This window comes from Amycolatopsis tucumanensis, from assembly GCF_021654135.1.
Lineage (GTDB): Bacteria > Actinomycetota > Actinomycetes > Mycobacteriales > Pseudonocardiaceae > Amycolatopsis_E > Amycolatopsis_E tucumanensis.
In genome coordinates this window covers 1-56,541 of the sequence record NZ_JAKGSD010000038.1, presented here as the reverse complement: position 1 = coordinate 56,541, position 56,541 = coordinate 1, and the positions used below count along the sequence as shown (strand labels likewise).

At 72.6% G+C, this 56,541-nt stretch carries 52 protein-coding genes and 1 pseudogene (1 of these 53 only partly in view); 38 read left to right on the top strand and 15 right to left on the bottom strand.

What is annotated here, in order from left to right:
• Positions 1–465, bottom strand: the 5' end (the start) of a protein-coding gene (locus L2C96_RS30215) for an aldehyde dehydrogenase (protein ID WP_237338615.1). It extends 984 nt beyond the left edge of the window; only the first 465 of its 1,449 coding nucleotides appear in the window; its start codon is at positions 463–465; its stop codon lies off the left edge, out of view.
• A 183-nt stretch (positions 466–648) separates the two neighbouring features.
• Here L2C96_RS30215 and L2C96_RS30210 point away from each other — a divergent pair, with 183 nt between their 5' ends.
• The 16 genes from L2C96_RS30210 to L2C96_RS30135 all read left to right on the top strand — a co-directional run bounded on the left by L2C96_RS30210 (position 649) and on the right by L2C96_RS30135 (position 14,992).
• On the top strand, positions 649–1,158 hold the full coding sequence (locus tag L2C96_RS30210; RefSeq protein WP_237338614.1) for a cupin domain-containing protein: 510 nt from the start codon (positions 649–651) through the stop codon (positions 1,156–1,158).
• Between the two features lie 4 nt (positions 1,159–1,162).
• Positions 1,163–2,098 carry a PDR/VanB family oxidoreductase gene (locus L2C96_RS30205; RefSeq protein ID WP_237338613.1) on the top strand — a complete coding sequence of 312 codons (936 nt, stop codon included), beginning with the start codon at positions 1,163–1,165 and terminating at the stop codon, positions 2,096–2,098.
• A 4-nt stretch (positions 2,099–2,102) separates the two neighbouring features.
• The gene (locus L2C96_RS30200) at positions 2,103–2,288 is read left to right on the top strand and encodes a recombinase-like helix-turn-helix domain-containing protein (protein WP_020418958.1); all 186 of its coding nucleotides are present in this window, start codon (positions 2,103–2,105) and stop codon (positions 2,286–2,288) included.
• 2 nt (positions 2,289–2,290) lie between these two features.
• Complete coding sequence (locus tag L2C96_RS30195) at positions 2,291–3,334, top strand: Rieske 2Fe-2S domain-containing protein (RefSeq protein WP_237338612.1); 1,044 nt, start codon at positions 2,291–2,293, stop codon at positions 3,332–3,334.
• 16 nt (positions 3,335–3,350) lie between these two features.
• Positions 3,351–4,274: a VOC family protein gene (locus tag L2C96_RS30190; protein WP_237338611.1), complete on the top strand. Its 924-nt coding sequence runs from the start codon at positions 3,351–3,353 to the stop codon at positions 4,272–4,274.
• Positions 4,271–5,047 (top strand): aspartate dehydrogenase domain-containing protein, encoded by a 777-nt coding sequence (locus tag L2C96_RS30185; protein WP_237338610.1) that lies wholly within the window; start codon positions 4,271–4,273, stop codon positions 5,045–5,047. The genes L2C96_RS30190 and L2C96_RS30185 overlap by 4 nt, the downstream gene beginning before the upstream one ends.
• On the top strand, positions 5,044–5,757 hold the full coding sequence (locus L2C96_RS30180) for an alpha/beta fold hydrolase (RefSeq protein ID WP_237338609.1): 714 nt from the start codon (positions 5,044–5,046) through the stop codon (positions 5,755–5,757). The genes L2C96_RS30185 and L2C96_RS30180 overlap by 4 nt, the downstream gene beginning before the upstream one ends.
• A complete protein-coding gene (locus L2C96_RS30175; protein WP_237338608.1) occupies positions 5,748–6,482 on the top strand; it encodes an SDR family oxidoreductase in 735 nt (244 codons plus the stop codon). Before L2C96_RS30180 ends, L2C96_RS30175 begins: the two co-directional genes overlap by 10 nt.
• Before the next feature lie 8 nt (positions 6,483–6,490).
• Positions 6,491–7,270: an SDR family oxidoreductase gene (locus L2C96_RS30170; protein WP_237338607.1), complete on the top strand. Its 780-nt coding sequence runs from the start codon at positions 6,491–6,493 to the stop codon at positions 7,268–7,270.
• 10 nt (positions 7,271–7,280) lie between these two features.
• Positions 7,281–8,900 carry a thiamine pyrophosphate-binding protein gene (locus tag L2C96_RS30165; RefSeq protein WP_237338606.1) on the top strand — a complete coding sequence of 540 codons (1,620 nt, stop codon included), beginning with the start codon at positions 7,281–7,283 and terminating at the stop codon, positions 8,898–8,900.
• Positions 8,901–9,333: 433 nt separating this feature from the next.
• Positions 9,334–9,921, top strand: coding sequence for a dienelactone hydrolase family protein (locus tag L2C96_RS30160; RefSeq protein ID WP_272883441.1), 588 nt, complete (start codon positions 9,334–9,336; stop codon positions 9,919–9,921).
• Positions 9,918–11,297 (top strand): MFS transporter, encoded by a 1,380-nt coding sequence (locus tag L2C96_RS30155; protein WP_237338604.1) that lies wholly within the window; start codon positions 9,918–9,920, stop codon positions 11,295–11,297. Before L2C96_RS30160 ends, L2C96_RS30155 begins: the two co-directional genes overlap by 4 nt.
• 67 nt (positions 11,298–11,364) lie before the next feature.
• Entirely contained in the window at positions 11,365–12,294 is a 930-nt protein-coding gene (ligD, locus tag L2C96_RS30150) for a non-homologous end-joining DNA ligase (protein ID WP_020418948.1), read from the top strand.
• A gap of 135 nt (positions 12,295–12,429) precedes the next feature.
• The gene (locus L2C96_RS30145) at positions 12,430–13,458 is read left to right on the top strand and encodes a hypothetical protein (RefSeq protein ID WP_237338603.1); all 1,029 of its coding nucleotides are present in this window, start codon (positions 12,430–12,432) and stop codon (positions 13,456–13,458) included.
• A gap of 50 nt (positions 13,459–13,508) precedes the next feature.
• Positions 13,509–13,694, top strand: coding sequence for a CsbD family protein (locus tag L2C96_RS30140; RefSeq protein WP_020418946.1), 186 nt, complete (start codon positions 13,509–13,511; stop codon positions 13,692–13,694).
• Positions 13,695–13,756: 62 nt separating this feature from the next.
• Complete coding sequence (locus L2C96_RS30135) at positions 13,757–14,992, top strand: benzoate/H(+) symporter BenE family transporter (RefSeq protein WP_237338602.1); 1,236 nt, start codon at positions 13,757–13,759, stop codon at positions 14,990–14,992.
• On the opposite strand, the gene L2C96_RS30130 is transcribed toward L2C96_RS30135, so the two are convergent.
• From L2C96_RS30130 to benA, 5 genes are read right to left on the bottom strand one after another with little or no spacing between them, the layout of a single operon-like run.
• Positions 14,987–17,575 carry a LuxR family transcriptional regulator gene (locus tag L2C96_RS30130; RefSeq protein ID WP_237338601.1) on the bottom strand — a complete coding sequence of 863 codons (2,589 nt, stop codon included), beginning with the start codon at positions 17,573–17,575 and terminating at the stop codon, positions 14,987–14,989. The genes L2C96_RS30135 and L2C96_RS30130 overlap by 6 nt on opposite strands.
• Positions 17,576–17,584: 9 nt before the next feature.
• Positions 17,585–18,895 carry an MFS transporter gene (locus L2C96_RS30125; protein ID WP_237338600.1) on the bottom strand — a complete coding sequence of 437 codons (1,311 nt, stop codon included), beginning with the start codon at positions 18,893–18,895 and terminating at the stop codon, positions 17,585–17,587.
• Between the two features lie 58 nt (positions 18,896–18,953).
• Complete coding sequence (gene benC / locus L2C96_RS30115) at positions 18,954–21,731, bottom strand: benzoate 1,2-dioxygenase electron transfer component BenC (protein WP_272883440.1); 2,778 nt, start codon at positions 21,729–21,731, stop codon at positions 18,954–18,956.
• 10 nt (positions 21,732–21,741) lie between these two features.
• The gene (gene benB / locus L2C96_RS30110) at positions 21,742–22,248 is read right to left on the bottom strand and encodes a benzoate 1,2-dioxygenase small subunit (RefSeq protein ID WP_020418941.1); all 507 of its coding nucleotides are present in this window, start codon (positions 22,246–22,248) and stop codon (positions 21,742–21,744) included.
• Positions 22,245–23,594 (bottom strand): benzoate 1,2-dioxygenase large subunit, encoded by a 1,350-nt coding sequence (gene benA, locus L2C96_RS30105; protein WP_237338599.1) that lies wholly within the window; start codon positions 23,592–23,594, stop codon positions 22,245–22,247. Before benA ends, benB begins: the two co-directional genes overlap by 4 nt.
• 222 nt (positions 23,595–23,816) lie before the next feature.
• Here benA and L2C96_RS30100 point away from each other — a divergent pair, with 222 nt between their 5' ends.
• The 4 genes from L2C96_RS30100 to catC are packed head-to-tail and all read left to right on the top strand — an operon-like array spanning position 23,817 to position 27,003.
• A complete protein-coding gene (locus L2C96_RS30100; RefSeq protein ID WP_237338598.1) occupies positions 23,817–24,719 on the top strand; it encodes a LysR substrate-binding domain-containing protein in 903 nt (300 codons plus the stop codon).
• Entirely contained in the window at positions 24,716–25,819 is a 1,104-nt protein-coding gene (locus tag L2C96_RS30095; protein WP_237338597.1) for an enolase C-terminal domain-like protein, read from the top strand. Before L2C96_RS30100 ends, L2C96_RS30095 begins: the two co-directional genes overlap by 4 nt.
• Before the next feature lie 35 nt (positions 25,820–25,854).
• Positions 25,855–26,700: a catechol 1,2-dioxygenase gene (gene catA, locus L2C96_RS30090; protein WP_237338596.1), complete on the top strand. Its 846-nt coding sequence runs from the start codon at positions 25,855–25,857 to the stop codon at positions 26,698–26,700.
• A gap of 21 nt (positions 26,701–26,721) precedes the next feature.
• Positions 26,722–27,003, top strand: coding sequence for a muconolactone Delta-isomerase (gene catC / locus L2C96_RS30085; RefSeq protein WP_020418936.1), 282 nt, complete (start codon positions 26,722–26,724; stop codon positions 27,001–27,003).
• Between the two features lie 24 nt (positions 27,004–27,027).
• On the opposite strand, the gene L2C96_RS30080 is transcribed toward catC, so the two are convergent.
• From L2C96_RS30080 to L2C96_RS30070, 3 genes are all read right to left on the bottom strand, one after another.
• Complete coding sequence (locus L2C96_RS30080) at positions 27,028–28,395, bottom strand: M14 family zinc carboxypeptidase (protein ID WP_237338595.1); 1,368 nt, start codon at positions 28,393–28,395, stop codon at positions 27,028–27,030.
• 93 nt (positions 28,396–28,488) lie between these two features.
• Positions 28,489–29,253, bottom strand: a complete 765-nt coding sequence (locus tag L2C96_RS30075; protein WP_237338594.1) for an SDR family oxidoreductase — start codon at positions 29,251–29,253, stop codon at positions 28,489–28,491.
• A 606-nt stretch (positions 29,254–29,859) separates the two neighbouring features.
• Positions 29,860–30,855 (bottom strand): PaaX family transcriptional regulator, encoded by a 996-nt coding sequence (locus L2C96_RS30070; RefSeq protein WP_020418932.1) that lies wholly within the window; start codon positions 30,853–30,855, stop codon positions 29,860–29,862.
• A 117-nt stretch (positions 30,856–30,972) separates the two neighbouring features.
• Here L2C96_RS30070 and L2C96_RS30065 point away from each other — a divergent pair, with 117 nt between their 5' ends.
• The 8 genes from L2C96_RS30065 to L2C96_RS30030 all read left to right on the top strand — a co-directional run bounded on the left by L2C96_RS30065 (position 30,973) and on the right by L2C96_RS30030 (position 39,877).
• A complete protein-coding gene (locus L2C96_RS30065; protein WP_237338593.1) occupies positions 30,973–31,875 on the top strand; it encodes a transporter substrate-binding domain-containing protein in 903 nt (300 codons plus the stop codon).
• 13 nt (positions 31,876–31,888) lie between these two features.
• The gene (locus tag L2C96_RS30060) at positions 31,889–32,749 is read left to right on the top strand and encodes an amino acid ABC transporter permease (RefSeq protein ID WP_237338592.1); all 861 of its coding nucleotides are present in this window, start codon (positions 31,889–31,891) and stop codon (positions 32,747–32,749) included.
• Positions 32,746–33,531 (top strand): amino acid ABC transporter ATP-binding protein, encoded by a 786-nt coding sequence (locus L2C96_RS30055; protein WP_237338591.1) that lies wholly within the window; start codon positions 32,746–32,748, stop codon positions 33,529–33,531. The genes L2C96_RS30060 and L2C96_RS30055 overlap by 4 nt, the downstream gene beginning before the upstream one ends.
• Entirely contained in the window at positions 33,528–34,667 is a 1,140-nt protein-coding gene (locus L2C96_RS30050) for a CapA family protein (protein WP_237338590.1), read from the top strand. Before L2C96_RS30055 ends, L2C96_RS30050 begins: the two co-directional genes overlap by 4 nt.
• Positions 34,664–35,902, top strand: a complete 1,239-nt coding sequence (locus L2C96_RS30045; protein ID WP_237338589.1) for a CaiB/BaiF CoA transferase family protein — start codon at positions 34,664–34,666, stop codon at positions 35,900–35,902. Before L2C96_RS30050 ends, L2C96_RS30045 begins: the two co-directional genes overlap by 4 nt.
• Complete coding sequence (locus L2C96_RS30040; RefSeq protein ID WP_237338588.1) at positions 35,902–36,915, top strand: 2-hydroxyacyl-CoA dehydratase family protein; 1,014 nt, start codon at positions 35,902–35,904, stop codon at positions 36,913–36,915. The genes L2C96_RS30045 and L2C96_RS30040 overlap by 1 nt, the downstream gene beginning before the upstream one ends.
• Positions 36,912–38,141: a 2-hydroxyacyl-CoA dehydratase family protein gene (locus tag L2C96_RS30035; RefSeq protein WP_020418925.1), complete on the top strand. Its 1,230-nt coding sequence runs from the start codon at positions 36,912–36,914 to the stop codon at positions 38,139–38,141. The genes L2C96_RS30040 and L2C96_RS30035 overlap by 4 nt, the downstream gene beginning before the upstream one ends.
• A 290-nt stretch (positions 38,142–38,431) precedes the next feature.
• Entirely contained in the window at positions 38,432–39,877 is a 1,446-nt protein-coding gene (locus L2C96_RS30030) for an MDR family MFS transporter (RefSeq protein WP_237338587.1), read from the top strand.
• Here L2C96_RS30030 and L2C96_RS30025 read toward each other — a convergent pair.
• Complete coding sequence (locus tag L2C96_RS30025; protein WP_237338586.1) at positions 39,849–41,171, bottom strand: alpha/beta hydrolase family protein; 1,323 nt, start codon at positions 41,169–41,171, stop codon at positions 39,849–39,851. The genes L2C96_RS30030 and L2C96_RS30025 overlap by 29 nt on opposite strands.
• Positions 41,168–42,091 carry a poly(ethylene terephthalate) hydrolase family protein gene (locus L2C96_RS30020; RefSeq protein ID WP_237338585.1) on the bottom strand — a complete coding sequence of 308 codons (924 nt, stop codon included), beginning with the start codon at positions 42,089–42,091 and terminating at the stop codon, positions 41,168–41,170. The genes L2C96_RS30025 and L2C96_RS30020 overlap by 4 nt, the downstream gene beginning before the upstream one ends.
• A gap of 98 nt (positions 42,092–42,189) precedes the next feature.
• Between L2C96_RS30020 and L2C96_RS30015 the strand changes: the two genes are divergently transcribed.
• The 5 genes from L2C96_RS30015 to L2C96_RS29995 all read left to right on the top strand — a co-directional run bounded on the left by L2C96_RS30015 (position 42,190) and on the right by L2C96_RS29995 (position 48,118).
• Positions 42,190–43,134 (top strand): PaaX family transcriptional regulator, encoded by a 945-nt coding sequence (locus tag L2C96_RS30015; RefSeq protein ID WP_237338584.1) that lies wholly within the window; start codon positions 42,190–42,192, stop codon positions 43,132–43,134.
• 82 nt (positions 43,135–43,216) lie between these two features.
• The gene (locus L2C96_RS30010; protein WP_237338583.1) at positions 43,217–44,527 is read left to right on the top strand and encodes an MFS transporter; all 1,311 of its coding nucleotides are present in this window, start codon (positions 43,217–43,219) and stop codon (positions 44,525–44,527) included.
• Complete coding sequence (locus tag L2C96_RS45225) at positions 44,524–45,687, top strand: cytochrome P450 (protein WP_237338582.1); 1,164 nt, start codon at positions 44,524–44,526, stop codon at positions 45,685–45,687. Before L2C96_RS30010 ends, L2C96_RS45225 begins: the two co-directional genes overlap by 4 nt.
• A complete protein-coding gene (locus tag L2C96_RS30000; RefSeq protein ID WP_237338581.1) occupies positions 45,684–46,883 on the top strand; it encodes a cytochrome P450 in 1,200 nt (399 codons plus the stop codon). Before L2C96_RS45225 ends, L2C96_RS30000 begins: the two co-directional genes overlap by 4 nt.
• A 71-nt stretch (positions 46,884–46,954) precedes the next feature.
• Positions 46,955–48,118 (top strand): NAD(P)/FAD-dependent oxidoreductase, encoded by a 1,164-nt coding sequence (locus L2C96_RS29995; RefSeq protein ID WP_237338580.1) that lies wholly within the window; start codon positions 46,955–46,957, stop codon positions 48,116–48,118.
• Between the two features lie 18 nt (positions 48,119–48,136).
• Here L2C96_RS29995 and L2C96_RS29990 read toward each other — a convergent pair whose 3' ends face one another.
• Together L2C96_RS29990 and L2C96_RS29985 are read right to left on the bottom strand one after the other, a co-directional pair.
• Positions 48,137–48,883: an N-acyl homoserine lactonase family protein gene (locus L2C96_RS29990; protein WP_237338579.1), complete on the bottom strand. Its 747-nt coding sequence runs from the start codon at positions 48,881–48,883 to the stop codon at positions 48,137–48,139.
• Positions 48,880–50,217 (bottom strand): MFS transporter, encoded by a 1,338-nt coding sequence (locus L2C96_RS29985; RefSeq protein WP_237338578.1) that lies wholly within the window; start codon positions 50,215–50,217, stop codon positions 48,880–48,882. Before L2C96_RS29985 ends, L2C96_RS29990 begins: the two co-directional genes overlap by 4 nt.
• A 111-nt stretch (positions 50,218–50,328) precedes the next feature.
• Between L2C96_RS29985 and L2C96_RS29980 the strand changes: the two genes are divergently transcribed.
• The 3 genes from L2C96_RS29980 to L2C96_RS29970 are packed head-to-tail and all read left to right on the top strand — an operon-like array spanning position 50,329 to position 52,134.
• Positions 50,329–50,802, top strand: a complete 474-nt coding sequence (locus L2C96_RS29980) for a hypothetical protein (RefSeq protein ID WP_237338577.1) — start codon at positions 50,329–50,331, stop codon at positions 50,800–50,802.
• Positions 50,772–51,257, top strand: a complete 486-nt coding sequence (locus L2C96_RS29975; RefSeq protein WP_237338576.1) for a hypothetical protein — start codon at positions 50,772–50,774, stop codon at positions 51,255–51,257. The genes L2C96_RS29980 and L2C96_RS29975 overlap by 31 nt, the downstream gene beginning before the upstream one ends.
• Positions 51,250–52,134 carry a hypothetical protein gene (locus L2C96_RS29970; RefSeq protein ID WP_237338575.1) on the top strand — a complete coding sequence of 295 codons (885 nt, stop codon included), beginning with the start codon at positions 51,250–51,252 and terminating at the stop codon, positions 52,132–52,134. Before L2C96_RS29975 ends, L2C96_RS29970 begins: the two co-directional genes overlap by 8 nt.
• 4 nt (positions 52,135–52,138) lie before the next feature.
• Here L2C96_RS29970 and L2C96_RS29965 read toward each other — a convergent pair whose 3' ends face one another.
• Together L2C96_RS29965 and L2C96_RS29960 are read right to left on the bottom strand one after the other, a co-directional pair.
• On the bottom strand, positions 52,139–53,704 hold the full coding sequence (locus L2C96_RS29965; protein ID WP_237338574.1) for an AMP-binding protein: 1,566 nt from the start codon (positions 53,702–53,704) through the stop codon (positions 52,139–52,141).
• Positions 53,704–54,645, bottom strand: a complete 942-nt coding sequence (locus tag L2C96_RS29960; protein WP_237338573.1) for an NAD(P)H-dependent flavin oxidoreductase — start codon at positions 54,643–54,645, stop codon at positions 53,704–53,706. The genes L2C96_RS29965 and L2C96_RS29960 overlap by 1 nt, the downstream gene beginning before the upstream one ends.
• Before the next feature lie 541 nt (positions 54,646–55,186).
• Between L2C96_RS29960 and L2C96_RS29955 the strand changes: the two genes are divergently transcribed.
• A complete protein-coding gene (locus L2C96_RS29955; protein WP_237338572.1) occupies positions 55,187–56,125 on the top strand; it encodes an ABC transporter permease in 939 nt (312 codons plus the stop codon).
• A 40-nt stretch (positions 56,126–56,165) separates the two neighbouring features.
• Positions 56,166–56,541, top strand: a pseudogene (locus tag L2C96_RS29950) (sugar ABC transporter substrate-binding protein); the annotation flags it as partial.

Here is a 56,541-nt window from a genome sequence, read left to right as displayed (position 1 = left end):
CGCGTCGCTGGCGATCGGCGAGTTCCACGGGGTGATCGCGCCGACCACCCCGACCGGCTCGTACACCGACATCGTCAGCCACGGCCCGCGTTGCGGGGTCAGCGCGGTCTCCATCGTCTCCAGCGCCGCCGCGTAGAACCGGAACGTCGCCGCCGCGCTCGCCACCAGCGCGCGCGTCTCGCGCAGCGCCTTGCCGGTGTTGCGGGTCTGCAGCAGGGCCAGCGACTCCCCGTCCCGCTCGATCAGGTCGCCGACCCGGGCCAGGACCCGGGCCCGTTCGTGTGGGAGCAACGCCGCCCACTCGGCCACCCAGGCCGCGCTGGCCGCCTCGTCGACGTCCCTGGCGGACGCGCCGTGCACGACCGCGATCGGCTCACCGGTCGCCGGGTCCACGCACTCCAGCGGCGCCCCACCGCCGCGCCGCCACCGCCCGGCCACCAGGATCTCGTCCGCGGGCACTGTCATCGAGCCACCTCCACAGGCCGTCCAGAATCGGCAGAATAACTTAGCTCTAAGTTAATTGGAAGCCGTTGACACTATCGAAACCAACCTTCAGAAAACTTAGAGCTAAGGGTTGTCGTCGCCCGGGTCGCGGTGCTACAAACTCTTCCCAAGTTCCCTTAGAGCTAAGACATCCAAGGAGATCCCGTGACGACGACGCAAGCCGGCCTCGAGGAACTGATCGACTCCTGCATCGCCACCCGCGAATCCCGCTACGAGGACTGGGACACGCTCGGCTTCCAGACCAAGGCGGGCGAGCAGTTCCGCCGCGCGCAGGTCCGCTACATCGGCTCCGGCGCCACCGGCAACCACGACACCGACAACCGCATCCTGCCCTCGGAGCACTTCACGTTCTCCAACATGCGGCTGCCCGCCGGCGCGATCGGCCCCGAGCACACCCACCACGACGTGGAAGAGGTCTTCTTCGTCCTGGAAGGCACCCTCGAAGTCACCGTGCACGACGTGGAAGACGGCACCAAGACCGCCAGCCGCGTGCTGGGCTACCGCGACCTGATCCGCGTCCCGGCCGGAGTGCCGCGCAGCCTGCGCAACATCGGCGACACCGACGCCCTGTTCGCGGTGATCATCGGCGCGCAGAAGCCGCAGCTGCCGACCTACCCGCCGACCTCGCCGATGCACGGCGTGACCCGCGACTGAAGCCATGACCCGGACGGTACGAGTTCACCAGAGCACCTGGCTGACCGACGGGGTCGTGCGCGTCGAGCTGCGCGACCCCGCCGGGGCGGCCCTGCCGGCGTGGGAGCCGGGCGCGCACCTGTCGCTGCACCTGCCCAACGGGCTGGTCCGGGAGTACTCGCTGTGCGGCGACCCGGCGGACGGGCACAACTGGACCGTGGCCGTCCTGCGCGAGCCGTCCTCCCGCGGCGGCAGCGCCTGGGTGCACGAGCGCCTCACCCCGGGCACGCTGATCGAGGTCGACGGGCCACGCAACAACTTCACCCTCGAAGACGCGCCCCGGCACCTGCTGATCGCGGGCGGCATCGGCATCACTCCCCTGCTGGCGATGGCGAACCACCTGGAGCAGCGGGGTTCCGACTGGTCCATGCTCTACTGTGGACGCTCCCGGTCGAGCATGGCCTTCCTGGCCGACCTGCCCGCGGACCGGGTGCGCGTGCACGCCGACGACGAGCGCGGCGGACCGCCTGACCTGGCGGCCGAGCTGGCTGAACTCCGGCCGGGCACGCTCGTCTACTGCTGCGGCCCGGAACCGCTCATCGCCGCCGTCGAGGCCGCGCTGCCGGACGCCTCGATGCTGCGGGTGGAGCGGTTCCGCGCACCGGAACCCGAAACCACCGGGCCGGACCACGGCTTCGACGTGGTGTGCGGCGGGTCGGGGCGCCGGGTTCCGGTTCCCGCCGGGGTGTCCATCTTGGACGCTCTCGCCGGGGCCGGGGTGTCCGTGCCCAACTCCTGCCGGGAAGGGGTGTGCGGCACCTGCGAGACCAAGGTGCTCGCCGGCGAACCCGAGCACCGCGACTTCCTGCTGAGCGACGACGAGAAGGCGGCCGGCGGCACGATGCTGATCTGCGTGTCGCGCAGCCGGTCGGCCGAGCTCGTCCTGGACGTGGAGGACTGAGGACATGCCTTCCAGCTACGAGAACGCGTTCGGCGACGAACTCGAGGCGATCTACGGCCGCGGCGTGCACGACCTGCCCGGCGTGGTGGCCGCGCTCAACTCCTCCGGGGTGCGCCCCGCGGGCGGCGAGGACTGGACCGAGTCGTCGTTCACTGCCGAACTGGCCCGCCTGAGCGGAACGGAGAGCTAGACGTGAACCCCTTGCACACCCCCGAGGGCCTGCTGGCGTTCGGGCTGCGGGACCGCTGGTACCCGCTGTGCCCGTCCGGGCACGTACGTCCCGGTGAGCTGGTCCGGATCGAGCGCGCGGGCGAGCAGCTGCTGCTGTGGCGCGACGCCGCCGGAGTCGTGCACGTTCAGGAGGACCGCTGCCCGCACCGCGCCGCCCGGCTGTCGCAGGGCGTGCACATGGGCGACCGGGTGGCCTGCAACTACCACGGCGTGCAGGTCGACACCGAGGGCACGGTGGTGTCCGTGCCGGGCAGCCCGGGCTGCGCCCTGGAGGGCCGCCGCGTGCTGCGGACGTTCCCGGCGGAGGAGCACGCCGGAGCGGTCTTCGCCTGGTTCGGGCTCGACGAGTCGGCGCCACCGGCCCCGCTGGAGGTGCCGGAGCCGATCGCGGGCGGAGAGTGGTCGGAGTTCCTCTGCTACGTCGAGTGGGACGCGCCCTACCTGTACTCGCTGGACAACCTGCTCGACCCGATGCACGGCGCGTTCCTGCACCGCAACAGCCACACGATGTTCGCGGGCAAGCGCGAGGCGGTCTTCCAGATCCGCGCGACCGACAACGGTTTCGTGTTCGAGAAGACTGACCAGCGCGGCGTGAACTTCGACTGGGTCGAGCTGACCCACGGCGGCGCGGACTGGGTCACCCTCGACATCCCGTACCCGGACACTGCGGGCCCGGGCGGGCCGTTCACGATCGTCGCCGGGCTGTGCGCGATCTCGGCGAACCGGCACGCCGGGTTCTTCTGGCGCTGCCGCAAGGTGTCCGGCTGGGAACGGGACAGCTGGCGCTTCCTCTACCGCAACCGGCTGGAGGCCCGGCACTACGCGGTGCTGGAGCAGGACCGCGAGATGGCCGAGGCGATGCCCGCCGACGCCTGGGACCGGGAGAACCTCTACCAGCACGACATCGCGCTCGTCCGGATGCGCCGCCTGCTGAAGGCGGAGGCCGCGAAACAGGCGGCCCGCCTGACCGAGCCCGCGACCGCAGCGCCGGTCCCGGTCGCCTGAACCCTTGGAGGACACCATGTCCGAACCCGTCGTCCGGTTGCGGGCGCTGCGGTCGGTGACCCTGCGCTCCACCGCGTGCGCCGACGCGGGCGAGTTCTACCGCGAGGTGTGGGGCCTGCGGCAGGTCGAGCAGGACACCGGCGCGGTGTGGCTGCGCGGCACCAGCAGCGAGCACCACGTGCTGCAGTTGCAGCAGGCGGAGCGCAACGCACTCGGCAAGGTGGCCTTCGCGGTCGCCACGCCACGCGAGATCGACGAGGCCGCGAGCCGCCTGGTTGCGCAGGGCATCCCGCTGGTCACCGAGCCCGGCAAGCTGGACCAGGTCGGCGGCGGCTACGGGCTGCGCTTCGCCGATCCGGAGGGACGGCTGATCGAGTTGTCCGCGGACGTGTTCGCCGTGACCCCGGACGATCCGGACGGCCACCCGGCGGTGCCGCGGAAGCTGGCGCACGTCGTGCTCAACACCGCCGACATCGACGCGGCCTGCGAGTTCTACACCCGTGTGCTCGGCATGCGGATCTCCGACTGGTCGGAGCACCAGATGGCGTTCCTGCGCTGCAACGCCGACCACCACGTGATCGCGTTCAACCAGGCGCCGTTCGCGTCGGTCAACCACGTCGCCTACGAGATGGCCTCGATCGACCACTTCATGCGTGGCATCGGGCGGCTGCGGCACAACGGGATCACCCCGCTGTGGGGTCCGGGGCGGCACGGGCCGGGCAGCAACACGTTCGGCTACTTCGCCGACCCGGCCGGGCTGGTGTGCGAGTACACCTCCGAGGTCGAGCAGGTCGTGGAGGACGCGTGGCTGTGCCGGGTGTGGCGGCGCACGCCCGAGCTGTCCGACCTGTGGGGCACCGCGGGCCCGCCGTCGAAGGACGTCCGCACCCACATGGCGGGCGTGCCCGACCCCGGTTACACGGCTTGGTGGCGGGGATGAGGGCCGGGGTGATCGGCGCGGGCTCGATCGGCGGCGTGGTCGCCCGCGCCCTGCGCGACGGAACCGTGCCGGGTGCGACGCTGTCCGGCGTCGTGGACCCCGCGGGTGCGACGGACCTGCCACTGGTGTCGCTGGACGAGCTGCTGTCCACTTCGGACCTGATCGTCGAGGCGGCCGGGCAGCGGGCACTGGCGGAGGTCGGGCCGCAGGTGCTGGCCGCCGGGCGGGACCTGCTGGTCGTGTCGGTCGGCGCGCTGGCCGACGACGCCCTGCTGGACAAGCTGCTGTCCGCGGGCCCCGGTGAGCTGCACCTGTCGACCGGCGCGATCGGCGGCCTGGATCTGCTGCGGGCGGCGGCCCGGATGGCGCCGCTGTCCCGGGTCACCATCGAGACCACGAAACTCGCCGCGAACCTGGTGCAGCCGTGGATGTCCGACGAGGAGGCCGCGCGGCTGCGGACCACGGCCGAGCCGGTCGAGCTGATGCGCGGCCCGGCACGCGAGGTGACGGCGGCGTTCCCGAAGTCGGCGAACGTGGCGGCCTCGGTGGCGCTGGCCGTGGGCGACTGGGACGTGGTCGAGGCGGCGGTGATCGCCGACCCGGCCGCCGAGCTGACCTCGCACGTCATCACCGCCGACGGGCCGGCCGGGTCGTACCGGTTCGAGATCCGCAACCGGCCCTCGCCGCGGACGCCGACGAGCAGCGAGGTCGTGCCGCACGCGGTGCTCGCCGCGATCGCCGCGCTGGCGGAGCCGCGGGTGGTGTTCCGGTGACCCCCGTGTTGCTGCTGCACGGCATCGGCGGGTCCGGCGGGTCCTTCGAGTCGCAGGTAAACGTTCTGGCGGAGCGGCACCGGGTGGTGGCCTGGGACGCGCCCGGGTACGGGGACTCGCCGGACCCGGAACGCGCCGACATCGCCTGGTACGCCGAGCAGGCCGCGCGGATCTTCGACGAACCCGCCCACGTGGTGGGGGTGTCGTGGGGCGGGGTGATCGCGACCCGGCTCGCGCTGGAGCACCCCGTGCTGTCGCTGACCCTGGCCGACTCCACCCGCGGCTCCGGCACCAGCGCGGAGGCCGCGGCCCGGATGCGGGCGCGGGTGGACGAGCTGGCCGAGGTGGGTGCCGCGGAGTTCGCGCGACGGCGGGCACCGCGCCTGAGCTCCGATCCGGTGACCCGCGCCAAGGTCGAGGCGACGATGGCCCGGGTGCGCCTGGCCGGATACCGCGCGGCCGCGGAGTCGATGGCCACCACCGACCACGGTCCCCTGCTGGGCCGGATCAGTGTGCCGACGCTGGTGGTCGTGGGCGCCGACGACCAGGTCACCGGCGTCGAGGAGAGCCGGCTGCTGGCGCGGGAGATCCCCGGGGCGCGGCTGCGGGTGATCGGCGGCGGGCACGCGGCCAACCAGGAGTGCCCCGGCGAGTTCAACGAGGTCCTGCTGAAGTTCCTGTCCGAAGTGGAGGCCGCGCGATGCGCCTGATCGTGGTGACCGGCGCCGGGCGCGGGCTCGGCTGGGCGATCGCCGACGCCCTCGGCGCGTCCGGGGCGCAGGTCGTGGTCGCCGAACGCGACCCGGAGCGCGCCGCCCGCGGGGTGGCGCAGCTCGAAGAGCGCGGGCGGACCGTGCACCGGATCGACACCGACGTCGCCGATCCCGATTCGGTGGCGGGGCTGGCGGAACAGGTCGCGAAGATCGGGCCCCTGCACGGTCTGGTCAACAACGCGGCGATGGCCGACGGCGTGGGCGGCAAGCACTTCGCCGACCTGGAGGTGGAGGCGTGGGACCGGCTGATGACGGTCAACGCGCGCGGCCCGTGGCTGGTCGCCCGCGCCCTGTACCCGCAGCTCGCGGCCACCGGCGGGCGGATCGTGAACATCGCCTCCGACGTCGCGCTGTTCGGGCCGCCGCGCCTGGTGCACTACGTGTCCTCGAAGGGCGCGGTGATCGCGATGACCCGCGCGATGGCCCGCGACGCCGGGCCGGACGGGGTGACGGTGAACGCGGTCGCGCCCGGCCTGACCGAGGTCGAGGCGACCGAGCGGGTGCCGCGCGAACGGCACCAGCTCTACGCGAACGGGCGGGCGCTGACCCGGGCGCAGCAACCGGGTGACGTGGTGGGCGCGGTGGAGTTCCTGCTCTCCGACGCCGCCTCGTTCATCACCGGGCAAACGTTGGTCGTCGACGGCGGATTCGTCTGCCACTAGGAGTTTTCATGGACCTGGGACTTTCCGGGCGGGCGGTCGTGGTGACCGGCGCCAGTTCCGGTGTCGGGCTGGCGACCGCCGCGATGCTGCTCGCCGAGGGCGCGCACGTCGCCGCGTGCGCGCGGGACGGCGTGCGGCTGGAGAAGGCACTCGCCGACCTGCCCCGCGCGGCCGGCGCCCGGCTGCACACCGCGGCGTGCGACGTCCTCGACGCCGGCGACGTGCGCCGGTTCGTCACCGGCGCCGGCGAGGAGTTCGGCGGGCTGGACGGCGTGGTCAACAACGCCGGGCGCTCGCTGATGGCGCGGCTGGCCGAGACCAGCGACGAGCAGTGGCGCGACGAGCTGCACCTGAAGATCTTCTCGGTGCTGCACGTCGTCCGCGCCGCGCAGCCGTGGCTGCGGCCGGGCGCGGCGGTGGTCAACGTCAACGCGATCCTGTCCCGCCAGCCCGAGCCGAAGCTCGCCGCGACGTCGGCGGCGCGGGCGGCGCTGCTGAACCTGTCCAAGACGCTGGCCGCCGAGCTGGCGCCGGAGGTGCGGGTCAACTCGGTGTGCCTCGGCCTGGTGGACACCGGTCAGTGGCGGCGCCGGTACGAGCAGTCCGGCACCGAGCTGTCCTGGGCGGAGTGGACTTCGGAGCTCGCCGCGGACCGGGGCATCCCGCTCGGCCGGCTCGGCACCGCCGAGGAGGTCGCCTTCCCGATCGTGGCACTGCTGTCACCGCACGCGTCCTACATCACCGGTTCCGCCCTCGACGTCGGTGGCGGCGTCGCCCGATACGTCTGAGGAGACACTCGTGACACACGGCAACGGCGGGGACCTGCTCGCCCAGATCCTGATCGACAACGGCGTCGACACGGCGTTCGGCATCGTGAGCGTGCACAACCTGCCGCTGGTGGAGGCGATCGCGGCGCGGCTGCGGTTCGTGCCGGTCCGGCACGAGGCGGCGGCGGTCAACGCGGCCGACGGGTACGCCCGAGCCCGCGGCGGGCTCGGGGTCGCGATCACCAGCACCGGCACCGGCGCGGGCAACGCGGCCGGGTCGCTCGTGGAGGCGCTGACCGCGGGCAGCCGGGTGCTGCACGTGACCGGGCAGATCGACTCGCCCTACCTCGGGCAGGGGCGCGGGGTCATCCACGAGACACGCGACCAGCTGGGCATGCTCACCGCGGTGTCCAAACACGCCGCGACCATTTTTTCGGTGGCCGCGGCGGAGGACGTGCTGCGACGGGCGGTGCGCGAGGCGCTGTCCCTCCCGAGTGGACCGTCCAGTGTGGAGTGGCCGATCGACCTGCAGTACGCGCGGCACGACGTGGTGGCTCGCGCTCCGGAGGTTCCGGCGCCGGTGCCGCCGCCGGACGAGGACGCGCTGGCCCGGGCCGCCGAGTTGATCGCCTCGGCGCGGCGCCCGGTGATCTGGGCCGGCGGCGGCGCGGTGGACGCGCGGGACGAGGTGCGGGAGCTGGCCGAGCGGCTGCAGGCGCCGGTGTTCACGAGCAACTCCGGGCGGGGCACGCTGCCCGAGGACCACCCGCTGGTGGTCGGCAACTTCGCCACTGCCGCGGAGGACCTGCTGGCCGGGGCGGATCTACTGATCTCGGTCGGGACGCACTTCCGGTCCAACGAGACCAAGCACTACCACCTGGCGCTGCCCGCGCGGCACATCCAGATCGACGTCGACCCCGCCGCCCTGGGCCGGGTGCACCCGGCGACGGTCGGGATCGCCGGGGAGGCCGCGGTGGTGCTCCGGCGGCTGCGGGGCGGGTCCGGCGATCCGGAGTGGCGGGCGCGGGCGGTGGCGACGCGGTCCGCCGTGCGGTCGCGGCTGCGCGAGGCGATCGGCCCGTATGGAGAGATCTGCGACGCGATGCGCGCGGGGTTGCCGCGGGAGTCGGTGATCGCCCGGGACGTGACGATCCCGTCCAGCCAGTGGGGCAACCGGCTGCTGGACATCTTCGACCCGCGGACCAACCTGTTCCCGGTCGGCGGCGGGATCGGGCAGGGCCTGGCGACGGGCATCGGGGCGGCGCTGTCCGGCCGCGACGCACCGACGCTGGTGATGGCCGGGGACGGCGGGCTGGCCGTGCACCTGGGCGAGCTGGGCACGCTGGCGCAGGAGAAGCCGTGGCTGGTGCTGGTGATCTTCAACGACGGCGGGTACGGGGTGCTGCGCAACATGCAGGACCACCACGGCGGTGCGCGGGCCGGGGTGGACCTGTACACGCCGGACTTCTCGCGGCTGGCGCAGTCGCTGGACCTGCCGTACCAGCTGGTGAGCAAGCCGTCGCTGTTCGCGGAGGCGCTGGAGAAGGCGGTCGCGCAGCACGGCCCGTCCGTGATCGAGGTCGACGTGACCGCGCTGGACCCGGCGCCGCGCCCGTTCGTCCCGCCGGTGCCCGTCCCCCGGGAGGACTGATGACCGTCCCGATGGGGCCGCCGAGGCGACCAATCGAGCGGAATGCCCCCGCGGCCACGCACTCCACTCCCGCCGACGGCGGCCCGCGGCACGGCCCCGCGCCGGCCGGCCGCGCCCCCGACCGCACTCGCATCCCCGGGACGGCGGCCCCACCGCCCCCGCGCCGGGTCATCGCCAAGGGCGCTGCCCCCACCCGCGCACGGCACACGGCACCACCCACAACCCCCGACCCAGCCCCACGCCGAGCCACCACCAAGCGCCCTGTCCCCACCCCCACCCGCGCACGGCACACCCCACCACCCACGACCCGCGACCGAGCCCCACGCGAGGCCACCACCGAACCCCACCCCGACGGGGCGCGGCCCGCAGCCCCCGGCCCGGTCCCCTGTCACCCGGCCGCAACCCCACTCCCGGTCCCAGCCCTGGAGCGCCCATGACCGTCCCGGCGACCAGCCACCACCACGGACACGCCCCTGCCAACCGGCGCCGCCGCGTTCTCAAGACCGCGGCTCCCCTGCTCGTGCGCTACCCCGCCGCCGACGTGCGCGCCGCCGTCGTCGTCCTGCACGACGAGCGGGGGCTCACCGCCGAAGCCGAGGACGCCTGCCGAGTGCTCGCCGAGTGCGGCTACCTCGCCGTCGCGCCGCTGCTCTACTACGACACCGGCGGGCGGGTCTTCCCGCGCGGCAACTTCGCCGCCCTCGAGCCCGACGACCTCGCCGCCGACGTGGCCGGCGCGCTGGACCACCTGAGCCGCCGGGCGGGGGTTCCGGCGAGCGCCTTCATCGGGCTCGGCCAGGGCGCCCACCTCGCCGCCTGGGCCGCCGCCGCGCACGGGCTGCGCGCCGCCGGCGTCGGCCCGCGCGAGGGGCCCTGGCCGGACCTCCCCGAGCTGCCGGTGCTCGCCGCGAACCTGGGCGGGTCCTGGCTGTCCCTGTGTGACGAAGCCGACGCCTGGGACGAAGCAGTGCGATTCCTCGATTCAGCCCGCACACTATTGCCCGACGAGGAGACCGAATGAGCATCGACGCCACACCCGCAATGACGCAGGGTGACATCGCCGCGCGGCTGGAACGGCTGCCGATGTCGCGCTGGCAGATCAGCGTCCGCCTGCTGATCGGCATCGTGACCTTCTTCGAGGCGTTCGACCAGCTGCTGATCGCCTACACACTGCCGGTGCTCTCCCGCGAGTGGGGCCTGTCGGCGGCCACCAGCACCGCGGCGCTGACCATCGGCTCGATCGGGATGCTGGTCGGCGCGCTGGTCTCCGGCTGGGCCGCCGACCGGATCGGCCGGGTCCGGGTCATCGCGATCTGCGTCGCGGTCAGCGCACTGTGCAGCGCAGGCATGGCGGCCTGCGACTCGCTCACCCCGTTCCTCGTCCTGCGGTTCGTGCAGGGCCTCGCGATCGGCGGTGAGGTGCCGACCGCGGCCGCCTACATCAGCGAGATCACCCGCGCCCACAAGCGCGGCCGGTTCGTGCTGCTCTACGAGGTGGTGTTCCCCGCTGGCCTGGCGGTGAGCGCGCTGGTCGCGGCATGGCTGATCCCGCTGTGGGGCTGGCGCTCGCTGTACCTGCTGGCCGCCGTCCCCGGCCTGATGGCGTTCGTGATCCTGCGCAAGGTGCCGGAGTCGCCGCGCTGGCTCGCCTCCCGCGGCAAGTACGAGAAGGCCGCCGCGGCGATGGCGACGATGGAGACGAAGGTCCAGCGCGCCACCGGCGAGCCGCTGCCCGCGCCCGCCGCCGCGGTTCCGGTCACCGCCCCGCAGCAGCGCGGCAACGCCCTGCGCGACCTGTTCGCCGGCCGCTACCGCCGCCGCACGCTGACCGTGTGGACGATCTGGTTCGTCGGCTACCTCGCCAACTACGGCATCACGTCGTGGCTGCCGACCATCTACCGCGGCGTGTTCCACCTGCCGCTGGGCCAGGCGCTCTGGTACAGCACCGCGACCTCGGCGGCCGGCCTGGTCGGCTGCGTGCTGGCGGCGCTGGTGATCGACCGGATCGGGCGCCGGGTGGTGCTGGCCGCCGGGCTCGGCGCGACCACCGCGATGCTGGTGGTGCTGGGCGCGCTCGGCGCCGGGTCGCCGGTGCAGCTGCTGGTGTGGTCGTCGCTGGCGGCCGTGTTCAACTTCGCCGTGAACATCAGCCTGTACCTGTACACGCCCGAGCTGTACCCGACGCGCAGCCGCGCGCTGGGCTGCAGCCTCGGCGGCGTGATGAACCGGCTGGGCCTGATCCTCGGGCCGATCCTGGTCGGCGCGGTCTACGCCGGCGGCACCGCGCTGGGCTCGGTGTTCCTGCTGATCAGCGGGATCACACTGGTCGGCGCGATCGTGGCCGCGGTGTTCGCCGAGGAGACCCGCGGTCGCACGCTGGAGGAGATCGCGCCCTGACTGGCGATGGGGTGCCGGGTTCGCCCGGCACCCCGCCGCGGCGCGGTTTTCACGCTAGGTTCGGCCCATGGCCAAGGGCGAGGCGGTGGAGCTGGAGGCCGGGAACCACACGGTGCGGATCTCGAACCCGCAGCGGGTCTACTTCCCGGCGCGGGGCGAGACGAAGCTTGACCTGGCGCGGTACTACCTGTCCGTCGGCGACGGGATCGTGCGCGCGCTGCGGGAGCGGCCGTGCATGCTGCACCGGTTCCCGTCCGGGGTGAGCGGCGACAAGGTGCACCAGAAACGCGTGCCGGCCGGGGCGCCGCCGTGGCTGGAGACGGTGCGCGTGCACTTCCCGCGCTACAACCGGCACGCCGACGAGTTGTGCGTGACCGAGGTGGCGCACGTGATCTGGGCGGTGCAGATGAGCACCGTGGAGTTCCACCCGTGGAACTCGCGGCGCGCGGACACCGAGAAGCCCGACGAGTGGCGCATCGACCTCGACCCCGGCCCGGAGGCCGACTTCGCGCGGGTGCGGCGGGTGGCGCACGTCGCGCACGAGGTGCTCGACGAGCTGGGCGCGACCGGGTGGCCCAAGACGTCCGGCGGCAGCGGCCTGCACATCTACGTGAGGATCGAGCCGCGGTGGGGGTTCAGCGAGGTGCGACGGGCGGCGCTGGCGTTCGCGCGTGAGGTGGAGCGCCGCGCACCCGACGACGTGACGACGACGTGGTGGCGCAAGGACCGCGACCCGGCGCTGGTGTTCGTCGACTACAACCAGAACGCGCGCGACCACACGATCGCGAGCGCGTACTCGGTGCGGGGCGTGCCCGAGGCGACGGTGTCGACGCCGATCGCGTGGGACGAGGTGGACGACGTCGAACCGGGCGACTGCACGATCGCGACGGTCCCCGCCCGGTTCGCGAAGCTCGGCGACCTGCACGCCGGCATCGACGACACCGCCTACTCGCTGGAGACGCTGCTGGAGTGGGCGGACCGCGACGGGCTGGAGTGAACACGGTCGGCACGCGGGTTTTCGCGGCGGTTCGGCGCGGAAGCCCGCGACAGCCTCGGACTGACCGCAACCGGACAGGCGGTACGCCTCACCTCGAGCACCCGGTACAAATCTGGGGAGCGAGAGGGGCGCAGGATGAACAACCGGGCACTGGCCGCGCGTGCCGAGGCCGCCGGGCTGGGGCGGCTGGTCCGCGTGCACCGGCCGTTCCGGGAACCGGTCGCGGGCGCGATGCTCGCCGGCATCGGCGTCGTCCCGGCCGGGATCGCCGCCTTCTACCTCGTCCTCAACGACTCGCCGGCCTGGCGGTGGGTCGTCCTCGGCTACGGGGCGCTGCTGTGGGCGACGGCGGCCTGGTCGTGGTGGGGCCCGGTGCCCGGCGGCCGGTGCTGGTTCGCCTCCGCCGAGCGCGGCCTCCTGATCTGGCCGCAGGGCGAGGAGCCGGTGGCCGTGCGGTGGGAGCGGCTCGCCGCCGACGGGACGGAACTCGTCTGGGACACCGGCTCACAGCGGGTCGGGACCGTGTGGGCCCGCACCGAACTGCTGCGCACCGCCCGGACCGGGCGCCCGTACCCGCCCGCGCGGACGCCCCGGCTCGCCATCGCCGCTCTGTCCGTGGCGCTGTCGGCCGTGGTCGTGTGGTTCACCGCGGTGCCGCTGGCGCTGGAACTCGCCTTCGGTGAGCAGCCGAGGGAGATCACCGACCTGGCCCGCCTGTGCACGGGCGGCGCGCCGTTCGGCCAGGCGCCCGCCTACACCGGCCCCGGCCCGCACGCCGTGGCCGTGTACGAGGGCTCCGGCTTCCCCGAGTACCTGCAGGGTTTCGCGGAGACGGACCAGAACTGGCCGCCCGCCGACGAGGTGCAGCTGGTCGGGTGCAGCCGCCTGATCGGCCAGGCCCAGCCGGCCGCGATCCGCACGTGCGAGTACGAGGACGGCTCCTCCCTGGTCACCTACCAGGGCCGCTGGGCGGTCACGGTGTTCGAGGCGCGCACCGGCCGCCGGGTCGCGGAGTTCACCGTCGACGGCGCCCCCTCCCGGAGTGACTGCCAGCCCACCATCCTCGTGCCCTCCGGCAGCCGGGGCAACGACGACACCGACTACTCGGCCCCCGAGGACGCCGCCTTCGCCGCGCACCTGACTCCGCTGGTGCACGCCGAATAAGGATCGCCCGGCCGGGTAATCCAAGCGCTCACCGACCGGAAGGACCGGAGATGAGCACCGACGACAAGGCCCAGAACAAGGCCGAAGAGCTCAAGGGCAAGGCGAAGGAAGGCCTGGGCAAGGCCACCGGCAACGAGCAGTGGGAAGCCGAGGGCAAGGGCGACCAGGGCAAGGCCGACGTCAAGCAGGCGGGCGAGAAGGTCAAGGACGCGGCGAAGGACGTGTTCGACCGCTGACCTCGGTGGCACCCGCCACAACCGGCTGTACGCATGGCGGCCGATGAGTTCAGCATGCGTACATGAGACTCGACGAGGAGATCCGCGCGCCACGGTTCGAGCGTCCGCCGAAACCGGTCGCCGGGCCGCGGCGCGTGCGCCGGGACCTCACCGGCACCACCCTGACCAACGGCGTGATCGGCCTGGTGTTCTCCGCGACCGGGCCGATCGCGGTCATCCTCGCCGTCGGGGTGCAGGGCGGCCTGACCCCGGCGCAGCTCGCGTCGTGGATCTTCGGCGTGTTCTTCCTCAACGGCATCCTCACGGTGCTCGCGTCGTGGCTGTACCGGCGGCCGCTGGCGTTCTTCTGGACCATCCCCGGCACGGTCGTCGTCGGCGGGTCGCTGACCCACCTGACCTGGCCCGAGGTGCTGGGCGCGTTCGTGGTCACCGCGCTGCTGATCCTGGTGATCGGCCTGACCGGCTGGGTCCGCGCGGTGATGGCCGCGCTGCCGATGCCGATCGTCATGGCGATGGTCGCCGGGGTGTTCCTGAAGTTCGGGCTCGACCTGGTGACCGCGCTCGGCGTGGACCCGGTCGTCGCGGTCCCGATGGTCGTGGTGTTCGTGCTGCTCAGTGCCCTGCCCGCGGCCGGGCGGCGGCTGCCGCCGATCCTCGGGGCGTTGCTGGCGGGCGCGGTCGCCGTGGCGGTGTCGGGCCGCTTCACCCTCGCCGGTTCCGGCTGGCTCGCCGAGCCGTTGCTGCAGGCGCCCCGGTTCACCTGGCCCGCGCTGCTGGAACTGGTCGTGCCGCTGGCCGTGACGGTCCTGGTGGTGCAGAACGGCCAGGGCGTCGCCGTCCTGAAACAGGCCGGGCACGAGCCGCCCACCAACGTCGTGACCGTCCTGTGTGGACTTTGGTCGCTGCCGGCCGCGGCGGTGGGCGCGGTGTCGACGTGCCTGACCGGGCCGACGAACGCGCTGCTGGTCGCCTCGGGCGAGCGGGACCGCCAGTACACGGCGGCCGTCGTGTGCGGGGCGGGAGCGGTGGTGACCGGCCTGTTCGCGCCGGCCTTCGTGCGCCTGATGCTGGCGACGCCGCCCGCGTTCATCGCGGTCCTGGGCGGGCTGGCGATGCTGCGGGCGTTGCAGAGCGCGTTCGTCACGGCCTTCCGCACCCGCTTCACGCTCGGCGCGCTGGTGGCGTTCCTGGTGACCGTGTCCGGCGTGCAGCCGTTGAACATCAGCTCCGCGTTCTGGGGCCTGGTCGCCGGGCTGGCGGTGTCGTTCCTGCTGGAGCGCGGCGACTTCCGCTCATGACCGCCGCCGGGCGGCCAGCTCCGCGCGCGAGCGGATGCCGAGCTTGGCGTAGATCCGGGTCAGGTGGTACTGCACCGTCTTGGTGGACAGGAACAACTCCGCCGCGACCTCCCGGTTGGACAGTCCGCTCGCGACCAGCTGGGACACCGCCTCCTCCTGCGGGGTCAGCTCGTCGAACCCGCGGCCGCGCGGCACGTGCACGCCACCGGCCTTCAGCTCGCGGTCGCAGCGGGCCACGTACGTCGAGGCGCCCAGCGCGGTGAACGCCTCCCGCGCGGTGCTGATCACCGCGTCGGCCTCGCGGCGCTTGCCGGCCCGGCGCAGGATCTGCCCGTAGGCGAAGTTCACCCGCGCCAGGTCGTAGCGCAACGGCAGGTCCTCCAGCAGTTCCAGCGCCTCGTCGAACGCCGCCCGCGCCCCGTCGACGTCGCCCTGCGTGCCGAGCAGCCGTCCCCGCGCCGCAGCGAGCCGGGCGCGGGCCGAGACGCGCCCGCGTTCCGCGGCGAGGCGTTCGTGCGGCGCCAGGAACGCGTCCGCGTCCGCGGTCTTGCCCTCCAGCACCAGCGCGTGCGCGTACATGTCCGCCCACGGCCACAACCCCGGCTCGTCGATGCTGCCGCCCGCCCACGGCATCGTCAGCGGCCGCAACGCCCGCAGCACCCCGGCCGCGTCCGCACGCGCCTCCGCGACGTGCGCCCGCGCCAGGCAGGACGGCACCCGCATGATCTCGTAGTCCTGCGGCCCGGCGTCGGCGCGGCGCAACGCCTCCTCGGCGCGTTCCCAGTCGCCCCGCAGCGCGTGCACCGCCACCGCCGTCCACGCCAGCAACGGCCCGGCCAGCACGATCCCGGAGCGGTCCAGCAACGGCTCCGCCTCCGCAACCGTGCGCAGCGCGTCGTCCCACTCCCCCGTCAGGAACTGCGCCCGCGCCAGCCAGCCGCGCGCCCACAGGGAAATCCGGGTCGAACCGCCGAGGAACGTCGTGGGCACCGAGATCTCCAGGTCCACCCGCGCCTCGTCGATGGCGTCGACCATGAGGTTCAGCCAGCCGCGGCCCATCTGGATGCGCTGCGCCTGCGCGCCGTGCTGCACGCGTTCGGCCAGCTCCGCGTACCCGGCGAGCGCCTCGTCCGGCCGCCCGCTGCCGGCCAGGCCCAGCCCGCGGATCGCCGCCGCCTCCACCGCCGCCGGGGCGTCGGCGGGCACCAGCGAGATCGCCCGGTCCGCCCACCGCACCAGGTCCTCGGCGCGGCACCGCGACAGCGAATGCAGCACGTAGCGCTGGCAGATCAGCGCCGCGACGTCCGGCTCCCGGCCGGTGTTGACCAGCCCCCAGGCCCGGCCCAGCCGGGTCTCCGCCTCGGCGGCGCGGCCACGCACGATCGCCAGGTAGCCCAGGACGGCGTTGCGCAGCGGCGTTTCCCGCAGGCTCTCCACCTCCGGCACCAGCGCCGCGGCGGCGAAGGCGTCCCCGGCGCCGATCAGCGCGTCCACCGCGCGGGTGAGGCGGCTTTCCCGCTTCAGCCGGTCGTCGGTGAGGCGGCTGGCGTCGGACAGCAGCGAGGCCGCCACGCCCCACGCGCCCTCGGCGGCCCGTTCCGCGGCCAGCTCGTCGAGCCGGTCGGCGACGGCCGCGTCCGGCACCGGGGACGCGGCGACCAGCAGGTGCATGCGGCGGACCGGGTCCTCGATGAGGTCCGCGGCCCGGCGGTGGGCGTCCGCGGCGGCGGCCGGGCCCATCGCGGCGAGCACCGCGGCCCGCACCATCGGGTCCGGCGGCCCGGCCTCGGTGAGGCCGTGCGGGGCGAACTCGGCCAGCCCCGCGGCGCAGGCCTCGTCGAGCAGGGGCAGCACGTCGCCGTCGACCCCGGCCAGCGACGCCGCGTCCCGCACCGCGGTGCCCGGTCCGAGGACCGCGACGGCCTCGACGAGCCGGCGCGCCTCGGGCGAGCAGGACGCCAGACCCTCGCGCACGCGCGCGGCGACGGCGGCGGGCGCGGGCAAGTCCGGGTCGAACCGCGCCCACGTCGACCGCGGCACCTCGGCGAGCAACTGCACGACGTGGCGCGGGATGCCGCCGGTGTGCCGCCAGAGCCGCTCGGCCATCGACGGGTGCAGCAGAATTCCGTGCGCGGCGGCCAGTTCGCCGGTCTCCGGCGCGGTGAGCGGTTCCAGGCGCACCGTCGTGGTGGCGGCCCGGTGCAGCAGTTCGAGCGCCGCCGCGGGCACCCGGTGGTCGCCGCTCACGCAGGTGGCGACGACGAGCGGCCGGGCGTCGCGGTCGTGCCGGACCGTGGAAACCAGCGTGCGCAACGACTCCAGGTCCGCCCACTGCGCATCGTCCACAATCACCACACCGTCGGCACCGCCGAGCTGGGCGAGCACGCCACCGGCGCGGCCGGTCTCCCACGGCGCCCCGGCCGCGCGCCGCACGCCGTCGCAGCGGGCGGCGAACTCGTCGGCCAGCGCCGTCCTCCCCACCCCGGCCGGGCCGGTGACCAGCACGAACGCCGGCGCCGCCACGCTCTCCAGTGCGGCGAGCGCGGCGGCGCGGGCGATCAGCTGCGGGCGACGGTGGACCACATGGTCACTCTAGGCGGGCTCCGGCGCGACGGCGGCCACCGGAACCTCGGCGTGCTGCGCCCGCGGCACGAGCGCGGTGACCAGCGCCGCGGCGAGCGCCACCCCGGCGAAGATGTAGAACGCCGTGGTCCCGCCGAGCCCGGCGCCGACCAGCAGGCCGCCGATCACCGGGCCCACGATCCCGCCGAGCCGTCCGAAGCCGGCGCACCACGCCACGCCCGCGGCCCGCGCCCGCGTCGGGTAGTAGTTGGACACCAGCCCGTAGATCAGCACCTGGGTGCCGATGGTGCCGACCCCGGCCACGGCGACCGCGAGCAGCAGCGCGCCCAGCGGCAGGTCCAGCGGCAGCAGCGCGAGCGTGAGTGCGGCGAGCACGAACGTGGTGACCACGACCCGCTTCGCGCCGGCCCGGTCCGCCCACAGCGACGCCAGCAGGCCGCCGATGATCGCGCCGAGGTTGAGGACCAGCAGGAAGGTCAGCGAGTAGCTCTTGCCGTACCCGTTGTCCGCCATGATCTTCGGCAGCCACGTGTTCAGCCCGTAGGTCAGCAGCAGCCCGGCGAAGCTCATCAGCCCGAGCAGCGCGGTCGGCCAGGCCAGCGCGCGGGTCGCCAGCGCCGGGAATCCCACGCGGTCGGTCACCGGCGGCTCGGCGACCAACGGCACACCGGTCCGCTCCGACACCGCCCGCGCCTCGTCCACCCGGCCGCGGGCGGCGAGCCACTTCGCCGACTCCGGCAGCTTGACGACCGCCAGCGGCAGGACCAGCACGATCGGCAGCGCGCCGACCCAGAACAGCCCGCGCCAGCCGACGGCGTCGGCCAGCACGATCGCCAGCAGCGACGCGAGCACGCCACCGGCGGGGACTCCGCTGTAGACGATCGCGTTGAGACGGTTGCGCCGCCCCGCGGGCGCGAATTCGGCCACCAGCGCGCCGACGGTCGCCACCAGTGCGCCGACGCCGATGCCGGTGAAGAACCGGCCGAAGCCGAAGGCGGTGGCGTTCTGAGTCAGGGCGGTCAGCCCCATGCCGATCGAGAACCAGGCCAGGTTGACCAGCATGATCTTGCGGCGGCCGATCCAGTCGCCGAGGCTGCCCGCGGCCAGCGCCCCGACGAGCACGCCGATCAGGGCGTAGCTGCCCAGCGCCCCGGCCTGGCCCGCGCTGATGTGGCCGAGTTGGGAGGGATCGGCGAGCAGGGTGGGCAGAACGGTGCCGTAGACGACCAGGTCGTACCCGTCGAAGACGAGGGCGATCGTCGACAGGGCGACCACCCAGGACACGGTGCGCCGGCGCTTCGTTGCGACGGTGTCGGACATGATGGCTCCCGGTGTGGGGTGGGGAGGGCAACGGCGGCCCCGGGCGGGGCGGCCGGGTTCAGCCGAGGTCGCCCCCGGCCACCGGCAGGACGGTGCCGGTGATGTAGGAGGCCTCGTCGGAGGCCAGGAACGTGATCGCGGCGGCCTGCTCGTCGAGCGTGCCGTAGCGCTTCATCAGCGAGGAGTTCACGGTCTGGTCGATGTGCGCCTGGAACCAGGCGCGCTCCTGCTCGGTTTCCAGCGCCGATCCGCCGCGGCTGATGCGGCGGGGCGGCGCCTCGGTGCCGCCGGGCGCGGTCGCGACCACCCGGATCCCGGCGTCGGCGTACTCCAGCGCGAGCGAGGCCGTGATGGCGTTGATGCCGCCCTTGGCCGCCGAGTACGGGATGCGGTGGATGCCGCGGGTGGCGGCCGAGGAGACGTTGACGATCACGCCCTGACCCCGCGCGGCCATCGACGGCAACGCGGCCCGGCACGAGTACAGGGTGGTCATCAGCGACCGGCGGATCTCGGCGTCGATCTGGTCCGGGGTGAACTCGGTGAACGGCTTGAACCAGATCGCACCGCCGACGTTGTTGACCAGCACGTCGATGCGCCCGTACCGGGCCAGCGCCGCCTCGGCCACCGCCTGCGCGCCCGCCCAGGTCTCCAGGTCGGACAGCACCGGCAGCGCCTCGCCCGTCAGCTCGTCCGCCACGTCCTTCACCAGGTCGGCGCGGTCGGCGAGGACGACCGTGCCGCCCTCCGCGCTGATCCGCCGCGCCACCCGCTCCCCGATGCCCTGCGCGGCGCCGGTGACCACGACGACCTTGCCGTCGAACCGGCCGGGGCTGACGAACCGCGGCCGCCGCGCGGCCTTCTTGTCGTCCATCGCCCGGCGCATGGTGGTCTTCGAGCGTTCGGCGTGCTCGGCGACCAGGCGGCGCGCGGCAGTCCGGTCCCCCGCCTCGAACGCGGCCACGATGTCCAGGTGGTCCTGCGTGCAACGGGGGTGGCACCAGGTGGCGTCGCGCAGGGTTTCGGTCATGTGCCCCTTGACGCCGAGCGCGTGGTAGGCCTGCAGGAGGTGCTCGTTGCCGGTCAGGGTGAACAGGTAGTCGTGGAAGGCCGCGTTGGTTTCGGTGTAGGCGGCGGCGTCGAGGAACCGGTCACCGTCCACATAGGGCACAGTGGCCTCGGCGAGCAGGCGGTACCCGGCCAGCTGCTGCGAGGACAGGCGACCGATCGTGAGCTCCACCGCGCCCAGCTCCAGGGCCTGGCGCGCCTCGAACACGGCGTCCGACTCGTGCACCGACGGGTGCTCCTCGCCGATCTCGTACCGCGCGGGTTCGGTGAGCGGGGCGATTTCGGCCTGCGGCAGCATCTCCTGCCCGGCGATGGCGCGGGAGGCCGTTGGCCGCACTGGCTCACCGGGGTCGAGCGTGCCGCCGGTGCCGCCGGGCCAGATGACCTGCCCGGCGATGGCCCGCCGGGCCTGGCCTTCGTCGGGGATCGCGCCGCCGCGCAGCGGCGCGAGCTCGGCGCGCGGGAAGATCGCCTGCCCGGCGATTGCCCGCCGGGCCTGGCCTTCGTCGGGGATCGCGCCGCCGCGCAGCGGCGCGAGCTCCGCGGGCGGGAAGATCGCCTGCCCGGCGACGGTCCGGCTCGCCCCCGCGCGCTCCGGCGAAGGGGACGCGGATACCGGAACGGCGGGGGCTTCCGGCGCCGGGGGCGCCGGGGTCTGGACGGCGGCGGGGCGAGGCGGGGCGGTGGCCGCAGTCACGGCAGCGGCCGGTGCGGCGCCCGCCACGTCGGCACCACCCACCGGGGCGGCCGTCGTCTCCCCCGCGGGGGCGGAGAGCGCGAACTTCTCGTAGTAGAAGCCCGTCGGCTGCACACCGGCGTCGGTGAAGTGCTTGCGCACCGCCTCGACCATCGGCGGCGGGCCGCACAGGTACACGGCGACGTCGCCGCCGTGCAGGTGCTCGTCGCGGATCAAGCTGGTCACATAACCCTTGTTCGGGGCGCTGGAGTCCGGATCGGCGACGCAGTAGTCCCACGTGAGCCCCTCCACCTCGGCGGCCACCGAGGCGAGCGTGTCCAGCTCGACCAGGTCGTCGTCGGTGCTGACGCCGTACACCAGGTGCGCCGGGCGCGACGATCCGCAGGCCCGCATCGCCCGCAGGATCGACAGGATCGGCGCCAGCCCGGTGCCGCCGGCCAGCAGCAGCACCGGACGGCCGGTCTCGCGCAGGAAGAAGCTGCCGTTCGGGCCGGTGAAGCGCAGCTCGTCGCCGGGTGCGGCCCGCTCGGTCAGGTAGTCCGACATGAGGCCGCCCGGCGTGAGCTTCACCAGGAACGTCAGCTCCTTGTCGTCCGGCGCGTTGCTGAACGAGTACGAGCGCGTCTGGCCCGTGCCGGGGACCTCGATGTTGACGTACTGGCCGGGCAGGAACGCGAGCTTGTCGCGGTCCGGCGTCTCCAGCGTGAGCGCGACCGTGGTGGGCGACAACCGGTCCAGCGCGGTCAGCGTCGCCGGGTAGGTCGCCGCCTGGGTTTTCGCGACCGCTGACGTGCTGGCGATCTGCAGCACCAGGTCGGAGCGCGGCCTCATACTGCACGGCAGCACGTAACCCCGGGACGCTTCGTCCGGGGACAACGCGTCGTCGATGTAGGTGCCGCCGTCGTAGTCGCCGGATTCGCAGAACGCCTTGCACGTCCCGCACGCCCCGTCGCGGCAGTCCAGCGGGATGTTGATGCGCTGCCGGTAGGACGCGTCGGCGACGGTTTGGTCCGGCTCGCACTTGATGAAGCGGGTGACACCGTCCTCGAAGGACAGTGCGACCTGGAAAGCCATGACGCCTCCCTCAGATGTGGTAGACGTCGACGACGTGGTGGATGTAGTCGTTCTTGAGGATCACCGTCTTGCGGCGGATCAGCGGTGACTCGCCGGAGAAGTCGATCGTGTAGAACGACGTGCCGTAGTACGGGTCGACGGTCTTGTAGCGGAAGTACATGGTGTGCCAGTTGAACCGCACGTCCACGATGTCGCCGCGGCGCTCGATCAGCTCCACGTTCGTGATGTTGTGGCTGGTGCGTGGCTCCGGGATCGACGTGGCGCTGGAGCGCTCGGTGCGAATCCGGAACACCCGGTCCTCCAGCCCGCCCTTGTTCGGGTAGTAGATGAGCGAGATCTGGCTCTGCGGGTCCTCGGTCAGCAGGTCGTCGTCGCCCCAGGAGGGCATCCAGAACACCACGTCGTCGGCGTAGCAGTCGAGCCACTTCTCGAACTCGCGGTCGTCGAGGTAGCGCGCCTCGCGGTAGAGGAACTGCTCGATGTCGGTCTGCGTGATGGTCTTGGTCGCGCTGGTCATTCCGCCGCTCCGATCGCCTTGCGGAGGGTGTCCCGCCAGTAGCCGTGCTGCACCGGGTACAGGCCCTCGTCCTCGTTCTTCTGTCCCGCCGAGATGACGCCCTTCATGTCCAGCGCCAGCGCGACCTCGTCCGGGCCGGTGAGCCAGTGCTCGGCGCCGCGGCTCATGTCGTTCCACGGCGCCGCGGTGGCGCGGAAGGTGAGCTGGCAGGAGCGGAACTCCTCCAGGTCGTCCGGGGTGGCCATGCCGGAGGCGTTGAAGAAGTCCTCGTACTGCCGGATCCGCCAGGCGCGGGCCTGCGCGCTCTCCCCCTTCGGCGCGATGCAGTAGATCGTCACCTCGGTCTTGTCCGGCGCGATCGGCCGGAAGTGCCGGATCTGGGTGGAGAACTGGTCCATCAGGTACACGTTGGGGTACAGGCACAGGTTGCGCGACCCCTTGACCATGAACTCGCCCTTGGCGTCGCCGAACTGTTCCTTCAGCTCGTCCATCCGGTTCCACAGTGGACGGTCCTGCGGGTTGGCCGCCCACGTCCACAGGCACAGGTGCCCGTGCGGGAACGACCAGTAGCCGCCGCCGGACTTGCCCCAGCTGCCCGCGTCGAGGGTCTTGGTGTCGTTCTTGGACTCGCCGGTGTTGCGCCGGGCGGTGGTGGCCGCGTAGTTCCAGTGCGTCGCGGTGACGTGGTAGCCGTCCGCGCCGTTTTCGGCCTGCACCTTCCAGTTGCCGTCGTAGGTGTAGGTGGACGAGCCGCGCAGCACCTCCAGGCCCTCCGGGGACTGGTCCACCAGCATGTCGATGATCTTCGTGGTGTCGCCGAGGTGCTCCTCCAGCGGCAGCACGTCGGCGTTGAGGCTGCCGAACAGGAACCCGCGGTAGCTGTCGAACCGGGCGACGCGGGTCATGTCGTGCGAGCCGCCGGTGTTGAACGAGGGCGGGTAGCCGGCGCCGTCGGGGTCCTTGACCTTGAGCAGCTTGCCGTCGTTGCGGAAGGTCCAGCCGTGGAACGGGCAGGTCAGCGTCATCCGGTTGTCGGTCTTGCGGCGGCAGACCATCGCGCCCCGGTGCGCGCACGCGTTGATCAGGCAGTGCAGCTCGCCGCCGGAGTCACGCGTGATCACCACCGGCTGGCGTCCGATGTAGGTGGTGAAGTAGTCGCCCGGGTTCGGGATCTGGCTCTCGTGCGCCAGGTAGATCCAGTTGCCCTCGAAGATGTGCTTCATCTCGAGTTCGAAGATCTCCTCGTCGGTGAAGATCCGGCGGTTCGCCCGGTAGATCCCGGCGTCGCGGTCCTCCACGACGGCGTCGGCGAGTACCTCCGACACGTGGTCCAGGGTCTCGGTCATGGAAACCTCCAACGGCCTCAGCGGCACTGCTCGGCTTCGGTGTTCCCCCGACCATGACAAGCGGTGGCCCCAGTCACACCGGGCGATTACCTAGTCCTGACCCAGGGTGCTATTAATCGATGACATCGATCAATCAAGACTGAATCGCTCCTTGTCTTGACTCAATATCCGTACCTACGGTGAATGAATCCACGACGACGAGGAGCGGGAAGGAGGCCGGCGATGGAGCTGCGTCACCTGCGGTACTTCACCGCCGTGGCCGAAACCTGCCACTTCGGGAAGGCCGCCGAGCGCCTGCACATGGCGCAGCCGGCCCTGTCGCACGCGATCCGGCAGCTGGAGGCCGAACTGGGCGCGCCCCTGTTCACGCGCACGACCCGGCAGGTCCGGCTCACCCCGGCGGGTGAGTTCCTGCTGAGTGAGGCGCAGCGGGTGCTGGACACGGTCGAGGACAGCGTCCGCGGGGTGCGCCGCATCGCCGACGGCCGCCTCGGCCTGGTGCGGGTCGGGTTCACCGGCACCTCGGCCTTCTCGCACCTGCCGCGCATCGCCCGCGCGGTCAAGCGGGACCTGCCCGGCGTCGCCGTCGAGGTGCACGCCGACCTGCTCACGCCGGCCCAGTGCGACGGGCTGCGCAACGGCGACCTGGACCTGGCCGTGCTGCGCCCGCCCGCGCAGGGCGAGGACATCGACCTGCACACGCTGGAGGTCGAGCCGCTGATCCTCGCCGTGCCCGCCGACCACCGGCTCGCGGTCGAGCCCGTCGTGTCGGTGGCCGACCTGCGCACCGAGGGGTTCATCAGCTACGCCGCCAAGGATTCCGTGGTCAACGACGCCGTCATGCGCAGCTGCCAGGCCGCCGGCTTCAGCCCGCACCGCGAGCACGAAGCGGCCGGCACGGCGGTGCTGCTCGCGCTGGTGGCCGGCGGGCTCGGCATCGCGGTGCTGCCCGCGTCGGCCCGCGCGCTGCCGCTGGCCGGGGTCGTGTTCCGCGACCTCGCCGACGCCGGCACCGTCGAGCTCGCGCTCGCCTGGCGCCGCGACAACGACTCCCCGCTCGTCCGGTCAGTCCTCGAGGTGCTCGAGGCCGCACTCGCCCCCCAACGACACGAGGTCAGCCGATGAAGATCACGCGGGTGGAGGCGATCCCGTTCGCCATCCCGTACCGCAAACCGCTCAAGTTCGCCTCCGGCGAGGTGCACGTGGCCGAGCACGTGCTGGTGCGGGTGCACACCGACGACGGGGTCGTCGGCGTGGCGGAGGCGCCGCCGCGGCCGTTCACCTACGGCGAGACGCAGGCCGGGATCATCGCGGTGATCGAGAAGATCTTCGCGCCGCAGGTGGTCGGCCTGACCCTGCTCGAACGCGAGACGATGGCGTCCCGGCTGAGCCGCACCGTGGGCAACCCGGCCGCAAAGGCCGCCATTGACATGGCCGTGTGGGACGCGCTGGGCCGCACGCTGGACGTGCAGGTCACCGAGCTGCTCGGCGGCTACACCGACCGGATGCGGGTGTCGCACATGCTCGGGTTCGACGAGCCGGCCGCGATGGTCGCCGAGGCGCAGCGCATGCGCGACGAGCACGGCATCACCACGTTCAAGGTCAAGGTCGGGCGGCGCCCGGTCGCGCTGGACACCGCCGTGGTGCGGGCCCTGCGCGAGGGCATGGGCGACGACGTGGAGCTGTACGTCGACGGCAACCGGGGCTGGACCGCCTCGGAGTCGGCGATGGCGATGAAGGAGATGACCGACCTCGGCCTGCTGTTCGCCGAGGAGCTGTGTCCGGCCGACGACGTGCTGGGCAGGCGCTGGCTGGTGTCGCAGCTGGACGTGCCGTTCATCGCCGACGAGTCGGCCGTCACCCCGGCCGACGTGACCCGCGAGATCCTGGCCGGCTCGGCCACCGCGATCAGCATCAAGACCGCGCGGACCGGTTTCACCCACTCGCAGCGCGTGCACCACCTCGCCGAGGGGCTCGGGCTGGAAGTCGTGATGGGCAACCAGATCGACGGCCAGATCGGTTCCGCGTGCACTGTCGCGTTCGGAGCGTCCTACGCGCTCACCTCGCGGCGGGCCGGGGAGCTGTCCAACTTCCTCGACATGAGCGACGACCTGCTCACCGAACCGCTGGAGATCCACGACGGCGAGCTGCACATCCGTCCCGGCGCCGGACTCGGCATCGAGATCGACCCGGCCAAGCTCGACCGCTACCGCCAGGACCGCTGAACTCCCCCGGATATCAAGGAATCAAGGAGGATCCCATGACCGCCACCCACCACGCTCCCGCGGCCGCCGAGTCCGGCGCCAGTGCCACCGCGCGGTTCAAGAGCGACAAGTTCGCCGCCGTCGCCGACACCCCGAAGGAGCGGGTGTCGCTGCTGGCCCGCGAGGTGCTCTCGGCCGTGCACGAGACCATCCGCAAGCACAAGGTCACCTACGACGAGTACAACGCGCTGAAGGCGTGGCTGATCCAGGTCGGCGAGGACGGCGAGTGGCCGCTGTTCCTGGACGTGTGGGTCGAGCACGTGGTCGAGGAGGTCGCCACCTCGCACCGCAAGGGCAACAAGGGCACCATCGAGGGCCCGTATTACGTGCCCGGCGCGCCGGAGCAGGGCTCGCGCGGGTCGGTGCCGATGCGTGAGGGCGAGGGCGGCACGCCGCTGGTGTGGACGGGCCGCGTGACCTCCGTTGACGGCAGCCCGCTGAAGGACGCGAAGGTCGAACTGTGGCACGCCGACGCCGACGGCCTGTACTCGCAGTTCGCGCCCGGCATCCCGGAGTGGAACCTGCGCGGCACCTTCTCGGTCGAGGAGGACGGCTCGTTCGAGATCCACACCGTGCGGCCCGCGCCGTACCAGATCCCGACCGACGGCGCGTGCGGCAAGCTGATCGCGGCGGCGGGCTGGCACGCGTGGCGCCCGGCGCACCTGCACGTCAAGGTGTCCGCCCCGGGCCACGAGCTGCTGACCGCGCAGCTGTACTTCCCCGGCGACGAGCACAACGACGACGACATCGCCTCGGCGGTCAAGCCGGAACTGGTCCTGGACCCGAAGCCGTCCGACGGCGGCGAGACGGTGACCTACGACTTCGTGCTCGACCCGGCTTGATTCTTACTGGAGGACTCACCCATGTTGTTCCACGTCCGGATGGATGTGCGGCTGCCGTCCGATATGGACCCGTCGGTGCGGGCCGACATCGTGGCCCGGGAGAAGGCGTACAGCCAGAAGCTGCAACGGGAAGGGAAGTGGCCGCACCTGTGGCGCATCGTGGGTGAGTACTCGAACATCTCGATCTTCGACGTGGAGTCGAACGATGAACTGCACGAGTTGCTGTCGGGGTTGCCGTTGTTCCCGTACATGGACATTCGTGTGATGGCGCTGGCGACGCATCCGTCGAAGGTCCAGGACTGACCGTCACGCCCGGTGGGGCGCTCGTCAGCGCCCCACCACGTGTTCCGCCGCCGCGAGCAACGCTCCGTACTGCGTCGCCACCAGCTGCCGGATCGGGATCGTCCGGTACTCGCCGAGCAGCGCGTCTCCGGCGACCCACTCCGCGTGCCTCGCCGCGACCCGCTCCCTGGCCGCCCGCACCGCCGGCCGCGTGTTGCCCACCGCCAGCTCGCCGTCCAGAGCCCGCAACAAAATTCCGCCGTAGCGCAACCGGAAACTGTGCGTCGCCTCGGCGAGGGACGACACCTCGGCCACCGTGGCCGGCCGGTCGGCCTCCGGGGAGGTGCTGCGCGAACGCGCGCTGCGCGCTGCCGACGCCATCATCGTCGCGAAGGACCGGCTCGCCCGCCAGAACGGCGAGTCCGGCACCATCAGCGCCCCGGACACCGCCTCGATCGTGTCCGCCATCAGCGATGACAGGTCCGCCAGCGCCCGGGCGTGCGCGGCCAGCGCCGACGCGTACCCGGTGCCCGCCGGGCCGTCGTCGTCCGCCGTGTCGGACGTCCAGTACGGCAGCTCCGTGACCAGCGTGAGCGCGCCGTACCGGCCGGCGTAGGACGCCGTGTTGTCGCCCGCCGAACTCGTCCACGGCTCGCCGAGCCCGGTCACGTAGTCGTAGGCCCGGCTGATCGACGTGCCCTGGAAGATCGCGTCGTCGAGCCGCGTGATGTAGGGCGCCTCCGGCTCACCGCGGTCCAACGGCAGCCCGACGTGCGCGGGCAGCGCCTGCAGCGCCCGGTGCAGCGGCGGTTCGGCGCGGTTGAGGTAGTAGTAGACGCCGCCCAGCTCGCTGTTGTGCAGCGAGCACACCAGATCCGGCCGGTCCGAATCGATGAGCCGCATCAGCGCCTGCGTCTCCGGCAACGCCGCGTCGAAGTAGGCGTCCTTGTAGTCCAGCGGGAACGTCCACTCCACCTGGTCCGGCCCGGCAGGCCGGTAGAAGTGCCGCGCGTAGTGCTCCCGCGTGAACGGGCCGGCCAGCCAGCCCTCGTTGAGTCGCAGCCCGTCCGGGTCGATGCACGCGATGATCCGCCACCGGTGCCGCAGCCGCGCCCGCAGCCCTGGGTCGGCGCACAACCGCGCGGCCAGGTGCAGCGCGGTGAGCCCGCCGATCGGCTCGTTGGGGTGCGGCAGCCCGAACACCAGCGCCGTCGGATCACCGGGCTCGCCGTCGATCGTCAGGCACAGCAGCGGCTCGCCGTGCCGGGAGGTGCCGACCCGCTGCAACGTCGTGATCTCCGGGTATCCCGCCGCCAGCGTGCGCAACCCGCGTTCCAGTTCGTCGACGCCCGCGAACGCCGGGTAGTCCCCTACTTCGTCGATCTCCTTGACCAGCCATTCCGGCAGCGCCACGGGCCCCCTCCTCGTCCGTCGTTCCGTGCTCGGTCCAGTTCACCCGAATGTGTCGCGGCGGGCGAGGGCCGACCAGGCGAAACGAGTGGAGCGTCACGTGGTTCCGAGGTCGCCGGCCACCTGGTCCAGCTTCGCGCGGATGCGGGCGACCGCGTCCGCGCCGAGCGGGAGCCGCAACGGCGCGTCCGCGGCCCCGGCCACCGCGACGATCGCCGCCGCCGCGTCGGCCGGGTCGCCCGGCGGGTCACCGTCGTCGTCGGTGTAGTCGGGTGCGGCGTACGCGTCGATCTTCTGCGCGACCTGGGCCGACGCGCCGCTGAAACCCGTGCCGAACACCCCCGGCTCGACAATCGTCACCCGCACCCCGAACGGCGCCAGCTCTTCGCGCAGAGCTTCGTGCAGCGCCTCGACGGCGAACTTGCTCGCCGCGTACACCCCGAACCCGGCGCCGGCCGAGAAGCCGCCCATCGAGCTGATCGCCAGCAGGTGCCCGCTCCGCTGGGCGCGCATCACCGGCAGCACGGCGCGGGTCACCGCCAGCACCCCGAACACGTTGGTGTCGAACAGGTTTCGCGCTTCCGCCGGTGACGTCTCCTCCACGGCGCCGAACAACCCGCGGCCCGCGTTGTTCACCAGGACGTCGATGCGGCCGAACCGCTCGACGGCGCGTTCGGTCGCCGCGCGGGCCGCCTTCTCGTCGGTGACGTCCAGCGGCAGCACGAGCAACCGCTCCCCGGTGAGCCGGACGCGGTCCGGACGCCGTGCCGTGGCGACCACGGCGTCCCCCGCGGCGAGCGCCTGCCGGGCGATCGCGGTGCCGAAGCCACCGGACGCGCCCGTGATCAGCCAGGTCTTCATGGTGCCCCCAGAAAGTAGACTGAGTTGATTTCTCGCCTCAGTATACCTTTGGCCCACCCCTGCTCGACGATGAGCTTGCTGGCCAGCCCGAGCCGGACCGACTGGGACGGTGCCGGTGACCAGGTTGGTGGCGGCGTCCACGACGGTCACGGTGTCGGCCCCGTTGGCGGGTCACGAGCCGGGGTGAGCGCGTGATCACCGTGACCGTGTTGTCGCTGTAGTTGGTGACGTAGACGCGCGACGGGCCGGCCGCGACGGCGAGCAGGTGGGTGGTGCGCGTGTCGTAGACCGTCAGGTTGCGCGAACCGGTGTTCGTGACGAACACCTTGATCCGCGGCGGGTACGCCACCGCGGGCACGGCGCGGCTGCGAGCAGGATCGCCGAGCAGGCGACGGCACGGTTCCTGACCACCTGGGCACGGGGTCTCTCCCTCGAGATGTGCAGCACCGGATCGGACGCCGCCCGCGCCGCACCTCGCCGGGAGTGGACGCGCGGGTGGCGGCGCCGCGCACCGAGCACGGCATCGGTGCGGCTGCGTCCCGGCCCGCCACCGAACCCACACCAAATCGGCTGCCACGACCCCGCCGGGCGCGCAACCAACCCCACCTAACCCCGCTCCGCCTCCGCGATGCGTCGCGCGGCGGCCGCCTGCTCGAACGGCGTGTCGCCGTGCGCACGGCGGTCCCCGAGGGTGGCGAACAGCTCCGCGACCGTCGCCGAGTCGTGGTGCGACGCGTGTTCGGCCAGGTCCGGCGCCACCGACCCGAGGATCTGCCGGAACCGGATCTCCGCGAGCGGGCCGAGCCGGTCGTAGATCTGCACGAACACCCGCTGCGCCCGCGCCCGGTCCCAGCCCGCCGGCAGCAGTTCGGCGGGCAGGTCCGGGTCGGTCTCCGGGAAGTGCCGCCAGTCCACGCGCAGCTCGGTCCGCATCCGCAGCGCCTGCTTCGGCCCGATGAGCCCGTCGTCGAGGCTCTGCAGCATCGGCTCGTACCGGTCGGCGAACTCGCGGTACTCCTTCGCCAGCGGCTCCAGGTCGAACGCGGCGACCGGGCTGACCGGCCCGCCCGGCACCTCGGTCGACCGCAGCACCGTCGCCGTCGTGATGCCCAGCTCGCGCAGCACCTCCAGGGCCTGTCCGCCCAGGTCGTGCGGCGACACCCACACCCCGTCGTACAGCGCGGCGAAGCGCAGGACCCGCAGCCGCGAGCGCAGGTTGTTGCGCAACGTCCGGTCCTGTTCGGGGACGGAGAACGCGACGACCGTCCAGCGGCCGTCCCACTTCGGGGCGGTCGAGCCGAACGTCAGCATGCGGTGTGTGCGCTCGACGATCACCTCCGACGTGCGCGGCGGGATCCCGTACGCGGTCGTCCGGCCCTGCCGGGACGCCGTGAGCAGCCCGCGCGCCGCGAGCCGCCGCATCGCCGCGCGCGCGCCGTCGGCCGTGACGTCGAAGTCCGCCAGCAGCCGGACCAGCGCGGTCGCCGGCACGTGCTCGTCCCGCCAGTACCAGAAGTCACCCAGCAGCGACGTGAGCAGCAGCTGGGGTTCGGCGCCGTTCTGCGGGCGGGGCAACGCGTCCCCCGGTTTCTTCGCGGTCACCGACCCAGTCTTGCACAGGTCTTGAAATAGGCGACAGCTCGTGCGACGCTCGTCCTCAACTTCGACAGCAACCCTCTCCGATCGCCTGGCAAGGCCCAACGCAGGGAGAAACACGCCATGCGCCTCACCCTCCGCCGTCCCCTCGTCCTCGCGGTGGCCGCCGTCCTGGCCGTCACCGGCTGCGGCCAGGCCTCGTCCGGCTCGGGTCCCGGCCCGGGCGCCGCCACCGTGCCAGCCCTGCACGACGCCCTGCCGCAGCAGGTCAAGGACTCCGGCGTGATCAGATTCGCCGGGGACTCGCACCCGCCGTACCGGACCGTCGGCGCCGACGGCACCAGTGTCACCGGCATCGACAAGGATTTCCAGGACGCGCTCGGCCGGGTCCTCGGCGTCCGCACGCAGACCGTGGTGGTCAGCAACCTCCCGGCCGCCCTGCAGGGCATGCTCAGCGGCCGCTACGAGGCCTTCAACGGCCCGGTCAAGGCCACCGCCGAACGCGAGCAGCAGTTCGACTCGATCACCTGGATGACCACCCGCACCTCCTACGTCGTGCCCGCGGGCTCCACCGCCGGCATCAAGACGGTGGACGACCTGTGCGGCAAGCGGGTCGCGGTGGTCAGCGCGAGCATCGTCGAGGAGCAGCTGAACAAGCTCTCCCAGTACTGCACCGGCGCCGGCCGCGCGCCCACCACCACGATCGGCCTGGCCGACACCAACGCGACGATGCTGGCCGCCCAGTCCGGCCGCGCGGACGCCGCCGGGATGACCCAGGCCGCGGCCATCGACGTCACCACCGCGCAGACGGGCGCCTTCACCTACGTCACGCAGACCGAGGCGCAGGGCGCGACCGCCGACAACCTCGCGCTGCTCGTGCCCAAGACCAGCGGCCTCGGCCCGGTGCTGCGCGACGCGTTCCAGGCCCTGTTCGACAGCGGCGAGTACCGCCAGATCATGCAGAAGTGGGGACTGACCGACGTGACGGTCGAGAAACCGCTGCTCAACGTCGCCACGTCCCGCTGACCACGGAGAATCCATGACAACCCTCACCGCGGCGCCGCCCGACGACGTCGCCACCGCGCGCCACCGGTTCCAACCGTGGCGCTGGGTGGCCGGGATCGTCCTGGCGGTCGTCACCGCCCAGCTCGCCTGGTTCCTCATCGGCAACTCCCGCTTCCAGTGGGACGTCGTGGCCGAGTACCTGTTCGACCCGACCGTGCTCGCCGGGCTCGGCACCACCGTCCTGCTCGCGGTGGTGGCGATGGTGATCGGCTCGCTGGTCGGCGGGCTGCTCGCCGCGGCGCAGCTGAGCGACTTCCCGCCGCTGCGCTGGGCCGCGACCGTCTACATCGGAGTGTTCCGCGGCATCCCGCCGCTGGTGCAGCTGATCTTCTGGTTCAACCTGGCCTACCTGCTGCCGCGGCTGTCGATCGGCATCCCGTTCGGCCCGGTGTTCGCCTCCTGGGACGCCAACCTGGTGATCACCCCGCTCACCGCGGCGATCATCGGCCTGTCGCTGGTGGAATCCGCCTATCTGGCCGAAATCATCCGCGCCGGGCTGCTCGGGGTGGACAGCGGGCAGCGCGACGCGGCCAGGGCGATGGGTTTCACGCCCGGCCAGACGTTCGTGCGCGTGGTGCTGCCGCAGGCGATGCGCACGATCATCCCGCCCGCGGGCAGCCAGTTCATCAGCGTGCTCAAGGGCACCGCGCTGGTGTCGGTGATCGCGATGGCCGACCTGCTGCACTCGGTCCAGGTCATCTACAACCGCACCTACCAGATCGTGCCGATGCTCATCGTCGCGTGCCTGTGGTACCTGGCGGTGGTCACGTTGCTGACGATCGGCCAGCGCCGCCTGGAACGGCACTTCAGCCGGGGACACGGGGTGAAGAAATGAGCGATCCGGTGCTGCGCGTGCGTAACGTGCGCAAGTCCTTCGGCGACCACACCGCGCTCGACGACGTCAGCCTCGACGTGCACGAGGGCGAGGTCGTGGTGGTGATCGGACCGTCCGGGTCGGGCAAGTCGACCCTGGTGCGGTGCGTGCACCAGCTGGAGAGCATCGACGGCGGCGCGATCTACCTCGACGACGAGCTGCTCGGCTACGAGCGCCGCGGTTCCCGGCTGCACCCGCTGCCCGAGCGGCGCGTCGCGGCCCAGCGGCGGCGGATGAGCATGGTGTTCCAGCAGTTCAACCTCCTCCCCCACATGACCGTGCTGCGCAACGTCACCGAAGCGCCGGTGCGCGTGCACGGCCGGGACCGCGCCGAGGCCAGGGCGGAGGCGCTGGAGCTGCTGGCGCAGGTCGGTCTGAGCGACCGCACCGGGCACTACCCGCGGCAGCTCTCCGGCGGCCAGCAGCAGCGCGTGGCGATCGCCCGCGCGGTCGCCACCCACCCGCGGATCACGCTGTTCGACGAGCCCACCAGCGCGCTCGACCCCGAGCTGGTCGGCGAGGTGCTCGGCGTGATGCGGGACCTCGCCGCGAACGGCATGACCATGGTCGTGGTGACCCACGAGATGGCCTTCGCCCGCGAGGTCGCCGACCGCTGCGTGTTCATGGAGGCGGGCCGGATCGTCGAGTCCGGGCCGCCCGCGGAGCTGTTCGGCGACCCGAAAACCCCGCGGCTGCGGGCTTTCCTGGCCCGCCACAACGCGACGATGGAAGGTGTTTCGTGATCACCATCGCCTCGGTCGGGGACCTGATCCTCGACGAGCCGGACCCGGCGTCGTTCCTCGCCCCGTCCGCGGACCTGCTGCGCGCGGCCGACGTGACGATCGGCCACGTCGAGGTCCCGCACTCCACGACGACGGTCTCGCAGAGCACCGACGTGCCCGCACCGCCCGCCGACCCCGCGGCGCTGAAGGCGCTTGCTCAGGCGGGTTTCGACATCGTCACCCTGGCGGGCAACCACATCTGCGACGCCGGCGACGTCGGCGTGGCCGACACCATCAGGCACTCCCGGGAAGCCGGGCTCCTGCCGACGGGCGCGGGGGCGAACCTCGACGAGGCCCGCGAGCCCGCAATTGTCGAGCGCGACGGGCTGCGGGTCGGCGTGCTGTCCTACAACTGCGTCGGCCCGCGGGAATCCTGGGCCACGTCGAAGAAGCCCGGCTGCGCCTACGTGCACGTGCTCACCCACTACGAGCTGGACCACGCGAGCCCCGGCGGCCCGCCGAAGATCTACACCTTCGCCGACCCGGACAGCCTGGACGCGATGGCCGACGACATCCGGGCGCTGCGCGCGGACGCCGACATCGTGCTGGTGTCGCTGCACAAGGGCGTCGGCCACACCCCGGCCGCGGTCGCGATGTACGAGAAGCCGGTGGCCCGCGCGGCGATCGACGCGGGCGCCGACGCGGTGTTCGGGCACCACGCGCACATCATGCGCGGCATCGAAACCCACCGCGGGAAGCCGATCTTCCACGGGCTCGGCAACTTCGTCACCGTCACCCACGCGCTCACCCCGGGCACGGGCTCGGACTCCAGCGCGGAACTGGAGGCGTGGTCGCGGCGGCGCAAGGAGCTGTACGGGTTCGCGCCCGACCCGCGGATGCCCGCCTACCCGTTCCACCCGGAAAGCCGCAACACCGCGATCGCCTGGCTCGGCTTCGACCGCGACGGGCTCGCCGAAGCCGGGTTCGTGCCGTGCTGGATCGACGAGCGCGGCGCGCCGGTGCCGTGCGGCGGCACGCCGGACGGCGACCGGGTGACCGGCTACATCGACGACATCACCCGCAGGGCCGGGCTGAACGGGCGGTTCACGCCGCGCGGCGACCGGGTCCTGCTGGACGACATCGAAAGGACGTCATGACCGACCAGCCGCTCGCCGGGCGCACCGTCATCGACCTGACCACCGCGCTGGCCGGCCCGTACGCGACGCTCCTGCTCGCCGGGCTCGGCGCCACGGTCATCAAGGTGGAGAACCCGTTCACCGGCGGGGACTCCTCCCGCAACAACGCGCCCTACCTCGGCCGCGACGGGCTCTCCCTGACGCGGCGCGGCGACGACGACATGTCGGTGTCGATGCTCGTCCGCGGCCGCAACAAGCTCAGCGTCACCCTGAACCTGAAGAACCCGCGCGCCAAGGCGGTCTTCGCCGACCTGGTGCGCGACGCCGACGTGCTGGTGGAGAACTACAGCCCGGGCGTGACGCACCGGCTCGGCATCGACTACCCCGCGGTGCGGGAGCTGAACCCGCGCCTGGTCTACACCTCGATCAGCGGGTTCGGAGCGCAGGGCGGTCCCGGCTCTGGCAAGGCGATGGACTCGATCATCCAGGCGCTGAGCGGCGTGATGATGACCGCGGGCGAGCCGGACGAAGGCCCGGTGCGGTTCGGGCTGCCGGTCGGCGACATGCTGGCGCCGCTGTTCGCGGTGATCGGGACCGTGTCGGCGCTGATGCAGGCCGAGCACACCGGCGAGGGGCAGCACGTCGACGTGTCGATGCTCGGCGCGCTGACCTCGCTGGTGGCGTGCGAGCCGTTCGACGCCTTCGAGGCGGTCGGGCTGCCGCAGCGCACCGGGTCGATGGTGCCGCGGCTGGCGCCCTTCGGGATCCTGCCTGCCGCCGACGGTCATGTCGCCCTGTGCGCGCCGACCGACGCGTTCGCGCACGGCGTGCTGCGTGCGATGGGACGCGCGGACCTGGTCGAGGACGACCGGTTCCACAGCCGGGACCAGCGCGTCCGGCACGCCGACGAGCTGCACGACCTGATCCGCGAGTGGTGCGCGTCGCGCCCGGTGGCCGAGGTGGTCGACGCGTTCGCCGCGCACGGGGTGCCCGCGGCGCCGGTGCGGGAACCGCGGGAGGCCGTGCGCGATCCGCTCGTGCGGCAGCGCGAGGAAGTGGTGCCGCTCGCGCACCCACGGCACGGCGCGGTCGCCGACCTGTCCGCGACCGGCATCCCCATCCGGTTCTCCGGCGCCCGCGCGGGTTTCGACCGCCCGGCGCCCGCGCTCGGCGAGCACAACGACCAGGTGTACCGGGAGCGGCTGGGGTACAGCGCCGAACAGCTCGCGGAACTGGCCGCCGACGCGGTGATCTGATGGCCGCGGTGATCGGATACGTGGGCGCGGACGTCCCGGTGGAGCTGATCACCGCGGCCGGGGCGCGTCCCGTGCGGCTGGCCGGGCGGCCGGACGCGGACCGGACGCTGGGCGAGAAGTACCTCGGCCGCGGCCTCGACCCGGCGGCGCGGTCGTTGCTGTCCCGGTTGCTGGCCGGGGAGTTCGGCAGGCTGGACGGGCTCGTGGTGTCCCGCGACTGCGAAGCGTCGCTGCGGTTGTTCTACGCGCTGCGCGAGCTGCGGCGGGTGGAGCCGGCGGTGGCGCTGCCGCCGGTGCACCTGGTCGACGTGCTGCACCTGCCGCACCGCACGACGACGCGGTACGTGCTGGCGAAGGTCCGGCAGCTGCGGGCGACGCTGGAATCGTGGACGGGCTCCGTGATCACCGACGCGGCACTGGCCGACGCGATCACCGCGCACGACCGGTTGCGGGCGCTGCTCGGTGAGATGGCGGCCCTGCGCAGGCGCGGACGGCTGAGCGGGACGCGAGCACTGTCCATTGTGGCCCGGACGACCGCGTTGCCGGTGCCCGCGGCGATCGAGCTGGTGGAGTCGGTGCTCGAGGAGGATCACGCCCCGGTACCGGGGCTGCGGGTGTTCCTCACCGGCAGCGGGCACGACGGCCCGGAGGTGTACGAGGCGCTGGAGGAGGCGGGATTGCTGATCGTCGGCGAGGACCACGACTGGGGTGATCTGCTGTGGCAGCGGCGGGTGGGCGCGCCGACCGAGCTGGCGCTGGCCGAGCGCTACCAGCACAACGGGCCGTCCGCCCCGCGCGCGTCGATCCGCGCCCGGGCCGCGCACACCGCCGCCGCGGCGCGAGAGTGCGGAGCCGAGGCGTTGATCTCCTACGTCCGCGAGCACGACGACGCGCCGCCGTGGGACTACCCGGCCCAGCGCGAAGCCACCGGGTTGCCGGCGGTCCTGCTGGAACGGCAGCCGTACGGCGGCCTCACCCCCGAAGCCCGCACCGCGATCAAGGAACTGCCGTGACCCGCCTCGCCTCCGCGTCCGCCGCCACCGCCTACCAGAAGGAGTGGTTCGCCGGCCTGCGTGCGCAGGACGGGCCGCTGGCGCTGGTCAACGCCGACGCGCCGCAGGAGATCTTCCGCGCCATGGGCATCCCGTACGTGGTGAACCAGTGGTGGGCCTCGATCGTCGCGGCGAAGCGGCGCACCCAGGACTACCTCGCGCTGCTGCGGGAGCGCGGCTACCCGGACTACGTGGAGCAGTACAGCTCGACGTCGCTGGCCTCGCTGTTCGATCCCGACCCGGCGAACGCGCCGTGGGGTGGCCTGCCGCGGCCGTCGATCGTGCTCGCCGAGACCACCGGGGACGCATCGCGCAAGATCTTCGACGTCTGGGACGCTCAGCCGGGCATCACGTTCTACCCGCTGGAGAGCGCGGCCGCGGACGACGTGCCGGTGCGCTGGTGGGAGCTGATGCCGCGGCGCTGGGAGGAGGCGATCGGCAGCGACCGGCTCGACCTGATGGTGGGCGAGCTGGAGGGGCTGATCCGGTTCCTGGAGCAGACCACCGGGCGGGTGTTCTCCGAGACCCGCTTCCGGGAGGTGATGGCGCTGGTCAACGAGCAGCAGGAGTGGAACCGGCGCACCAGGGACCTGATCGCGGCGGCGCGGCCGTGCCCGCTCGCGGTCACCGACAGCATTCCGAGCGTCATGGTGCCGCAGTGGCATCGCGGGACGGAATGGGCGCGGGACGCGGCGCGGGCCTTCCACGACGAGGTCGCGGCGCGCATCGACGCGGGCGCGGCGGTGTGCGAGGACGAGCGCGTCCGTCTCATGTGGATCGGCCGGGGGTTGTGGTTCGACCTGGATTTCTACCGCCGGTTCCAGGAGAGCCACGGCGCGGTGTTCGTGTGGTCGATGTACCTCGCGATCGCGGCCGACGGGTACCTGCGCTACGGCGACGACCCGTTGCGGGCGCTGGCGGCGCGCTTCGCCGCGTTCTCCGACCAGCTGTACACGCCGCCGTGGTCGGCCGAGTGGTACGTGAAGGAGGCCCGCAACCACGGCGTGGACGGCGTGGTGCACCTGGTCTCCGACGACGCCCGCGGCGGCTACTTCACGACACGCGCCCTGCGGGCGGCGGGCATCCCGGTGCTGGAGCTGCACGCGGACAACGTCGACGCACGGCAGGCCTCGCCCGAGACGATCAGCGCCGTGGTGCGCGACTGGCTGGACCGTGAGGTGTGCTGAACGACCCCGATATCCGCGGTGCTCGGCAGCGGTCGCCGGAGGCGATCAGCACAACCTTCAATGCCCACGGCACTCGGCGACGCGCAGCGGGCGACGCCTCAGCCGTGCGGCGTGCGCGAGAGGGGCGGGACCGTGACGTGCGCCGAACCACCCTCGACACCCACGGCGCTCGGCGACGCGCAGCGGGCGGCGCCCCAGTCGCGCGGCGTGCGCGACGGGCTGAACCACCCCGATGCCCACGGGGACCCGCGGCAGCCGTCGCCGGAAGCGATCAGCTCACTGGTGCGTGAATGGTGAACCCTGAACCCCCGTCGATGCCCGCCGTGCTCGGTGGCGCGCTGGTCGCCTTGTTCGCCGCGTCGCTGACCAACACCATCGCCGGCATCGCGCTGCCGACGATCGCCGGGGAGCTGGGCGGGCAGGACAAAGTGGCGTGGGTGGCGAGCGCCGCGCTGCTGACCATGACTGCCGCGACCCCGTTGTGGGGCAAGGGCGCCGACCGGCGGGGCCCGCGGCCGCTGCTGCTGGCGGCGATCGCGGTGTTCGTGGCCGGCTCGCTCATCGCGGGCACCGCGACGGCGATGGGCTGGCTGATCACCGGCCGCGCGGTGCAGGGCGCCGGCGCGGGCGGGATCCTGGCGCTGTCGAACGCCCTGGTGGCCGGGCTGGTCCCGGCACGCGAGCGCGGCCGGTACACCGGCTGGTTCGGCATGTCGTTCGGCGTCGCGTCGGTCGCCGGGCCGCTGGCCGGTGGATTGGTGGTCGGCGCGTGGGGCTGGCGGTGGTGCTTCCTCGGCGTGGTGCCGATCGCCGCGGTGGCGGCGGTTCTCGTGCGGCTGGCGCCCCACCGGCAGCTACCGACATCCCGCGCCCCCGTGGATTACGCGGGCGCCGCACTGCTCACGGGCGCACTGGGCGGCCTGGTGCTGCTGCTGTCCGCAGCGGGCACGGCGTGGCCGTGGCTGTCCTGGCAGAACCTCGTGCTGGGCCTCGTGGTCGTGGGCCTGGGTATCGCGGCCCTCGCCAGGGAGCTGCGGGCAGCGGATCCGATCCTGCCGCCCCGGCTGTTCCGCGTGCCGTCGTTCGCCGCGGCGGTCGGCGCGAGTTTCCTGTTGGGCGCGGTGATGTTCGGCGGCATCATCTACCTGCCGCAGTACCTGCAGGTGGTGCGCGGGCACGACGCGGTGCGCGCCGGCCTGTTGATGCTGCCCCAGATCGGCACCATGATCGCGGCCTCCGTGCTGACCGGGCGGCGGATCGTCGCGTCCGGCCGCTGGAAGGTGTTCCCGGCGGCGGGGTGTGCGTTGCTGGTGGTCGGCCTGGTGATGCTCGCCCCGCTGACGCCCGCCACCTCCCCGTGGTGGCTCGCCGCCGCGATGGCGGTCCTCGGCGCGGGAACCGGGATGGCACAACAGGTCCTGGTGCTGGCGGCGCAGAACGCGGTCGGTCCCGGTGACCTGGGGGTGGCCGGTTCGGCCGCCACGTTCGCCCGCTCCCTCGGCGGCGCGGTCGGCGTGGCGGCCTTCGGCTCGGTCATCGCGTCCCACCTCCGCGACGGGCTGCCGGGCGATCTGCTCGGCACTCCCGAACAGATCGCCCGGCTCCCGGCCGCCTTGGCAGAGACGGTGCACCTGACCTACACCAGCGGGCTGCGGCTCGCGTTCCTCGCCGCGATCCCGTTGGCGCTGCTGGCCTTCGCCGCGGTCGTCACCGTCCGGGAGACACCGTTGCGGTGAACGGCCGGTTGAACACCGGCGGCGTGAACGGCACGTACCGGCCGCCCATCACCCGCGGCGAGGTGGACGGCCAGTGCCCGGTCCGCAACCGGTCCAGCATCACCTCGATGGCCCTCACCTGCTCGTCCGCGGTGAACGTGCAGTGCCCCGCGGTCTGCACGTACGTCTGCCGCAGCAGTGGGCCGTTGCCCGCCGACCGCACCACCGCGCCGTAGGACTGCTGCTGCGCCACCGTCGAGATCTGGTCGCCGGTCGCGTTGACGGTCAGCACCGGGATGTCCAGCTCGCCGTCGAACACGATGCCGCGGCTGAGGTAGGCCACCGCGGACGGGTCGGCGGCGATGCGCGGCGCCGCCGCCAGCCGCGCGAGGTCCGCGCCGAGGTCCAGCCCGGCCCGCCGGTACAGCTCCCGCACCGCGGGGTCGTCGCCGAGCTGCCGGGCGTAGTCCACCCCGGTGTTCCACGACGGGTTGCCACCGGCCAGCTGCTCGATCTGCCTGCGGCTGCTCATCGCCTGTCCGATGTAGGGCAACGGGCCGCCGGCCAGCGCGAGGTACGTGCCCTCCTGGCGCTCGGTCACGGTGCGGGGCAGCGGCGTCTCGGAGCCGTCGGCCGCGAGACCCCACTCCGGGAGCTGCCCGATCGCCCCGGCGAGGGCGATCCGCGCCCGGCCCTCCGGCGTCGCCTGCGCCCCGGCGAGCGCCGAGATCCACGCCTGCTGCGTGCCCGGCACGTCCGCGGGGATGCCGGTCACCGGCAGGTCGCGGTCCGGGAACAGCAGTGTCTTCAGCGTGAACACGGTGTCCAGCTTCTGGTTCCACTGCCCGACCGCGCCGCCGAGGCCACCGCAGAACGGCACCGCGGCGTCGAAGACCTCCGGGTGCACCTGCGCCGCCCCGGCCGAGACGAACCCGCCCATGGACTCGCCGGCCGCGATGGCCCACTTCGCGGGGCCGGAGGCCGCCTCGAAGCGGGACAGCGCCTCGGCCTGGTTGTCGATCGCCCGCGCGATGTTCCACCCGGTGACCGTGCGGGTGGTCCCGCCGACGGCGATCCCCCGGTCCACGAGCCGGGCGGTCAGCGGATCGGCGAGCCCGCCGGAGGCGAAGTCGAGCCCGACGATCACCGTGCCCTGCCAGTGGTCCGGCTTGACGAACAGGTACGGCGTGCCGTCGGCGAGGCGGCCGTCGAGACAGGACGCGCCGGCGAGGCACTGGTCCGCCGCCGACGCGGGCACCGCGGTCCCGGCGGTGAGCAGGAGTGCGGCCACCAGGGCACGCGCGAGCCGCCTCATCGGACCGGGAAGTTCTTCGCGGCGACCTCCCACCCCGGCGTCGCGCACAGCGTGCACGAGCCGAGGAAGTAGTCGCGGGCCACCGGGTTGCCGTTGAGGGTGAAGTCCAGCCAGTTCACCAGCACCGAAACGGCCTCCTCACGCATGGCGGCGTCGACCTGCCCGTCGCGCAGGCCGTACCAGAACCCGCTGTGCCCGGCGCCCGGGTTGGTCGCCCGCACGGCGGGCACGGTCGCCAGGTCGTAGTTGGCGAGGCTGTTCTCGTGGGCCACGTCGGACGGTCCGCCGTCGAGGAACAACGCCGGGGTGTGCAGTTTCGCCAGCTCCTCCCGGCCGTACCCGTACCGCCCGTCGGCGAAGAAGCCGCTGTCGAGCGAGGCCACCGACTTCACCCGCGGATCCGCGCCCGCGACCAGTGCTTCGAGCCCGCCGCAGGAGTGCCCGGCCACCGCCACGCGGTTCAGGTCGAGCCGGTTGCGCAGGTCGCTGCCCTTGCGGTCGTTCTCCCGCTCGGCCCAGGTGATGCCGTCGGTGATGACCTCCGGGCGCGGGGTGCCGTTCTCGTCGTTCGCAGGCTGGTCGACCGCGCCGACCGCGACCACGACGAAACCGTGTGCGGCCACCAGCATCTCCGTGGCGAGCAGCTCGTTGTTGCCGAGGTGGCGGCACGCGCCGTTGCCGATGACGACAACGGGCAGCCTGCCGTGGATCTCGTCCAGGTCCGCCGGCCGGTACACCGTGTACTCGACGGCCAGGCCCCGCGTGTTCGCGGCCGCCTCGCGGACGACGGGGTGGAACTGCTCCATCGCCGGCCGGTTCGCCGTCTCCGGAGTCGTTCCCGATGCCAGGCCCACCGTCACACCGGTGAGGGCCACGGCCGCCGCGGCGGCCGTCAGGACCTTCCACACGAACTGCTTCACAGGACGCCTTCCCTTCGTTGGGGGACCTCACTGTGGTCATTTAGCACAACGACCGTCAACGGCACTGTCACTCAGTGGAAGGCCTCTAGACTCCGGCCATGACCGGACCCGCCCCGCAGCACTCACAGCGCCTGCTGGGCACCCTGCTCGGCGACTACTGGTTCTGGCGGCGCGAGCACCTGCCCTCGGCCGCGCTCGTGGACCTGCTGCGCGAGTTCGGCCTGACCGAGCCGGCGGCCCGCGCGGCGATCCAGCGCGCGGCGGCCCGTCGCCTGGTCACCACGTCGAAGGCCGGCCGCCGGACCGCGTACGGTGTCCCGGACCGCACCCACCGCTTGATCATCAACCACCTGCGCCGCCTGCTGGAGTTCGGCGCGGAGGACCGCGAGTGGGACGGCCGCTGGACGTTCGCGATGTTCTCGGTGCCGGAGCCGCAGCGGGAGGACCGCCGCACCCTGCGCGGCCGGCTGCGGTGGCTGGGTTTCGGGCCGCTCTACGACGGCGTGTGGGTCTCGCCGTGGGACCGCGCCGCGGACGCCCTGCAGGTCCTCGCCGCACTCGGCGTCGGCACCGCGACGGTGGCCCGCGCGGAGGTCAGCGCGGACGTCCCGGCGGCCGGGAACCCGTTGCGCGCCTGGGACCTCGACGAGCTGCGCCAGTCCTACGCGGACTTCCTCGACCGCTGGTCCGGGCTGCGGAAGCGGGTCGCCGCCGGTGAGGTCGGTCCGGCGGAGGCGCTCGTCGTCCGCACCAGGGTGATGACCGAGTGGCGCACCTTCCCGGACGCCGACCCGGACCTGCCCGGCGAACTGCTGCCCGCGGACTGGCCGCGCGCCACGGCACGCCGGTGCTTCCTGGACATTTACGACACCCTGGGCCCGGTCGCCGAGCAGCGGTTCCGCCAGATCGTCGCCCCGCACGCGCCCGAGCTGGCCGAACTGGCCGCCCACCGCACCGGCGGCGACATCACCCGGGGCGCGGCGCCCGAAGCCTTTCCCGCGGACGACGACCTGACGTGGGCAGGACCCCTCGGCGAACCATAGACAACACGTTATTGCCCTATCGGACGTCGCTGTGTAGCGTTTCGACACGGAGCTTCTTCCCCGTCCTCAGCGTGGAGGCATCGTGTCCCCTGACGTCCCCCGCCCGGCGGGCAAGCGGGCGCTGCTCGCCGGCCCGATGGGCGCCTGCCTGGCCAACTACGACTTCGGCATCTACGGCACCATGTCCGCGCTGGTGCTCAACAAAGTGTTCTTCCCGTCGCTGAGCCCGGCCGCCGGCACGCTGGCCGCCTACGGCACGTTCGCCGCCGGGTTCATCGCGAAACCGCTGGGCGGCTTGATCTTCGGCCGCATCGGCGACCGCTTCGGCCGCCGCACGGTGGTCGTGTCCGCGCTGCTGCTGATGGGCGTCGCGACCGTCTGCATCGGACTGCTGCCGACCTACGCGGCGATCGGCGTCACCGCCCCCGTGCTGCTCACCGTGCTCCGCCTGGCGCAGGGACTGGCCGTCGGCGGCGAATGGGGCGGTGCGGCGACCCTGGCGGTGGAGCACGCGCCCGAGCACAAGCGCGGCTTCTGGGGTGGCGCGGTCGGTGTCGGCGGCCCGATCGGGTCGATCCTGGCCGCGCTGACCGTGCTGCCGCTGTCCGCCGCCCTGTCCGACGCGGCCTTCGCGTCGTGGGGCTGGCGGGTCCCGTTCCTGGTCAGCGCGCTGATCGTGGGGGCGGGGCTGTGGATCCGGCTCGGCGTGGACGAGTCGCCGGTGTTCCGCCGGGAGGTCGCCCCCGCGGCCCGGCCCAGCCTGTCCGGCGTGGTGCGGCGCAACGGGCGGCAGATGGCGCTGGTGTTCTTCATCGCCGGGGCCGCGGTGTCCGGCATCTACCTGCTCAACACCTACACGCTGTCCTACGCGGTGGCGCACGCCGGGATCAGCCGCTCGACGATGCTGACGTTCTCCACGAGCGCGCAGATCCTCGCCGTGGTCGCGGCGATCCTGCTGCTCCCCCGCGTCGACCGGATCGGGCTGGGCCGCCTCTACCGGGTCAGCGCGGCGGCGCTGGGCGTGCTGGCCTGGGTGCTGTTCGCCGCGCTGGACAGCGGCAACCCGGCGCTCATCGTGCTCGCCCTGTCGCTGGGTCAGATCGCCGTCAACGGCATGGTGATCTCCTCGGTGCCGATCTACGTGCTGCTGTTCCGCCCCGCCGACCGGGTCACCGGCGCCGGGTTCAGCTTCAAGACCAGCGACGCCATCCTCGGCGGCACCACTCCCCTGGTCGCCGGCCTGCTGGTGCAGGCGGCCGGAAGCGGGTGGATGGTCGCCGCGTACGTCACGCTGCTCGCCGCGGCGGCGATCACCGCCTGCACGATCGGCCGCCGCCTGCTGCCGACCACCACCGCCGTGCCCGCCGTAGCCGCGCGGAAGGTGGACGCGTGAGGCTCGATCCGCTCGCCGAGCACGACCTGTTCGCCATCCACGACCACTACCACCGGCTGCGCGCGGCCTCGCCGGTCGTGCACAGCCCCGAGTTCGGCGGGTTCTGGGCCGTGCTCGCGCACCGCGAGGTCCGCCAGGTGCTCAGCGATCCCGCGCTGTTCATCAACTCCGTGCAGAACGTGGTGCCGAAGGTGCGCGCCGCGGGCCGCCGCCCGCCGCTGCACCTCGACCCGCCCGAGCACACCGTCTACCGGCGCGCGCTGGCGCCGCTGTTCCGCAGCGAGCGCACGGCGGCGCTGGAGCCCCCGGTGCGGGCGCTGGTCGGCGACCTCGTCGCGGACCTCGTCGCGCGCGGCCGGTTCGACGCCTGCGAGCTGACCTACCGGGTGCCCAGCTTCACGGTGGCCCGCTGGATGAACATCCCGGACGCCGAGATCGGCGCGGTCCGGGACACCGCCGACGCCTACAACCGTGCCTTCCAGGAGGGCGACGACGACGGTCTGCGCCGCACCAGCGGCGAGCTGTACGAGATCGCGCGGACGCTCGTCGCGCGGCGGCGGGCGGATCCGCTGGACCCGGCCGAAGACCCGCCGTCGGCCCTGCTCGCGGCCCGCGACGGAGGCGAACCGCTGCCGGACGAGCTGGTCGTCGGCACCATCCGGCAGCTGTTGCCCGCGTCGATGATCGGCGCCAGCGTCACGATCGCGAGCTGCATCGCGCACCTGGCCCGCGACACCGCGCTGCAGGAGCACCTGCGCCGCAACCCGGACGAGATCCCGGCCGCGATCCCCGAGCTGCTGCGGCTCTACTCGCCGTACCGCGGTTTCGCCCGCACCGCGGTGCGGGACGTCGAGCTGGGCGGGCAGCGGATCCGGGCCGGGGAACCGATCGCGCTCGTGTTCACCGCGGCGAACCGGGACCCGGCCGTGTTCCCGGAGCCCGACCGGTTCCACGCCGGACGGCCCTCCGGCGACCACATCGTCTTCGGCTCCGGCCCGCACCGGTGCGCCGGCGCGGGCCTCGGCAGGATGGAGATCACCGTGACTCTGCGGGAACTGCTCGCCAGGACCCGACTGTTCGCAGTGGACGGTCCGATCGGGATGACACGCTGGCCCGAGTTCGGCCCGCGGTCGCTGCCGCTGCGGGCGGTCGCCCGATGAGCGAACCGGTTCCCGCGCGCCCGGACGAGCACCACTTCGACCCGCTCGCGCCCGAGACCTTCACCAGCGCACACGAGCAGTACCGGGAGATGCGCTCGCGCTGCCCGGTCGCCCGCAGCTCCACCTACGGCGGGTTCTGGGCGCTGTTCCGGCACGAGGACGTGCGGGCCGTGCTGGCCGACAGCGACACGTTCACCACCAGCGTGCAGAACGTGGTGCCGAAGTTCGCCTTCACCGGGCGGCGCCCGCCACTGCACCTCGACCCGCCCGAGCACACCGACTACCGCCGCGTCATCAACCGGTTCTTCACCCGCGGCAAGATGGCCGAGCTGGAACCCGCCGTGCGCGCGCACGCCCGGAAGCTGCTGACCGGGCTGGTCGCGCGGGGCGAAGCCGATGTGGCGGCCGAGTACGCGCGCGTGTTCCCCGCGCATGTGTTCGCCGAGTTCTTCCACCTGCCTGTCGAGCTGGCCGAGCGGATCGAGCAGATCAGCGCCGAGTACGTGCGGGCGATCCAGGTGGTGGACGACGAGGAGGTCAAGCGCGGCAGCCGGGTGCTCTACGGCATCGCGGCGGACGTGATCGAGCAGCGCCGGTCGGCTCCGCTCGACGATGACCTGACGACCGCCCTGCTCGCGGCCCGGCCGGGCGGGGAGCCGTTCCCGGACGAGATGGTGCTCGGCTGCGTGCGGCAGCTGCTGGTCACCGGCATGGTGGCGCCGAGCGTCTTCATCGGCACGATGCTGGCGCACCTGGCGTCGGACAAGGACCTGCAGGCGATGCTGCGGGCGGCGCCATCGCGGATCCCGGCCGCCGTCGAGGAGTACCTGCGGCTCTACACCCCCTACCGCGGCATGTCGCGCACGCCGAAGCGGGACGTGGTCATCGGCGGGCGGCTCATCCGCAAGGACGAGCCGATCGCGCTCGTCTACACCTCCGCGAACCGGGACGAGACGGTGTTCCCCGACGGCGAGAACTTCGTGCTGGACCGCCCGAACCTGCGTGAGGCGATCCCGTTCGGCGCCGGGATCCACGCCTGCCCCGGCGCGCCACTGGCCCGCATGATGCTGGTGCTCACGCTCGAGGAACTCCTCGCCGCCACCACGGACTTCTCGGTCACCGGCGAGATCCTGATGGCCCGCTGGGCGGAGTGGGGCACCCGGTCGGTGCCGCTGGCGTTCACCGCGCGGGAGTGATCCGGGTCACGCGTTGTCACGCCCCGGGGAGCCGCTTTGTCAGATGGTCGACCCTCTGCGAAGGAGACACCATGAGCGGCAACACCGAAGTGATCGTGATCGGCGGCGGTTACGCCGGAGTCATGGCGGCGAACCGGCTGACGCAGCGCGGCGACGTGACCGTCACCCTGGTCAACCCGCGCCCGGAGTTCGTCGACCGGATCCGCCTGCACCAGCTGGCCGGCGGCACCGGCCCGGCGGTCGTGGACTACCGGAAAGTGCTGGCCGCGGGCGTGCGGCTGGTGGTGGACACCGCCACCCGCATCGACGCCGCCGCGCGGCGCGTGACGCTGGCCGGCGGCGACACCCTCGGCTACGACTACCTGGTCTACGCGGTGGGCAGCGGCAGCGCGGACCCGGGCGTGCCCGGCGCGGCCGAATTCGCCCACCCCATCGCCTCCCTGGAGGAAGCCGAGCGCGTGCGGCCACTCCTCGACGCGGCGTCGACCGTGACGATCGTGGGAGGCGGGCCGACCGGCATCGAAACCGCCGCCGAGCTGGCCGGGCGGGGTCGCGCCGTGACGCTGGTCTGCGGCGGTGAACTCGGCCCGTACCTGCACCCGAAGGGGCGGCGCTCGGTCGCCCGGCGCCTGGAAAAGCTGGGCGTGACCGTGCTCGACGGGCCCACGGTGACCGCCGTGACGCGGGACGCCGTCGAACTCAGCGACGGCCGCGCGCTGCTGTCCGGGGTGACCATCTGGACCGCCGGGTTCGGCGTGCCCGACCTCGCCGCCCGCAGCGGCCTGACCACCGACGCGCTGGGCCGCCTGCTCACCGACGAGACCCTGACCAGCGTGGACGACGAGCGCATCGTCGCGGCCGGGGATTCGGCGGCGCCGTCGGGACTGCCGGTGCGGATGAGCTGCCAGGCCGCCGTCCAGGTCGGCCCGCAGGCCGCGCGGACGGTCCTGGCCCGGATCGCGGGCGAGGAGCCCGCGCCGATCGACGTCGGGTTCGCCGGGATGTGCATCAGCCTCGGCCGCCGGCACGGCATCTTCCAGTTCTCGACGAAGGACGACACCGCGAAGGCGAACTTCATCGGCGGCAGGCTCGGCGCGCTGGTGAAGGAGGTCATCTGCCGGAGCATCGTGTGGCAGCTGGGCTACGAGGCGCGCCACCCGGGCAAGCGGCAGTGGTGGGCCAAGGACGAGAAGCGCCGCGAACTGGTGCGGGACCAGACGCCGACCGCCGCCTGACGCCGAGCGGTGCCCGGCTCAGGCGACGCGGACGACGTCCCGTCCCGCGGCCGGGTACCGCTCCAGCACCTCCGGGTCGTGGCCGGGCAGCACGATGCCGCCCAGCTCGCGGATCCGGTCGAACGCGCCGTAGACGCCGGGCATCGAGTGCAGCAGCGGCGCCGGGCGGTCGTCGTCGAGGTTTTCGTAGAAGTGGCTGGCGTCCGAGGCCACCACGACCGGCCCGGCCGCGGTCGCGACGCGGACGATCTGCATCCCGGCCGTGTGCCCGCCCACGAAGTGGACGCTCAGCCCGGGCAGGACCTCCACGTCGCCGTCCACTTCGGACAGCCGGTCGCCGCGGACGTGGCCGAGCGCGTCCTCGTCGAGCAACCAGTGCTCGCGCCGGATGCGCTTCGCCCACGGTCCCGTCCAGTAGGCCAGTTCCGCGCGCTGCACCACGTAGCGGGCGCCGGGGAAGTCCGCGACCGTCCCGGCGTGGTCGTAGTGCAGGTGCGTGAGCACCACGAGGTCCACGTCCCCGGCCGCGACGCCGATCGAGTCCAGCAGCTCGGCCGGACGCCGGTAGTCGAGGCCGGGCGGCACTCGCGTCGGGTGGATGCCGGCGTCGATCAGGACGGTGTGCTGGGCCGACCGCGCCAGCCACACGTAGTACGCGGTCGGGTGCGGCTGGTCGGCCTCCCCCGCGGCGCACCCGAGGAAGTGCTGTCCCCGGGTGCCCTCGCGGCGGCCGTAGCAGAGGGCGTGGACCTCGTACCGGCTCACCGCGCGGCGCCCACCGGCTCCGGCGCGGCGGTTTCCTTGAGGCCGAGCCGCGCGGTCGGCACGCGGTAGGTCTCGCGCGCGGTGGCCACCGCGATCACGTTGACCAGGCACAGCCCCGCGGTGAAGATCGACACGCCGAGCCACGCGCCCGCCCCGTCACCGGCGACCGCGGCGGCGACCGTCGGCAGGAACCCGCTGATGGCGAAGCCGATCTGGGTGCCGATCGCGGTGCCGGACAACCGCACCCGCGCCGGGAACATCTCGCCGTAGAAGGCGGGCCAGACGGCGCTGGTGGCGGTGTAGACGACGCCGAACAGGACGATGCCGACGGCGAAGATCAGCACCCAGCTGCCCGCCGCGATGGCGTCGAGGTAGGCGAAGATCAGCACCGCGCAGCCCAGCGACCCGGCGATGAACAGCGGTTTGCGCCCGACGCGGTCGGCGAGCTTCGCCCACAGCGGGATCGAGACCACGGCGGCGATGTTGGCGAGGACCCCGACCCACAGCATCGGTGTCTTGCTCAGGCCGACGGTGTTGACCGCGTAGGACAGGGCGTAGACGGTGAAGATGGTGCTGACGGAGGCGATCAGCGCGGCGACGATCACCCGGAGCACGTCGGCCCAGTGCTCGCGGAGCAGCACGACCAGCGGCAGCTTGGTGACCTCGCCGGCGCGGACCTCCTGCTCGAACACCGGGGTCTCCTCGACGGTGCGGCGCACCAGGTAGCCGACGAGGACCATCAGGGCGCTGCCCCAGAACGGCACGCGCCAGCCCCAGGACAGGAGTGCGTCCTGCGGCAGCGCGGCGACCGGGAGGAACACGGCGGTGGCGACGATCTGCCCGGCCTGGGTACCGCTGAGGGTGAAGCTGGTGTAGTAGGCGCGCTGGTTCTCCGGCGCGTGTTCCAGCGACATCGAGTTGGCGCTCGCCTGCTCGCCGCCCGCGGACAGCCCCTGCAGCAGCCGGAGCGCGACGAGCATGATCGGGGCGGCGACCCCGGCGGTCTGGTAGCTGGGCAGACAGCCGACGAGCACCGTCGAGACGCCCATCAGGAGCAGGGTGAGGACGAGCACGCGCTTGCGCCCGAACCGGTCGCCGAGGTGGCCGAGCAGGATGGCGCCGAGCGGCCGCGACACGTAGCCGACGCCGAACGTGGACAGGGCCAGCAACGTGCCGGTCGCCGGGTCCGAGGCCGGGAAGAAGATCTTGCCGAACACGAGCGCGGCGGCCGTGCCGTAGATGAAGAAGTCGTAGTACTCGAGAGCGCTGCCGACCCAGGCGGCGAGTGCCGCCTTCCGCGAGCGCGCCCTGTCGGCACCCGGCTGAGCCACCACGTCGTGCTCCTTCTCAATGGACCAGATGGTTAATTGCAGATACTCAGGTAGCCGCGGCGGGGTTGTCAAAGTGGCTCCGGTCACAGATGTGCGCCGGCAACTCGGGATCATGTGGCGCGGCTGCGTGGCCCGGTTTGGCGAGCGGCGGCCGTCGCGGTGGTGTGCGCCGGGTTGCCGGTCTTCACGGTCGCCGGTTCGGACCGGCGATCCCGCGACGCCGCGGTGATCAAACTCAGCACCGCCCAGCGCTTCAAGGTCTACGAACAGGAACTGGTTGTTCACGACCCCGCTCGCGTCCGCACCCTGGACGACGAGAACGCGGACGACGTCCGGTCGTTCTGGATCTACGTCCCGCTGCTGGCCGGGCTCGCCGGAGCCCCGGCGGCCGGCCGGGCGGGTGTTCGCGACCTACGCCGAAGGCGGCGAAATCGAACTGGGCGGCGCGCACCTCACCGCAACCCCGCCGATTCACCCGAAGGGACTAGTCAACTGCTGTATCAGGTCGCGCCCCGGGTGCGTCCTGTAAGCAAGAACTCCCTCCGGGACGGTGAACCATGCGGAGGTATCAGGCAGCAGCGTTGCTGATCGGCGCGGCTCTCGCGGGGTGCGCGGGCGGGTCGCCGATCCCCGGCGAGCAGACCGCGGACAGCCCGCCCGAGAGCACCACGGCGAGCGAGACGACCACCGGCACGACGGACACCACTGAGCGCACGCGGACCTCGAAGAAGAGCGATCCGCCCGGGGTGCCGGGCAGCCCGATCAACTACGACAGCACGGTGCGCGCGGCCGGGCCGACCAGCGCGCAGGGCGCGATCCTCCGCGAGCTCGCGGAGTTCTGCGGGCCGGACCGGTGTGGTGTGCGGGTGCGGATCGTCGGTTCCGGCGACTGCGCGACGGACATCTCGCCGGACCCGGTGTACCCGGGCGGAACGATCACCATCACGGCGAAACCCTGTGAGACCACGGAGGAAACCACCACCGAGGAGTCCACCGAGGAGTCCTCTTCGGAGCAGTCCACTTCGGACACCACCGGTGGCTAGGACCCGGCTGTCACCACCCCGCCCCCGGACACCGCCGCAGACCGGACCGGCCAGAGCGCTGCGGGTCGTCGGCACCCTGGCCGCGAACGCGACGCTGCTGACCGGCCTGCTGTACTACTTCGGTTTCCTGACCACACAGGTGTTCTTCAGCTACTTCCGCGTGCACTACACACTCCTCGGCCAGACCACGCCGGAAATCCTGGCGCGCGGCGTGGACGGCCTGCTGCTGCCGATCGCCGAGATCGCCGCGGCCGTGTTCCTGGTGCTCGGGGTGATTCGTTTCCTACGGTTCCGGCTGTCGCGGCGGGCGTGGCAGACCCTCCTGCGCCGGGCGACGCCGGTGGCCGCGGTGCTGGGGGCGGCGCTGCTCGCGGTGACGTTCGCGATCGCGCTGGACCCGGTGCCCTACCGGCGGTTCACCGCGCTGCCCGGCCTGGGTTTCGCGCTCGCCGTGGTGCTGCTGATCTTCGCGTGGCGCCGGTGGACCGCCCCCGCAGGCAGCGCGCTCGGTGTGGCGGAGTGGCTGGTGGCGTACGCGCTGGTGACGTTCGGCCTGTTCTGGGCGGTCGCCGACTACGCGGGCCAGGTCGGCGTCCGCCGCGCGTTCGAAACGGAGCAGGCGCTGCCCGCCCGCCCCGCGGTCGTCCTCTTCAGCACCCAGCGGCTCAACCTCCCGGGCGAAGTGCACTGCCCCGCCCCGGACGGCGCGTTCCAGTACCGCTACCCCGGGCTGAAGCTACTGCTCCAGTCGGGCGGCCAGTACGTCCTGGTCCCGGACGGCTGGCGCCGCCCCGAGGACGCCACGTACCTGCTCCCCCGAACGAACACGGTGTGGCTGGAGTTCAGCCCGCCGGGCACCCCCGCCGCCGCGTGCTGACGCCTCACCCAATGCGCCTGCCCTGCCCGGCCCAGTACGGCGCGCGCAGCGACTTCTTGTCCACCTTGCCCGACGCGTTCAGGGGCAACGCGGACACGAAGTCCACCGACTTGGGCGCCCACACGCTGCCCTTGTGCTCCTTGACCAGAGCGATCAGCTCCTCAGCACCGACATCGGACCCGGGTTTCGGCACCACGACCGCCTTGACCGCCTCACCCCACTTCGGGTCGGGCACGCCGAACACCGCGCACTGCGCGACCGCGGGGTGCTGCGCCAGGACGTCCTCCACCTGCCTCGGGAAGACGTTGAACCCACCCGTCACGATCATGTCCTTCTTCCGGTCGACGAGGTAGAGGTACCCGTCGTCGTCGAGGTAACCGATGTCCCCGGAGTGCACCCAGCCATCGCGGATCGCCTCGCTGTCGAGCGCCGGGTCGAGGTAACCGACCATCTGCCCCTCCTGCCGGGTGCAGACCTCGCCCACGTCGCCGACCGGCAGGATCCGGTCGGACTCGTCCTGGATGCTCATCTCGACGTGGAACATCGGGCGCCCGGCCGACGCCAGCCGCGCGGCCTCCTCCGGCGTGCCGAGCCGGTGGTCCTCCTTGCGCAGCGTGGTCATGAACCCGGGCTCGTGACCGGCGTAGGTCTGCACGAAGATCGGCCCGAGCGCGGCCAGCGCCTGGCGCAGGCGTTCCGGCGCGATCGGGGACCCGGCGTAGACGACCGTGCGCAGCGACGAGAGGTCCGTGTCGGCCAGGCGCGGGTGGTCGAGCATCAGGTACAGCGCGGTCGGCACCACCGCGGTCGCGGTGACACGCTCCTTCGCCACGGTCTCCAGCAGCAGGTCCACGTCGAGGGAGGGCAGCATGACGTTCGTCCCGCCGCGCATGAACGTCGGCAGCACGAACGCCCCGGTGAAGTGCGTGAGCGGCGCGCCGTGGGCGAACACCTCGCCGGGCCGGGTGTCGGCGATCTCCAGACCGGCGGTCACGATGTAGTGCGACCAGGCCTCGTGCGTGTAGACGACCCCCTTCGGGGTGCCCGTCGTGCCCGAGGTGAACGCGACGTAGGCGAGGTCGTCCGGCGCCGGCTCGGGGACCGGTGTCTCCGTCGGCGCCGCGCTGAACACCATCCCGTAGTCCCACGTGTCCGCCAGGTCCTCCCCGCCGCCCAGCCGGACGTAGCGCCGGATCCCCGGCAGCCGGGTGCGGAACTTCCCGACCACGGGCTCGAACTGGGCGTGGTAGACCAGTGCCGACGCCTCCGACTGTTCCAGGAAGTAGGCGAGGTCCTCGGCCGAGGCCCTGGCCGGCATCTGCACCGTCGCCGCGCCGGCCTTCCAGATCCCGTGCTGCGTCGGGATGAACTCCAGGCAGTTCGGCATCAGCAGCCCGACGCGGTCCCCCTTGCGCACCCCGAGCTCGTGCAGGCCGTTGCCGACGCGGTCGGACCACTCCCGCAGCTCCCGGTACCGGATCCGGCGGCCACCGTCCACGATGGCCACCCGGTCCGGGTAGTACGCGCAGGCGCGGTCCAGGACGCTCGGCAGCGTTCCCCACAACGACATCAGGACTCCTTTCCGGCCGCACAGGCCTCGGCCATGGGATCGACGGGAACGGCCCGGAGGGCCGAGGTGTATTCCGCCCGGACCGACTCGACCAGGTCGGCGACGCTCTGCACGCGGCGCACACCGTGCGCGCTCTGGCCGGCCGGCCAGGCGCGCGGCTGCTCGAGCAGGGTCCGGAAGTCGAACCCGGTGCGATCCTTGCCGTCGCCGGCGGCGGCCAGCGAAGCGGCGAGGAAGTTGGCGGGCAGCCCGCTCGGGCCCCGCGACTGGACGATGTCGTCGAGCGAGGCGTCCACGAGCGCCTGCCGGTAGTCGTCACCGGCCAGGCTCTCCTCCGTGGCGATGAAACTGGTGCCCATGTAGGCCAGATCCGCGCCGAGCAGGCGGGCGGCGAGCAGTGCGACCCCGTCACCGACACCACCGGCGAGGACGACGGGCCCGGCGTAGCGCTCCCGCACCGCGCGGACGAAGGAGAACGGGTTGTTCCACCCCGTCTGCCCGCCGGCCCCCGACGTCAGCAGCACGAGACCGTCCGCTCCGGCGGCGAGCGCGCGGTCCACGTGGCGCAGGGTGGCGACATCGGCGAACACGAGCGCTCCGGCGTCGTGCAGCGGCCCCACCACCGGCTCCGGGGAACCGACGCTGGTGATCACCACCTCGACGCCGTGCCGCACGAGGCAGTCCACATCCTCCCGCAGCCGGGTGTTCGACCGGTGCACGACCAGGTTGGGCGCCACCGGCGCGGCCGCGGCGGGCAGCGCCGCCCGGATCAGGGACAGCCACCGGTCGAGCTCGGCGGGGTTGCGCGCGTTGTGCGTCGGGAACGAGCCGATGACGCCGTGCCGGCAGGCGGCGACGACGAGAGCGGGACCCGAGACGGCCGTCATGGGCGCCGCGATCAGCGGCAGGCGCAGCCGCGGGGCCCAGGAAGAGGGAAGCATGCGGTTTTCTCCGAGCAACGGTGACCGGCAGGAAAAACGAAATCGACGAATTCGACAAAAGAAGATCAGCGCGACGGTGAATGCGTCACACCGCTCCCTGTCGCGTCCGTGAACACCACTGGCTATCTAACGCCCGATAAGTAGGGCACGCACCGCTCCGTTTGTCAAGTTCGCCCTGCGGACAACCCGTCCGGCCGCGGCAACACGGTTGAACCTTTGACCATTCAGGACTGAAACTTCCCAGCACAGCAACGGATCAGACCCGTGAGACGTCGGCTCACGGTGCCACTCGACGGCGGCCCGCGAGACCGAAGCGTTACTCGATCACGCCGCCGGCCGCCCCGGCGCGCCTCACCCCAATGGGTGGTAACCCGCTCCCGTGGACCACGGGGACTTGTCTGAAAAACGAACCCGTGTATCTTTTCCGTCAATCCTATCTAGTGCTCGCTAAGCACCTCGCGCATCGGACAATGGAGTAGCGATGAGCGCAGTTCTACCGAGGTCGCGACCGTCATTCCGGAACCGGATTTCCCAGGAACGGGTGGTCCTCTTCGTGGTCGTGGCCCTGTTCGTGGCCTTCAGCCTGACCCTCGACGGGTTCCTCAACGTCGACAACCTGGTCAACCTGGTGCGCAGCGTCTCCTCGCTGGGGATCTTCGGGGTGGCCATGGCGGTCGTGGTGATCGCCAGGGGGATGGACCTCTCCCTCATCGCGTCGATGGGCGTGGCCACCGCGGTCGCGATCCAGCTGATGCGCACCCCGGTCAGCACACCGGTCGCCCTGCTCGTCGGGCTCGGCATCGTCGTCATCATGGGGCTGCTCAACGGGTTCCTGATCGCCTTCGTCGAGATCCCGGCCCTGTTCGCGACGCTGGCCTCCGGCCTGCTGGTGTACGGTCTCGCCCGCACCACCGTCCTCGACGGACTGATCGCGGAGCTGCCGGGTGACCGCGAGTTCGTCCTGGCGCTGGGTCAGGGTACGGTCTTCGGGATCCCGGTCCCCATCATCGTGTTCGCGGTCGTCGCCGTGCTCGCCCAGCTGATGCTCTCCCGGACCCGAGGGGGACGCTTCATCTACGCGCACGGGGACAACGCCGGCGCGGCCGCGATCACCGGCATCGCGGTGCGGCCGCTGACCGTGTTCGAATACACGGCCAGCGCCGCGATCGGGTTCGTCGGCGGCCTGGTCACGGCGGGCGCGGTCGGCGGGCTCAACACCCAGGTCATCGACGGCTCGCTGATCTACGACGTCCTGCTCGTCGTGGTGGTCGGCGGGATCAGCCTCGTCGGCGGCCGCGGCAGCGTCGCGAGCGTGGTGGCAGGCACCGCGTTGATCGGGATCATGCTCAACGGCATGACGATCATGAACATGAACACCCACGAGCAGGACATCGTCAAGGGTCTCATCCTGCTGGCGGCGCTGGTGCTGGACAACCGGCTGCACCCGCGCGACGAAGAGACCGTTCGCCAGGGCGACTGACCGCCCCCGGACATCCACCGAAGGACAAGGAGGTCCTCCCATGCGTCCACTTCGCACTCGCGCGGTCCGCGCACTCGCACTCACCGCCGCCGCGATGCTGATCGCGACCGGCTGTTCCACCGGCACCAGGGCGAACTCGACGTCGGCCGCGGCAGGCCAGATCCCGCCGACGGCGTCCGCCGGCGAGCTCCGCAACCACGCCCTGCAGAGCATCGAGGGCAAGACCGTCGCGTTCGTCCCGGTGGGACTGGGCACTCCGCTGATGGAGGAGTGGAACCGGCAGATGGAGAGCGGCTTCAAGGCCGCCGGGCTGAACTACGTCCTGCGCGATCCCAACTGGGACACCGCGAAGCAGGCCGAAGCCGTGCAGTCGTTGATCAACGAGAAGCCCGCGGTGCTGGTGGTGCACAACTTCG

Bases quoted from the DNA above. Each gene is read 5' to 3' on its own strand.
- L2C96_RS30205 (WP_237338613.1), top strand. From the start codon at position 1,163: ATGACCCGGACGGTACGAGTTCACCAGAGCACCTGGCTGACCGACGGG.
- L2C96_RS30200 (WP_020418958.1), top strand. From the start codon at position 2,103: ATGCCTTCCAGCTACGAGAACGCGTTCGGCGACGAACTCGAGGCGATC.
- L2C96_RS30190 (WP_237338611.1), top strand. From the start codon at position 3,351: ATGTCCGAACCCGTCGTCCGGTTGCGGGCGCTGCGGTCGGTGACCCTG.
- L2C96_RS30185 (WP_237338610.1), top strand. From the start codon at position 4,271: ATGAGGGCCGGGGTGATCGGCGCGGGCTCGATCGGCGGCGTGGTCGCC.
- L2C96_RS30175 (WP_237338608.1), top strand. From the start codon at position 5,748: ATGCGCCTGATCGTGGTGACCGGCGCCGGGCGCGGGCTCGGCTGGGCG.
- L2C96_RS30170 (WP_237338607.1), top strand. From the start codon at position 6,491: ATGGACCTGGGACTTTCCGGGCGGGCGGTCGTGGTGACCGGCGCCAGT.
- L2C96_RS30160 (WP_272883441.1), top strand. From the start codon at position 9,334: ATGACCGTCCCGGCGACCAGCCACCACCACGGACACGCCCCTGCCAAC.
- L2C96_RS30155 (WP_237338604.1), top strand. From the start codon at position 9,918: ATGAGCATCGACGCCACACCCGCAATGACGCAGGGTGACATCGCCGCG.
- ligD (WP_020418948.1), top strand. From the start codon at position 11,365: ATGGCCAAGGGCGAGGCGGTGGAGCTGGAGGCCGGGAACCACACGGTG.
- L2C96_RS30145 (WP_237338603.1), top strand. From the start codon at position 12,430: ATGAACAACCGGGCACTGGCCGCGCGTGCCGAGGCCGCCGGGCTGGGG.
- L2C96_RS30140 (WP_020418946.1), top strand. From the start codon at position 13,509: ATGAGCACCGACGACAAGGCCCAGAACAAGGCCGAAGAGCTCAAGGGC.
- L2C96_RS30135 (WP_237338602.1), top strand. From the start codon at position 13,757: ATGAGACTCGACGAGGAGATCCGCGCGCCACGGTTCGAGCGTCCGCCG.
- L2C96_RS30125 (WP_237338600.1), bottom strand. From the start codon at position 18,895: ATGTCCGACACCGTCGCAACGAAGCGCCGGCGCACCGTGTCCTGGGTG.
- benC (WP_272883440.1), bottom strand. From the start codon at position 21,731: ATGGCTTTCCAGGTCGCACTGTCCTTCGAGGACGGTGTCACCCGCTTC.
- benB (WP_020418941.1), bottom strand. From the start codon at position 22,248: ATGACCAGCGCGACCAAGACCATCACGCAGACCGACATCGAGCAGTTC.
- benA (WP_237338599.1), bottom strand. From the start codon at position 23,594: ATGACCGAGACCCTGGACCACGTGTCGGAGGTACTCGCCGACGCCGTC.
- L2C96_RS30100 (WP_237338598.1), top strand. From the start codon at position 23,817: ATGGAGCTGCGTCACCTGCGGTACTTCACCGCCGTGGCCGAAACCTGC.
- L2C96_RS30095 (WP_237338597.1), top strand. From the start codon at position 24,716: ATGAAGATCACGCGGGTGGAGGCGATCCCGTTCGCCATCCCGTACCGC.
- catA (WP_237338596.1), top strand. From the start codon at position 25,855: ATGACCGCCACCCACCACGCTCCCGCGGCCGCCGAGTCCGGCGCCAGT.
- catC (WP_020418936.1), top strand. From the start codon at position 26,722: ATGTTGTTCCACGTCCGGATGGATGTGCGGCTGCCGTCCGATATGGAC.
- L2C96_RS30075 (WP_237338594.1), bottom strand. From the start codon at position 29,253: ATGAAGACCTGGCTGATCACGGGCGCGTCCGGTGGCTTCGGCACCGCG.
- L2C96_RS30065 (WP_237338593.1), top strand. From the start codon at position 30,973: ATGCGCCTCACCCTCCGCCGTCCCCTCGTCCTCGCGGTGGCCGCCGTC.
- L2C96_RS30060 (WP_237338592.1), top strand. From the start codon at position 31,889: ATGACAACCCTCACCGCGGCGCCGCCCGACGACGTCGCCACCGCGCGC.
- L2C96_RS30055 (WP_237338591.1), top strand. From the start codon at position 32,746: ATGAGCGATCCGGTGCTGCGCGTGCGTAACGTGCGCAAGTCCTTCGGC.
- L2C96_RS30045 (WP_237338589.1), top strand. From the start codon at position 34,664: ATGACCGACCAGCCGCTCGCCGGGCGCACCGTCATCGACCTGACCACC.
- L2C96_RS30040 (WP_237338588.1), top strand. From the start codon at position 35,902: ATGGCCGCGGTGATCGGATACGTGGGCGCGGACGTCCCGGTGGAGCTG.
- L2C96_RS30030 (WP_237338587.1), top strand. From the start codon at position 38,432: ATGGTGAACCCTGAACCCCCGTCGATGCCCGCCGTGCTCGGTGGCGCG.
- L2C96_RS30025 (WP_237338586.1), bottom strand. From the start codon at position 41,171: ATGAGGCGGCTCGCGCGTGCCCTGGTGGCCGCACTCCTGCTCACCGCC.
- L2C96_RS30015 (WP_237338584.1), top strand. From the start codon at position 42,190: ATGACCGGACCCGCCCCGCAGCACTCACAGCGCCTGCTGGGCACCCTG.
- L2C96_RS30000 (WP_237338581.1), top strand. From the start codon at position 45,684: ATGAGCGAACCGGTTCCCGCGCGCCCGGACGAGCACCACTTCGACCCG.
- L2C96_RS29995 (WP_237338580.1), top strand. From the start codon at position 46,955: ATGAGCGGCAACACCGAAGTGATCGTGATCGGCGGCGGTTACGCCGGA.
- L2C96_RS29975 (WP_237338576.1), top strand. From the start codon at position 50,772: ATGCGGAGGTATCAGGCAGCAGCGTTGCTGATCGGCGCGGCTCTCGCG.
- L2C96_RS29965 (WP_237338574.1), bottom strand. From the start codon at position 53,704: ATGTCGTTGTGGGGAACGCTGCCGAGCGTCCTGGACCGCGCCTGCGCG.
- L2C96_RS29960 (WP_237338573.1), bottom strand. From the start codon at position 54,645: ATGCTTCCCTCTTCCTGGGCCCCGCGGCTGCGCCTGCCGCTGATCGCG.